Raw genomic sequence first — 51160 nt, forward strand, 5'->3', positions numbered from 1 at the left:
CTCGCCCAGTGCTTTGGTGTCGATGATGGAACGCAGTGAGCGGCCGATCAGACGCGAAATCTCATGGGTGCGTCCGCCGATCTTGCCCTTGACCGATTCACGGTCGGAGCGGGTGTTGGTTGCCCGGGGCAGCATGGCGTACTCGGCGGTTACCCAGCCGCGGCCCTCACCCTTGAGCCAGCGCGGAACCCCGGCGGTCAGGGACGCTGTGCACAGGACCCGGGTGTTGCCGAACTCGATCAGGGCCGATCCCTCAGCCTGGTTGGACCATCCGCGTGTGATGCTGATGGGCCGGAGCTGGTCGGGGGCACGGCCGTCGGCGCGCACGATGGGCACTGCAGTTGCTTCAGAAGTCATGTCTTTAGCTTATCCACTGCAGGTGCAGCAGGTGCCTTTTGCATTTTGCCGCGCCCAGGGTGCAGGGCCCCAGCTTAGATCGTGTAGTGCACTCCGGCGACCGCTACGGCAACGTCGCCGCTGAACGCCGGCCGGGCTTCGGCCATCACTGTGGTCTGCGACGTCCAAACAGGAATGTGGGTCAGCAGCAGCCTGCGGGCCCCGGCAGCCGCGGCCGCCTCACCTGCACGCTTGCCGGTGAGGTGGACGTCCTTGATGCCGTCGTCGCGCCCTTCCTCGAAGGCCGCTTCGCAGAGGAACAGGTCCGCATCCTTGGCGGCCTCCTCAAGGCCCGCACAGGAGTCCGTGTCCCCCGAGTAGGTCAGGGTCCGGGCAACAAGGTTGCCGTCCTTGTCCGGTTCCACCACCTCCACCCGCAGGGCGTAGGCCTCCTCGATGGGGTGGTTGACGGCGAACGGCGTCACCGTGAACGGGCCCACCGTCACGGGTTCGCGTTCGGTCCAGTTGGTGAAGTCGAATTCCTCATGCATGCCCGGATCAAGCGCAAGCCCATAGGCCGTGGCCATGCGGTCGGCAGTGGCCGCCGGGCCCCAGACGGGAATCCGTCCGCGGCCCCATCCGCCGGGCTTCCAACGGATGGCGACGTGAAGGCCGCAGAGGTCCATGCAGTGGTCCGGGTGCAGGTGGGTGAGGAAGATTGCGTCGATGTCCTCAAGATCCGTGTACCGCTGGATCGCCCCCAGCGCCCCGCTGCCCAGGTCCATCACCACTTTCCAGGTCCGTTCGCCGTCGTTCGCCGTCAGGAGGTAGCACGACGCCGGGGAACCCGGGCCGGGAAAGGATCCGGTACAGCCTACGATGGTGAGCTTCACTGGCCAGGGCCTCGGGTCACTATGCTGCCCACGAAGTTGGAGATCCGGGGCCGCGCCGCGGCGCTCTGCGCAGCGGCGATCATCTCCGGGGTGATGCGGGCGAGGCTGCCGGTGGGGTACTGGGCCGACACATGGTCGACGTGCCGGACCGAGAGCACTTCGGGTCCGAGAAAGCGCCGGGCCAGGGCTTCGAACTGCCGGGCATCCCCGGTGGCCACGAAGTGGTGTTCCGGCGGGGCATCGTCCGTGCGCTGGAGATCGTGGGTGGCCAGGGCGCGGTAGACATCCTTTGCTGTTTCCTCGGCGCTGGACACCAGCGTCACGTCTGCTCCCATGACGTAGGAAATGACGCCGGTCAGGAGCGGATAGTGGGTGCAGCCCAGGACCACCGTGTCCACTCCGGCGGCCTTGAGAGGGGCAAGGTATTCATCGGCCACAGCCAGCAGGGCGGGCCCGGTGGTGATTCCCGCTTCGACATAGCTGACAAACTCCGGGCACGCCACCGAGGTGATCTCCAGGTCAGGGGCGGCGGCGAAAGTGTCCTCATAAGCACGGGAACCTACAGTGGCTGAGGTGCCGATTACGCCCACCCGCCCACTCCGGGTTGCTGCAACCGCCCGCCGTACGGCGGGCTGGATGACCTCGATGACGGGGATGCCATACTTCGCCGTGTAGCGCTCCCGGGCATCCCGCAGCACAGCGGCCGACGCCGAATTGCAGGCAATGGTGAGCAGCTTGACGCCGGAGTCCACCAGTTCGTCCATCACGCCCAGGGCGTTGGCGCGGACTTCGGCGATGGGCAGGGGGCCGTACGGCCCGTGCGCAGTGTCCCCGACGTAGAGGATGGACTCGTTCGGAAGCTGGTCGATAATGGAGCGGGCAACCGTCAGCCCGCCCACGCCTGAATCAAAGACACCGATGGGGCGCGATTCCACTGCGGCCGGGAGGCAGGCGGCTTCAGGGGCCGCTGCGGTGAGAGCCGACGGATCCATGCTTGAGGCTGTTGTCATGATTATTCGAGGATAGGTCTTCCCTGCAGCGTCAGTCATGATGTTGTGGCCTGCGGCTCATGTCTGGTGTGTCACAGCTGGCCGTCCGGGACGGTGCGGAACAACTCATCGGCGGGTTTCCAAAGACTGGAGCATGGCCTGGACCAGTGACTCCTGCAGCCAGGTGGCGAAGTTGTACACCAGGGCCAGGTAGCTTTCCACGTCCTCGGCCTGGGACCAGTCCTGCATGCGGTGGACATGCTCGGCGTCCTCCTCATCCTGGATGTCCAGCCGCTCGGCAAGCACCAGGCGGACGTCGTTAAGTGCCATGGACCAATGCCGTGCCCCTTCAGGCGTCAGCACAATCTCATCCTTGTCCAGGTCCAGCGCCGCGGCGCGGAGGGCGCCGATCTTCGTCTCCCGCAGCGAGCGTTCGGTGAGCTGGCGGAACTCAAGGGAGGCGCCGGCGTCGTCCTTCACCACGTTTGGAAGGAGGCGCTTGACCGCACGGTCCGAGGGCTCGGCGACGTCCATGTCCAGGCCGATCAGCTCTGCCAGCGGGTCCTGGCCGCCCCGTTCCTGTGGCTGGAGCATGGAGATGACGTCAGCGATGAGGCTGCGCAGCAGGTCACGTTCGGCGGGTTCCAGGTAGCCGGTGATGCCCTTGAGTCCGTACTTGAATGCCTTAGCCACGTTTCCCCTTGCCCTGGCCCGGCCCGCCGGACTTTCCTGGTGTGCCGTCGTTCCCGCCGCTGGCTTTTTCCACTGTGGCCCACAGCCCGAAGCCATGCATGGCCACCGCATGGCGCTCCACCTGCTCCTTGCTGCCGGAGGCAACAATGGAGCGGCCCTTCCTGTGGACCTCCAGCATGAGCTTGTTGGCCTTGGTCTCCGAGTAGCCGAAATAGCTCTGGAAAACATAGCTGACGTAGCTCATGAGGTTGACGGGATCGTTCCAGATCACCAGGTTCCAGGGGATGTCCGGGGCGGTCAGGGAATCTGTGGCCTCCGCTGTTCCGGTCCGGGTGCCCTCCCGTGTGCCGGGGCCGGGCGCAACGCTTATGGTCATCTGTCCATTCTATGGGGAGGGTGGGCCCACGCCGGCGAGGGCCCCGCGGCGAAGCGAAGCAAGACGTGGGAGCCGGTGGGTGGGCCCACGCCGGCGTAGGGCCCCGCGGCGAAGCGAAGCAAGACGTGGGAGCCGGTGGGTGGGCCCACGCCGGCTAGGGCCCCGCGGCGAAGCGAAGCAAGACGTGGGAGCCGGTGGGGACTAGAGTGACTTTCGTGAGTACCTCCGCCGGCTGGGAGCAACCCCGCACGTCCTTTTACACCGACCACTACGAGCTGACCATGCTGCAGGCGTCACTCCATTCGGGCGCAGCGCACCGCAAGTCGGTCTTCGAGGCGTTCGCGCGCCGGCTCCCCGACGGGCGGCGGTACGGCATCGTGGCAGGAACGGGCCGGCTCCTGGAAGGAATTGCGAACTTCCGCTTCGGCAAGGCCGAACTGGATTTCCTGGCCCGCACCAAAGTGGTCAATGACCAGACCCTGGAATACCTTGCGGACTACCGCTTCTCCGGCGACATCTGGGGCTACGCGGAGGGTGAAGCATACTTCCCCAACTCCCCCATCCTGATTGTCGAGGCCACGTTTGCCGAGGCCTGCATGCTGGAGACCTACCTGCTCTCCGTCCTCAACCACGACAGCGCCATTGCCTCCGCTGCTTCCAGGATGGTCAGCGCAGCACATGGCCGCCCCTGCATCGAGATGGGATCGCGCAGGACGCATGAGGAAGCGGCTGCTTCCGCTGCGCGGGCAGCCGTCATCGCAGGATTCAGCAGCACCTCGAACCTGGAGGCCGGCATCCGCTACGGCATCAGGACCGTTGGCACCGCAGCCCATTCCTTCACTCTCCTGCATGACAGCGAGAAGGACGCCTTCGAGGCCCAGATCGCCGCGCTCGGCGACGGCACGTCCCTCCTGGTGGACACGTACGACGTCGAAACGGCCGTCCGGACGGCAGTGGATTTGGCAGGTCCCCGGCTGGGTGCCGTCCGGCTGGATTCCGGTGACCTCGTGGATCAGGCCCAGTGGGTCCGCCGGCTCCTGGATGACCTCGGCAATGAGAACACCAAGATCGTGGTCACCTCCGACCTGGACGAGTATGCAATCGCAGCGCTGCAGTCGGCGCCGGTTGATTCCTACGGGGTGGGCACGTCCCTCGTCACCGGCTCCGGCGCCCCCACCGCCAGCATGGTCTACAAACTCGTAAGCCGCACAGATGACGACGGGAACTTTGTCTCCGTGGCAAAGGCAGCCAAGAACAAGGCCAGCGTGGGCGGCCGCAAGTACGCCCTGCGGAAGCTGAACGAACAGGGCATCGCCACCGCCGAGATCGTGGGCGTGGGGCACCGGCCCGAGGATGACGGCAATGACCGCCCGCTGCTGCACCAGTTCATGAAGAACGGTGAGCTGATGCCGGGCTGGACGGGGGCCGAGGGCGTCCTCAAGGCGCGCCAGCGCCACGCCGACTCCATGGCCGAGCTGCCGCCGGTGGTCAACCGGCTCCAGCGCGGCGAGGCGGCCATCCCCACCATCTACGAGGAGAACTGATGTCACGTGCGCTGATCATCGTTGATGTCCAGAATGATTTCTGCGAGGGCGGCTCGCTCGCCGTCCAGGGCGGGGCAGCCGTTGCCGGCGCTATTAGCGACTACGTTGACGCCCATCACAACGAGTTCGACCACATCGTGGCCACGCAGGACTGGCACATAGACCCCGGGGAGCATTTTTCCGAGGCGCCCGACTTCAAGGACAGCTGGCCGCCGCACTGCGTGGCCGGCACCCACGGCGCGGAGCTGCACCCGGACCTCGATACCGAGTACATCCAGGCCTACTTCCAGAAAGGGCAGTACTCCGCTGCCTACTCAGGCTTTGAAGGACTCCTGGCGCCCGAAGACGCAGTACCAACCGGAGAACGGCAACCGGGGGCCCTGCCCGGTTCCGGGGATGCCGACAGGTTCGCTCCTGACGAGGACGCCATCGGCCTGGACGACTGGCTGCAGAGCCATGACGTTGAGGACGTCGTGGTGGTGGGAATTGCCACCGACTACTGCGTCATGGCGACTGCTTTGGACGCCGTCCAGGCGGGCTACTCGGTGACGGTCCTCAGGTCCCTGACCGCCGGGATCGCCGAAGACCTGGAAGAGGCCGTGGCCGACATGGAGCTTGGCGGCGTCGACGTCGCCTGACCCGGGCAGTTGCAGAGTGGCCCGGTGCGCTGCACCGGGCCACTGCTGTTTGGGGTCCCTGCTATTTCCTGCCCACAAACCAGTCCTGCAGCTTCCGCAGGCGGGACTTCAGCTGCTCCTCGTTCGCCTGCGCCACGGGAGGCCCGCCGCAGACCGTCCGCAGCTTGGTGTGGACCACGCCGTGCGGCGTGCCGGTCCGCGCGGACCATGCCGCCACGTTCTTTGCCAGCTCGTTGCGGAGGTCCATCAGCATCCGGTGGTCCGGGACGAGCGGAGCCTGGCTTTCAGCCGCAGCAGCGGGAGCTTTCCGGTTCTTCCTGTTCAGCTGCTCGTGCTGGCGCTGCCGGAGGAGGGTGCCCACCTGCTCGGCGTCCAGCAGGCCTGGAATGCCCAGGAAGTCCAGCTCGTCATCGGAGCCCACCTCGCCGCCGGTGCCGAACTCGCCGCCGTCAAACAGGACCCGGTCGAAGGAGGCCTGCGAGTCCAGCGCCTCGAACTTGCCCTTGGTGAGGCTGTCCGAGGCTTTTTCCTCGCGGTTGGCCTCCTCCATCAGCGAGTCCTCCGGGTTGAAGAGGCCGTCGCCGTCCTCCTTCTCGGGCCGGTCCAGCGCGTGGTCGCGCTCCATTTCCATCGAGTTGGCCAGGGCCATCAGCTGGGGCACCGACGGCAGGAAGACCGACGCCGTTTCGCCCCTCTTGCGGGCACGCACGAAGCGTCCCACGGCCTGGGCAAAGAACAGCGGGGTGGATGTTGAGGTGGCGTAAACGCCAACCGAGAGCCGCGGGACGTCCACGCCTTCGGACACCATGCGGACCGCCACCATCCAGCGCTTGTCCCCTGCAGAGAACTCCTCGATCTTGCTGGAGGCCTTGGCATCGTCGGAGAGGATCACAGTGGGGGACTCCCCCGTGATCCTCTTCAGCTGCCCGGCGTACGCGCGCGCATCCTCGTGGTCGGTGGCAATCACCAGGCCGCCGGCGTCAGGTACGGTGCGGCGGACTTCGCTGAGCCGCTTGTCCGCCCCGGCCAGCACGGCCGGAATCCATTCGCCGGCCGGATTCAGCGCCGTCCGCCAGGCATGGGACGTGATGTCCTTCGTGACGGCCGCCTCACCGAGCGACGCAGCCATCTCCTCGCCGGCACTGGTCCGCCAGCGCATCTGCCCGGAGTAGGCCATGAACATCACGGGGCGGACAACATGGTCCCGCAGGGCGTTGCCGTATCCGTAGGTGTAGTCGGCCTTGGAACGGCGGATCCCGTCCCGGTCCTCGGCGTACTCCACGAAGGGGATGGGCGAGGTGTCTGAGCGGAACGGCGTTCCGGTCAGTGACAGCCGGCGCACAGCCGGATCGAAGGCCTCCCGCAGGCCGTCACCCCACGAGAGGGCTTCGCCACCGTGGTGGATCTCGTCCAGGATCACCAGGGTGCGGGCAGCTTCCGTCTTAGCACGGTGGAGCAGCGGCTTGCTGGCCACCTGGGCGTAGGTGACGGCGACGCCAATGAAGCCGCGGCCGTGCTGCCCGTCGGAGTTTTTGAAGTTGGGGTCGATGGCGATACCAACGCGGGCAGCGGCATCCGCCCACTGACGCTTCAGGTGGTCAGTGGGCGCAACAATTGTCACCCGGTTGACGGCTCCGGAATCAATCAGCGTGGATGCAATCCGCAGCGCGAACGTCGTCTTGCCGGCCCCCGGGGTTGCCACCGCCAGGAAGTCGCGCGGACTGTTTTTCAGGTAGAGATCAAGGGCCTCCTGCTGCCAGGCACGGAGTTTTGGGGCGGTTCCCCAGGCTGCACGTTCCGGGTAGGCCGGAGGCAGGGTGGGGCCGCCAAAAAGAGTTTCCGTCACTACTTGCTGTTGCCCGAGTCCCCTCCGGGACCCTTCCCGCCGTCATTGCCCGGGCGAAGGCCGTCGTAGACCTCCTTGCACGTTGGGCACACGGGGAACTTCTTCGGATCCCGGCCCGGCGTCCAGACTTTGCCGCACAGTGCGATGACGGGCTCCCCGGTCATCGCGGACTCCATGATCTTTTCCTTCCGCACATAGTGCGCAAAACGCTCGCGGTCGCCCGGTTCCACCTCCTGGCGCAGTTCCTCGCGCTCAATGGTGGCTGTGGACGTTCCAGCCCCGGAAAGCTCGCGCATCGGGTCGTTTTCGAGAGGGTCCGTCGTGCTAGTCATGCCAACCATCTTAGCCGTTCGGGCAACGGCACGTTCGACGGCGGCGCGTCTCCCCAGCGGATGAATCGGCCGCACGGGGCAGGCCGCCGTCGAACTTTTCCTAAACGCTCCAGTGAGCTGCAACGGGAAGCTAAAGGCCCTGCCAGGCAGGCTTGTGGTCGTACGTGTGCCGGTAAAAGTCGGCCAGCTTCAGTGCCGAGGCGGCGGCCTCATCCAGCAGGATCGTGGCGTGCGGATGGAACTGGAGGATGGACGCGGGGCAGATAGCCGCAACGGGTCCCTCCACGAAGTCCCTGACGGCCTGCGCCTTTTGGGCACCCGTTGCGACCAGCATGACGTGCCGGGCGTCCATGATGGTTCCCAGCCCCTGGGTCAGGACGTGGTGCGGCACCTCGGCCAAGCTGGTGAAAAACCTGGCATTGTCCCGGCGCGTCTGTTCGATCAGGCTTTTGATCCTGGTCCTGGATGCGAAGGAAGACCCGGGTTCGTTGAAGGCGATGTGGCCGTCCGTTCCCACGCCCAGGATCTGCAGGTCAATGCCGCCGGCGGCCCCGATGGCGTCCTCGTAGGCCTGGCAGGCGGCAGGGATGTCGGCGGCGGTCCCGTCCGGTCCATGCACGTTCTCCGGCGGGATGTTCACCCGGTTGGTGAACTCCCGGCGGACGACCTCGCGGTAGGACTCCGGGTGTCCGGCAGGAAGGCCCACGTACTCATCCAGCGCGAAGCCGGATGCCCGGCTGAAGTCCAGGCCGTCCCGCTCGTGGCGCGCGGCCAGCTCATCGTAGATGGGCAGCGGGGAAGACCCGGTGGCCAGCCCGAGGACCGCGTCCGGCTTGCGCCGAAGGAGCTCCCCGATCGCATCGGCCGCCAGCCGGGCAATCTGTCTGCTGCCGTTGAGGATGACAACTTCCATGCTGTTCCTTTCTGCCGTCCCCGAGCGCCGTCAACGGTTGACGGATACCTGGGCCAGAAGCTCGGGCCCGCGGGCATCCAGCCATTTTCCGCCCAGCCTGACTCCCGCCACAAACAGCCCCGTGCCCAGGCAGGCTCCGGCAGCCAAATTTATCCAGCCGAACAGGGCATTGCCCGTCACGAGCTGGGCGATCAGCAAGGCCACCTCCGGAAGGACCAGCACCATCAGCACCACCAGTCCGCCGAACTGAACGGCCAGGGTCTGTCCCACGTTGCCGGGCGGTTTCTTGAACGGACTCTCCCCCGGCAGCGGAACAGCCACCGTATACCGTGCCGATACCACCGACGACAGGCCCAATCCCGTGAACAGGGTGCCCAGGCTCAGGCCCAGCTGGCCGGGCAGCGCCGCCCAGTCGCCCGTGAACACGGAGTATCCCACTGCAAACACCAGCACCACCGGCAGGGCAAACGCCAGGCAGGCGAGCGCGCGGCCCAGCCTGTCCGCAACACCGCGGACGCCGGAGGCCAGGTGCAGGGCAAAAGCGGTGTTGTCGTAGGAAACATCCGCCGAAATCGACCAGGCAAGGATGAAGGCTGACAGCGGAGCCAGGAAGGCAAGGCTGGTGAAGTCCCCGGTCTGGGTCCCTTGGAACACCAGCACCACCGGAAGCAGCGGGATCACCACCAGGGAACCGGAGTACCGGGGGTCGCGGAACCAGTATGTGAGGGACCTTGCCATCACAACTCCCGCAGGAACCGCCGGCAGGATTCCGAGCAGTCCGGGCTTCCCGCCCTTCCGCTTTCCGCTGCCCGCGTAGGGAGGCGTCACCAGTGCCCGCTCCAGCAGCACTTTCCAGGCCCAGGTGAGTACTGCGAGTGTTGCTGCGGAAATGAGCAGCTTCAGGAGGGCGGGCCCCGGCCGGCCCGCTGCAACATCACCGGCAACGGCCCACGGTGCCCCCAGCGGTGTCCAGGAGAGGGTTTGGGCCAACACGGGCAGGAACCCGGTGGACCCCGAGATTCCCTGGCCTACCCCCGCCACGATGGGTCCCATCAGGACGAGCGGCACCATGAAGGCGATGGCGCTCACGTCCTTGAAGCGGCGCGACGACGCCAGGCTTGCGGTTGCCGTGGTCACCACTTTGGCGAGCACAATGCAGGTCAGCACACCCAGTGCTGCCCCCGCTGCAGCAGCGAGAGCCGGAAGGAAGCCGCGCCACCACGTGGCCACCGTGGACAGGGCCACCAGGGACGTTGCCAGCCCGGGAATACCAATCACTCCGCCCAGCGCCAGCCCCGCCAGCATCTGCTTCATGGGAATGGCAAAGGTGGTGAAACGGGCAGGGTCCAGGGTCATGTCCGTAGCGGAGGCGACCACCGGCACAATCCCCCAGCCCAGGATGGCAGCGGATCCGCCCAGGACCACCGCCGCGTACGCAACGTCCTGCGGCGCGTTGCGCAGCAGGACCAGTGCCACCACCAGCGTTGCCACCAGGCCAAGGGCGTACAGCCCGGCGAACGCCATTCCCACCAGCTGCCACGGGCTGCGCCGCAATCCGTTCCGCAGCAGGGTCAGTTTCAGCTTCAGGAGGTGCGCAACCATTCCAGCCCTTCCGTGTGGCTGCGGCCGCCCACCAGCTGCACGAACCGGTCCTCCAGCGAGGCGCCGGCCCGTACGTCATCCACAGTCCCGGCGGCCAGCAGCCGGCCGCCGGCCACCACCGCAACGTGGTCGCACATGCGCTGCACCAGGTCCATAACGTGGCTTGACACGATGACGGTGCCCCCGGACGCAACGTAGCTGTCCAGGATCGAGCGGATGTTGGCGGCGGAGACCGGATCCACCGCCTCGAAAGGCTCATCCAGGACCAGCAGCCTGGGCGCGTGGATCAACGCCGAAGCAAGGGCAATCTTCTTTGTCATGCCGGCGGAATAGTCCACCACCAGGGTACCAGCGTCATTCTGCAGGTCGAGTGCAGCGAGCAGGTCGGCAACCCGCCCGGCCACCACGTCCTTGTCCATTCCGCGCAGCAGCCCCGCGTACATGATCAGCTGCTCGCCCGTTAGCCGGTCGAACAGCCGTACCCCGTCCGGCAGGATGCCCATCAGTTTCTTGGCCTCCAGCGGCTGCCGCCACACGTCCACGCCGTGGACAACTGCTGTGCCAAAGTCCGGGCGCAGGAGTCCGGTGGCCATGGACAGCGTCGTGGTTTTGCCCGCGCCGTTAGGGCCCACGATGCCGTAAAAGGACCCGGCCGGAACCTCGAGGCTGATACCGTCTACGGCGATCTTGCCACCAAAGCGCTTCGCGAGCCCCTGAATGGACAGGGCCGCCGGGGTCCCTGCGTGCGGGGGCCGGTCATACAGCGGCCGGTCAGGTATCGGAGCAGTCATGAAGCCAGACTAGCCGTCCGGGTGCTGCTGAGGGGTCCTCCTGCAGGAGTAGCGAAAAAGGCGTAGGACTAGCTTCCGCGACCCACCCGTTCCTGGTGCCCTGGACCGGTTTTACTTGCCCTGCTTTACCCTGCGGATGCGGATGGGCCCCTTGGCGGTGGCGGGATCAACGACGGCACCGCCCTGCGTGATCTCCACCTCGCCGGCTTGAACCAGGCGCCGCGCGGCCGTGCGGGCAGGCTCCATGAGCCCGCGCCAATTCTCGCCCCCGACAGCACGGGCAGCATCGGACGGGCAGATACTCGATGTTGCGGCCCTGGCAGCCAAGAGTTCCAGGATGGCGGCTTCCAACTGCTGCCCAGTCGCACTGCCAGGGGCGGGCGCCGTGTCACGGTCTTCGTGGTCCATCAGCAACCTCGCAGTCAGAACGTGCGCCTCGGCCTGGCGCGCTCGTACTGCGGCGGCCAGGCGGTCTCATGCCCCAGTTCGAAGGCTGCACGCAGCCACCAGTGGGGGTCCCGCAGTGCTGCCCGTGCAATGAGGACACCGTCAGCCTGTCCCGTCACCACTGCGTGCTCGGCCTGCCCTGCAGAAGTCAGCAGGCCCACCGTCCCGGTGGCTACTCCCGCCTCCTTCCGGATGGCAGCGGAAAATCCGGTCTGGTAGCCGGGGCCGGCGCTAATCTGCTGGTGGGCAACAGCTCCGCCGCTGGAAACGTCAACGAGGTCAACGCCGCGTCCGGCAGCCTCCCGGGCCAGGCGTATGGAAGCCGCCAGGTCCACGCCGCCCTCGGCCCAGTCCGTGGCGGAGATCCTCAGCAGCAGCGGCATTGACTCCGGAATGACTTCACGCACTGCATCCACCACCTGGAGCATGAGGCGGTTTCTCCCTGCTTCATCCCCGCCCCAGGAGTCGGTGCGGGTATTGATCAGCGGACTCTGGAACTGGTGCAGCAGGTAGCCGTGGGCGCCGTGGATCTCCATGGTGTCAAAACCGGCCTCAACGGCCCGTATTGCCGCGGCAGCAAAATCGCTGACCACTCCCCTGATCTGTTCCTGGGTCATCGCGGCAGGTTCGGCGTATCCATCGAACGCCGATGCCGAGGGCGCCACTGTGGCCCACCCGCCGTCGGACTCCGGCACGCTGCCGTGCTTGCCGGCAAAGGGCCAGTAGGTGGATGCTTTCCTCCCGGCATGCGCGAGCTGGACGCCGATCTTTGCCTCTGCAGCTCCATGCCGGTGCACAAAGGAGGTGATCCGCTCCCATGCCTCCGCCTGTTCGCTGTTGTAGAGGCCGGCGTCGCGTGGGCTGATCCTGCCTTCGGCGTTGACCGCGGCGGCTTCGGTAAGGATCAGCGCGGCGCCGCCCGCAGCGAAGGATCCCAGGTGCATCAGGTGCCAGTCGTTGGGAACCCCGGGGGCGTCGTCGGGATCGCAGCTGTACTGGCACATGGGCGAAACCCAGCCCCGGTGCTGGAGTTCCAGCGAGCGCAGCTTGAGGGGCTCGAACAGCGCCGGCACTAGAAGAGGACCCGTGCGAGCGCCTGGCGCGCCTTGGCCACGCGGGCGTCGGACGCGCCCACCACGTCGAACAGCTCCAGCAGCCGGACCCGGGCCGTTTCGCGCTCGGGACCGAAGTTGCGCCCTATGAAGGACACCAGCCGGTTCAGCCCATCCTCCACATGGCCCCCGGCGATGTCGAGGTCAGCAACACCGAGCTGCGCTTCCAGGTTGTCCGGCTCGGTGGCAGCGAGGGTCCGCAGGGCTTCGCTGCCCTGGGCCGAGAGCGGCTGCAGCCTGGCCATCAGCTCCACCTGGGCCAGGCCGGCCTTTGCCTCGTGGTCCGAGGGCATTTCATTCAGCGCCTGGCGGTAGGCCTCGGCTGCAGCCGCGTAGTCTCCCGCTTCGATGGCGTCGAAGGCCGCCTGGTGCAGCGGGGGCAGCGGTGCGGAGGCCTCCTCCCCGCCGGCTCCGGCGTCGAGGCTTCCGGTCACGCCGTTGGCGGCCGCCACCTTGAGCAATTCATCAAAGAGGCTGCGGACCTGCTGTTCGTCGGCGCTGCCCTGGAACAGCGGCACCGGCTGGCCTTTGAGCACTGCCACGGCCGTGGGCACAGCCTGCACCTGGAAGGCCTGGGCCAGCTGCGGGAACGCTTCGATGTCGGCGGCCCCAAGGACCAGCCGGCCGCCGTAGCTTTGCACGATGCTCTCCAGCGTTTCGAGCACGCGTCCGGACTCGGGCGAGTACGAGGCCCACAGCGCGAACACCACGGGCACTTTCATGGAGAGTTCCACCAGCTGCTGGAAGTTTGACTCCGTGACGTCCACCGTCAGCTCTGGGGTACCGGCGCCGCCGGGCTGCGTGCCCTCCTGCGGCGTGCCGGGGCCGGCCGGGGATGCCGGGCGCTGCTTCAGGGTGGAAAGGTCGACGGCGCCGCGCAGGTTAAGCATGTTGGCAGCGGCAGGAGGGACTGGGCGGGAAGCTGGCGAACTCATGCTTTCCACTCTAGCCACTCCGGCCGCTGCCGGTGCTACTGCGGGATGGGGGTTTATTTGAAGCTGGCCCCGGTCAGCCCGCGGGTGGCGGCGACGAGCTTCATGGGGTCGGTCGAACCTGCCGGCGGCACGTACACGGCCATGGACTCGGCGAAGCTCAGGACCATGCCGGTGGTTGTTTCCTTGCCGCCGGCGAGGGCGGCTGCATCGTCACCGATGGTGAGTTTGTCGCCCGCCGCCTTCGGGGTTCCCTCGAAGCCGAAGTTGATCCGGCCCAGGACCAGGGCGCCGCCGTCGTCGGTCCGGAAGACGACCGTGCTTTCCGGAACCATCTTGTGCGTGAAGGAGAAGTTGCCGTTTTCGCCGGCCTTCACCACCTCTGCCTGGTAGGAGAGCGTGTCTGCGATGTAGGGCGAAGACTCCCCTTCCACCAGCTTGTCCTTGAATGCTGACTCAGGCGAGGTGAGGCGGTCCGCGAGGCCGGCCAGGGCTTCCTCACCGCTGTAAAGCAGGCCGGTCTTGTCGCCAGCCGCCAGGGTTTCCGTGCCGTCCCGGCTGATGGCGGGGAAGGTTGTGCCGGGCTGCAGCGGGGTGGTTTCCACCAGCTTGTAGTTCTCCCGGGGCGAGGACTGGACCAGCGTCAGCAACTGCGGCACTACATTGCCTTCGCCCTGGGTCACGGCCAGGACTGAGCGCGGCCACTCCGGATCGCTGGTCACCACTGTGGTGAGGAGCTTCGTGGAGCGTACCGGCATGCGAGCCTCGTAGGAGCCCACCTGCGAGCGGATCCTGTAGTTCTGCGTACGGACTTCCAACTCGGTCCCGCCGACGCGGTCCCCGAGCTTTGCTGCGTCCTTTGCGGCGTCGCCGGCGTCAACGGCGCTGGAGACCTGCTCCAGGATCCGGCGGAACTGCGCATCCAGCAGAACGGGTGCCGGGTCGTCCTGCGAGGCCGGTGCTGTGGAGCCTGCTGGGGAAGGGGCAGGGGCGGTTGCATATGCTGCGGTGCCCGTGCCTGCCACCACTGTTGCCGCCACCATTCCGGCGGCCATCATGCCCAGGCGGGAGGACTGCCGGGCCCCGGTCTTGGCGCGGGCACGCTGCGCATATTTGCTTCCGGCAGTGTCCTTGCCACCGCCGCTGTCCTTGCCGGCCGCACCGTCGCCGTTACCGCTGCGCTTGCGGACGGAAAAAAGTGCCAGGGCAATCCCGCCGAGAATCAGGAGGGAACCCAGGACCATGAGTGGAACGGCCCAGGGGGTGGAGGTGTCGTTCGGGAACGTCATGGAAACGGAGGAGGGCGCAGGCCGGGTGCCGTCGGAAGCAAGCATGAGGCTCCATTCGCCGTCGGCCGGAGGCGTCCATGAATACTCAAGCTCACCGCTCGCATTCTCGGTGGAAACCCAGAGGTCCGAGGTTGCGGGGTTGGGAACTGCAGCCTCGCCTTCAGCATGCTCAACCATCAGCGACTTCTCGTCCTCGGAGATGCCGGTGATGGTGTTGTGCGCCGCCTGGCCCACCCAGGCGTCCACATCGTCCGGCCGGCCGGCTGCCAGCAGGAAGTTGCCGTCACCCTCAATGTTGATCTTCACCGTTCCGTCGTGAAGGGTGCGCAGGTCCTGGTCGATCACGGTCACGGGTGCCGGGGCGCCGTCCGCCGGAGCGGAGGCCGTGAAAGTCTCGGACGGGGCCCAGATGGTTCTCTGGCCGATGCCGGCCAAAAGTGTCAGGAGGCCGAGCAGCACGAGTGCGACTGCAGTCTTTAAACGCAAGGGAACACCTATCATCAGCGGGGGTTTCCCTCCAATGGTAACCGTTTTGTTACCACAGCCCCGGACCGGGGCCTCCTGCAGGCTTGCCGCGCGGCCTCCGGCCCGGGCCTTCAACTGCTGTTGACAAGGCTGCTGATAGTGTTTGCGATGATCATCACACCGGCACGCGCAGGCGCTGCCACGCACGGAACAGGCCCCCAACAACAGTGACTGACAAGACGGACGAGTCCTCCGAGGCACCCGAGAATCCTGGGGGTGGGCAGCCGCCGTCGTCAGCCGCTCCGCAGGATCCTGCGGCTGCCCGCCGGAAGAACCCGGCCGCCGCCGCCCTTGGACTGCTGGTACACAGACTGCGGCAGCCTCTGCCCGGGGCCCAGCCCCGGCTCCGCTTCGAAATGCCGCCCGAGTACTCGCTCCAGAACGGGGACAGGGACAGCACCGACAGCGGAGTGCAGCCGCAGTTCGGCAGCCCCGGCCCCCGGATCTCGCCGCAGCATCCGCTGTACCTGGGCTTCATGGGCACGGTGGGCGTGGGGCTTGCCCTTCTTGTCTACTGGATCGGTTCCAACACCACGCAGCTGCTGCTGTGGATCGTGGCTGCGCTGTTCATCGCGCTGGGACTGGAACCGGTGGTCAGCTGGCTCGAGAGCCGTAAAATTCCCCGCCCGGCCGGAATCCTGGTGTCCGTCACAGTCCTGGTGAGCGCCGTCGTCGGCTTCTTCGCCACCCTCATTCCCACCATCGTGGAGCAGGTGACGGAAATCGTCCAGCAGGCCCCGGTGTGGATCCGGGACTTTATCGACTCCGACTTCTTCCGCAGCCTTGATGACCAGTTCGGCGTGCGCGAACGGGTCACGGAGGAGCTGGACAAGTTCGTGAACGATCCGGCCGCGATGGGCGGCATTTTCGGCGGTGTGGTGGGCTTTGGTTCCACCGTGGCCAACAGCCTGTTCGGCACGCTCGTTGTCCTGGTGTTAAGCCTGTACTTCCTGGCAGCCCTGCCGGCAATGAAGCGGTGGGGCTACCGGCTCGCGCCGCGCTCCCGCCGCCACCGGGTCGAGGCCCTGTCCGAGGAAATCACCCGTTCGGTGGGCAACTACGTGATAGGCCAGGCAGCCGTAGCGCTGCTGAACGCCACCTTCGCGTTCATCGTGATGTCCATCGTGGGGATTCCCTTCGCGTTGCTGCTGGCATTCGTGGTGGCGCTGCTCGCGTTCATTCCGCTGGTGGGCGGCATGATTGCCGGAATCGTGGTGCTGCTCGTCTCGCTGACCGAGGGCTGGCAGACAGCGGCGGTCTACGGCATCTGCTACTTCGCCTACCTGCAGTTCGAGGCCTACTTCATCTCCCCGCGCATCATGCAGAAGGCCGTGGCCGTACCAGGCGCGGTGGCAGTGATTTCGGTGATCGCCGGGGGCAGCCTTCTCGGCGTCCTCGGTGCCCTGATCGCCATCCCCACCGCGGCAGCGGTGCTGCTGCTCATCCGGGAAATCTATATTGTCCGCCAGGACCAGCACTAAAGCGGCCCACCATGACCAGCGCTAGCGCTGCCCACCGGGACCGGCACCACCACGCAGGCAGCCGTGCCAGCCTAAGCGGACGCGGTGGCGGCTGGCCCGTTCCACTCCTGCGGCAGTCCGGCAGGGCCTGAACCTGCCTCGCTGACCTCGTCCACGATTTCGTTGAGGACCCGGGCGGCATGCTTCTCCCCCACCCACAGGTGCTTGGCGCCGTCCACGCCCACCACCCGCGCCTGCGGAATAAGGCTGAAGCGGCCGGCCGCCTCGTCCGGTTTGAGGTAGTCGTCGTGCTCCGGCACCAGGACCGTGAGCGGCTTCCCTGATTCGGCCCACAGGAGCAGGTGCTTGTCGGTGGCACGGTGCAGCGGGGGTGAGAGCAGGATGGCCCCTTCGATCAGGGCGGCCACCGGCTCCACTGCCCCGTACATCAGGGCGAGTTCGGTGCCGAAGGACCATCCCACCAGCCAGCGGTTGGGCAGGCCCCGTTCGACGGCGAAGCGCACGGCTGCCTCGACGTCGTGCCGTTCCCCAATCCCCTCTTCGAAGCTCCCGCTGCTGGTGCCGCGCGGCGAAGCGGTTCCCCGGGTGTTGAACCGCAGGACTGCTATCCCGGCCAATGCGGGCAGCCGGTAGGAGGCCTTGCGGTAGACATGCGAGTCCATGAAGCCGCCATGCGTGGGCAGCGGGTGCAGGGTGATCAGCGTGGCATTGACCGGCCCGGAATCGGGCAGCGCCAGCTCACCGACCAGGGTGTGGCCGTCCTCCGTTCGCAGCTCGACGTTTTCGCGCCTCGCCGGCAGCACGGTGGACGCACGGATGGGAGTGGGGCCTGCTGCCTGGCGGAATTGGTACGAGGCCGGATCAAAAGTCATGCATGCCAGCTTAGCGACAGGCGGCGCGGCTTTGCCCGCCGCCGCCCCTACCGGTAGCGGTAACTGCGCGACATCCAGCAGTTGGTGTGCCAATGCCGCCGCTCGGCCAGTCCCGCCGCAGCGCCGAACAGGTGGTCGTCCTTCCAGACGACCAGATGGGCCACGCCGGGAAGCACTGCTGTGGAACATTCCGGGCAGATATAGGTTTTCCCGGCGTTCCTGGCGGTTATGGTGCGGACCATCCACTCGCCGTCGGGAGCGCTTTCCCGGCGGGCTATGCCGGCGCGTGCACGCTCCAGGTCCAGTTCGGGAGCCTCGCCGCCACGCTTTCTGCCGGCACCGTTTCTTCCGGAGGCTGTGCCTTTTCCGGACACCGGGCGGCGGGGACGGTTGGAACGCGGCATGCCTCCATTCTGCCCCAGCCGCCCGCCCACCGCCGCGTGCTGAGGACCTGCAGCGCCGCCGTCGGGATCAGCCGCTGCAGCGGCAGGCGGTAGTCTGTACGGCGTGCGACTTGTCATAGCCCGATGCTCCGTTGATTACGTTGGCCGGCTCAAAGCCCATCTCCCCCTGGCAACCCGGCTCCTGCTGGTGAAGGCGGACGGCTCAGTCCTGGTCCATTCCGACGGCGGTTCCTACAAGCCGCTCAACTGGATGAGCCCGCCGGCCACCTTGCGGATTTCCTCCCCGGAAGAGGTGGACCTTGAGCTGGGGGTCGTGGAACAGTGGACCGTCCAGTCGGCAAAAACCGACGACCGGCTGATCATCAACATCCACGAGAAGCTTGACGAGTCATCGCATGACCTGGGCGTCGACCCCGGCCTGATCAAGGACGGCGTGGAGGCGGACCTGCAGCGGCTCCTGGCAGAACAGATTGAGACACTGGGAGCCGGCTACTCCCTTATCCGCCGCGAATACTTCACGGCGATCGGACCCGTGGACATCCTTGCGCGGGATGCTGCCGGCGCCACTGTAGCCATCGAGCTGAAGCGCCGCGGCGACATCGACGGCGTGGAGCAGCTGACGCGCTACCTGGAGTTGCTCAACCGCGACCCGCTGCTGGCGCCTGTCCGCGGGATTTTTGCCGCGCAGCAGATCAAGCCGCAGGCCAAGGTGCTGGCCAATGACCGCGGAATTGATTGTGTCACGCTGGATTACGATGCCATGCGCGGCGTGGACGACAGCGAATCCAGGCTTTTCTAACGGCACCCGCACCCGCCCGATTCACCCTAATAAGCCGCTGACATGCGTATTAACCAGCATTTTCCCCAAAATTTATCCGATTCGAAGCCCAAACCGTTGACCTGCGGGAATGGGCGTGAAATTCTTATCTCAGTCTTTGTGTAGGTGTTTTTCATGCTCGCAAGACATGTTGCGAGCGCGAAGCTCCTGCAGCACCGGATCCCTTTTAGGGAGAGGTATACAGGATTCTTCTCGCGGAGTGACCAAGGCCGGTACGAGGTGTGCCGATCTTACAAAGTTCCACAATGAGGAGAAATAAATGGCACAGGGAACCGTCAAGTGGTTCAACGCTGAAAAGGGCTTCGGCTTCATTACCCCGGATGATTCCGACGGTGACGTTTTCGTTCACTACTCCGAAATCCAGACCGGCGGCTTCAAGACCCTCGACGAGAACCAGCGCGTTCAGTTCGAAATTGGCCAGGGCGCCAAGGGTCCCCAGGCTACCGGCGTAACCATCGTCTAGTCCCTGCGAACCCGGCTGCACCCGCGGCCTGCGACGCAGTAATGGTCCCCGGCAATATTGCCGGGGACCATTACTTTTAACCTTTTCCGGGATTACCGGCGCCCTTGGGGAAAGGCGCATCCAGCCGCAGCGAACAGCTTTTCCGGCAGGGGCAGCCCGCTTACTTGACCAGTTTCCGCACCAGGCGCGCCCCCTGTGCAAGTGAAAGCCCCGGAAGATAGGCGCGGGTGAGTGCCCTGCCGATGGCGGGCAGATGCAGCGGATCCTGGTAGTAGAGGTACAGTGCCCGGTATTCGGGCTTGAACCTTGACTTGAATGCCGCCAGGGACCGGAATCCGTAGACGGGCTCAAGCGCGTGCCCTACCAGGTCCAGGATCCGCACCAAATTCTCCGGTCCCGTCTGGCTGCCGCCGCCTTCTGCGTCGCCTGCATCACCGGAACGGGCAGCATGCATTCCCTCCGGGCTCCCGGCTGGGGGTTCACCGGAAAGACTTGCCAGCGGAGAGCCGGAGAGGGAGATGACCTCCACGGATCCGCGGAGCTCCAGGACAGCAGAGGCGATGAGGAATTCCATCACCCCCGGAAAGCCTTCGGCGCCCCGGCGCATGACGTCCAGCGTCCGGCTGACCAGCCGCCCGCCGTCGTAAACAGGGAGCCAACTGGTTACCCCGTGAACTGTACCGTGGCCGTCAACGGCGAGGCAGCACAGCACCTCCCCATCCTCAAGCTCATCCACTCCGCCCAAAGTGAAGCCCATCTCGGGGACGGACTTTCCGGCCGCCCATTCCTCGGATACCTCGTTCAGCCTGGTCCGCAGGACTGCCGGCAGGGAGTGGTAAGGCCCCCACACTGCACGCACCCCCAGCTTGGCGGCGCGGTTAAGCGCTGTCCGCACGTTCTGCCATTCCTTTCCCTTGAACTCGAGTTCACGGATGGGCAGGCGGGTTTCCTGGGCCACTGTCACGCGGGAGAATCCGCGCTGCTGCAGCGCCGGCCACATCACGCCGTCGCATGAGTAGAGTGCGGGGATCAGCGCATGCGCCCGACAGTAGGCGAGGAATCCTTCCGTCACCTTCTGCTGGGTCTCCTTGGGGCCGAAGGCGCCGCCAAGAGTCAGGGCAACACTGCCGTGCTGCTGGAAGGCCACGGCGCCCTCGCCGTCCGGACTGAACCAGTAGTTATTGGGTTCCCACAGGGCCATCCAGGAAAGGGGCCCGCCGCCCTGCCGCAGCAGCCCGCGGGCCCGCTCCTTGTCCTCTGTGCCTGAATCAGTGCCGTGCGCCTTGCCCAGCAGCACCCACCAAACGGCGGCCAGCGCAATGACCCAGAACACCGGTCCCGAAGCGGCAAAAAGCAGCGACTCGAGGCTGTTCCGGTCCGCGAAAACACGGTGATAATGCTGCGGGATGGGAATGGGGACATACTGGCGGGCCAACTCGGCAAGAAGTCCCAGCATGCCGCCGTCCCGGGAAAGTCCTCCAGACCACAGCCAGGCCGCAGTGTAGGAAGCGGCGAGGGCCAGCCAGGTTCCTCCCACCACGCCTGCGAGCACCCGGCGGGCCGAGGGCGCCGTCTGCACCCGGAACTGCCGCCGGTTAAGCCAGAGGACCAGGGCCAGCAGCAGCGGCACCACCACGAGCGGAAGTACATGGGCGAAGGCTGAGCCCATTGGAGCCGCATCAGGCCGGGAGACCCGGGAGGGCACCAGCGCGAAGAGGGCAAGGTACACGGCAGCCAGCGCTGTGACTGCAAGCTGGATGGCCAGGGCGATATTCAGGGCCAACCGCCTGCCGCGGCGCATGCCGTCAGCACAGATCAGCAGCAGGACCACCGGAACCACCGCCAGCGCCAGGCCGAACGGCCCCGCGAACCCCGCCCTGCCGGCTTCCAGGCAGGACGACTCGACCGTGGCACCGCAGTTGACTGCGAGCTGCCCGAGCGTCGGCAGCGGATTCAGGACCACATCGCGCAGCAGGGCCAGCGGGCCTGTGGGCGCCCGCGCTATCCCGGTAAGGATCGGTCCCACGGCAAAGACGGCAACGGTCAGCGCCAGAAGGTTCCTGGTTTCCCGGCCGGTGGAGCGGTGCCGGTGCAGCTGGCCTTGGTCCCCCTGGATCCACCATCCCGCCACCAGCCCCAGCATGGCGCCCAGCAGCCCGATGACCGTCTCGGCATGCCCGACGTACAGGACCAGCAGGAGCGAGACGGACAGCACCGCAGTCCGCAGCCTTCGCTGCCACAGGACGGACAGGCGGGCGCTGCCGGCAAGACCGGCGGTCAGCAGCGGCGCATAGGGGCCGATCAGGACATCGTCGGTCATCCGGTCCAGCCAGCCGTCTCCCAGATATACGGCAAGCTGGGTCACCAGCAGGAACAGCGTGACGGCGGCGAACTGTCCGCCGAGCAGCAGCGCCGCGGCTGCGCGCGTACCCAGTTTGCGTTCGGCAAGGCCCAGCAGCAGTACGATCATCAGCGAGGCCGTTAAGTAGGCCAGCGGGTTCGTGGCGAAGAACATGCTCGTGAACAATGACCACCAGTTGCCGTCCCGCAGCCCCGGACCGCTGACGCCTGCAAGGCCCAGCAGGTGCTGGGGCGGGCCTGCAAGGAAGCTGCCTGTCACTGCGCCGGCTGCAAGGAAGACACCGAGGACGGCCAGTGTGAAGGGTGTCGATTTCAGCTCTCCTGTGGCCTGTCGCAGGGCGGGCCGTCCCACGGTTGACCAGGCGAGGGCAATCGTGCGGACCTGCCTTTCGGCACTCACCCCGCGATCCCCCACCTCTCGGCCAGGAAATCCAGTGCGTCCGCAATGCGCTTGGAGGACGTGTCCCAGGAGTGGCCGGTGTGTTCCACTTCGTAGGCACGGACGGTGAAGCCGGCTTCCTTTCCGGCTTTCGCGAGCGTTCGCAGATAGGCCACAAACTCCGGATCATCCTGCCCGGCCGTCAGGTACATACCGCTGCCTTCGAACCGCCGCTCCTTCATGATGGCCAGCGGCGTCTGCCGGTTGAATGCTTCAGGGTCTCCAGGAAAGGAAGCCTCGATCGTCTTTTCGCGTTCCTTTGCGATTGCTGGCTCTGCCTCGCCGGAGAAGGATAAAACGGCCGGGAACAGCTGGGGATGCCGGGTTGCCAGCTGAAGGGCACAGGTGCCGCCAAACGAGAAACCTCCCGCAGCCCAACGGTTGTGGTCAGTTTCGACGGAAAGGGTGGACTTGATCCACGACGCGACATCCTGCGACAGGTAGGTGTCCGCGCGTGCGATCCGGCTGTCCATGCACATGGTGTTGGCAGACTGCGAACCATTGGGGTCGGGCACAACCACCACGGGCGCCACTCCCCCGTGCGAACGGGCATACGCGTCCATGTGTGCCTGCAAAGTGCCTCCGGTCAGCCAGTCTGCGGGACCACCGGGCTGGCCCGCCACCAGGACCAGGACAGGAAGGGCGGGACGATTGTCTGCAAAGTAGGCCGGTGGAAGGTAGATGTAGGCTTCACGCGTCTTCATCCCGGACACCTTGCCGGGAATGGCGGACTTCCGCAGGACGCCCTCGTCGGGCACAGTCCCGTGCGCTGACCAGCCCTGGAGGGGAACGCCGTCGGACTCCCCCGGCTGCCGTTGCAGCTCAGCCTCCAGCGTGGGAATCCGCGCCAGGTCAGTGCCTAAGAGGTCGCTGACCGTACGGTTGAGGCCAAAGTAGGCGTTGACCTGCACCGCGGAAAGCGCGGCCACCATGAGGACAGCGGCCAGGCCGGTGGTGCGGCTGCCCCATCTGGTCCGGGGAATCCGCAGGACCAACAGGATCAGGGCGGCGACAGCAAGCACTATCCAGAGCAGAACGGTATCGGGAACGTTGTCCGGGAACAGTGAGAGAATATTGATAAGCGCCCAATGTATGCTGGCCACCAGGGCAAATGCCGCTGCCAGGGCAGCGATGACGCGAACCACCCACTGCCGGCCAGCAAGGGGCCCGGGCGGCCACAGCAGGTAGGCGGCACCGGCCAAGCCCAGAATGGACACCAGCCAATACAGGGGTCCGTCAATGAGCCGGATGTCGAAGAACCACTCCACGCGGCTAGCGCCAGGTGCCCACGCCGATGACCGGTCCGGCCTCGAGCCAGGATGAAAGCCCGGTGTAGGCGTCGAATTTCATGGCAAGGCGCAAGTCCTTGCCCTCGTACCGCAGCTCCACAATCACGACGTCGGGCTGCACCTTGACTGCCTCGGCCTCGGTGGGCTTGCGGCGGCCCAGCAGTTCCAGCGAGTGCCGTTTGAACTTGTGCTTGGGCCGGACACTCAGCGAGAGCAGCCTGAACCACTCAAGGTCGTTGTCCTGATAACGACAAACCCCCATCTGCCAGCTGTTTCCAGCCGTGCAAATGGAGGCGTCCACCGTACCGAGGGCACGCCGCAGGTTGAAGCGGCGTACCCCCGAAAGGCACAGTGCAAATATCAGCAATCCCAAAGCGACTGCCAAAGCGATGAACGGAAGACTCGATGCGTCCATCAAGGTGGTGCTAGCGGATCCCAGCGGTAGCCGAGCCGGCCAGATGGGCGTTATCAGCAACAATGACCACGCGGTTGTTGTCCACGGAGAAGAAGCCGCCGTCAACATCTACCGCAATACGGTCTCCCGACACCGGCTGGATGGCCAGTTCACCCTCGGCCAGGATCGCCAGCAGGGGCGAGTGGCCGGGCAGGATTCCGATTTCACCATCGCTGGTGCGGGCCTTGACCATCTTGGCCGCTCCGGACCACACGAAGTGGTCCGCTGCGACAATCTCAACCTCAAGCTCAGCCATATTACTTGGTCTGTTCCTGGATCTTGGCCCACTGGCGCTCAACGTCATCGAGGCCGCCGACGTTGAAGAACGCCTGCTCCGCGATGTGGTCCAGCTCGCCGTCGCAGATGGCTGCGAAGCCTTCGACGGTGTCCTTGATGGAAACCGTGGAGCCTTCGACGCCGGTGAACTGCTTGGCGGTGTAGGTGTTCTGCGAGAGGAACTGCTGGATGCGGCGTGCACGCGACACGACGATCTTGTCCTCTTCGGAGAGTTCGTCGACACCCAGGATGGCGATGATGTCCTGGAGTTCCTTGTTCTTCTGCAGGATCTGCTTCACACGGACAGCCGTGGTGTAGTGGTCCTGGCCGATGTACTGGGGGTCCAGGATGCGGGAGGTGGACGTCAGCGGGTCAACGGCCGGGTACAGACCACGGGAGGCAATTTCACGGGAAAGTTCCGTGGTCGCGTCAAGGTGTGCGAAGGTCGTGGCCGGAGCCGGGTCCGTGTAGTCATCTGCGGGAACGTAGATGGCCTGCATCGAGGTGATGGAGTGGCCCTTGGTGGAGGTAATGCGCTCCTGCAGCAGGCCCATCTCGTCAGCCAGGTTCGGCTGGTAGCCCACGGCGGACGGCATACGGCCGAGCAGGGTGGAAACCTCGGAACCTGCCTGGGTGAACCGGAAGATGTTGTCGATGAAGAGCAGCACGTCCTGGTTCTGCACATCGCGGAAGTACTCCGCCATGGTCAGGGCGGACAGGGCCACGCGCAGACGCGTTCCCGGCGGCTCATCCATCTGGCCAAATACAAGGGCGGTGTCTTTGAGGACGCCTGCCTCTTCCATTTCAACCCAGAGGTCGTTGCCTTCACGGGTACGCTCGCCCACGCCGGCGAAGACGGAAGTACCACCGAAGTTGCGGGCAACACGGGTGATCATTTCCTGGATCAGGACGGTCTTGCCCACGCCGGCGCCGCCGAACAGGCCGATCTTTCCACCCTTGATGTACGGGGTGAGGAGGTCGATGACCTTGATGCCGGTTTCGAGCATCTCGGTGGAACCTTCGAGCGAGGCGAAGTTCGGGGCCTTGCGGTGGATAGGCCAGCGTTCGCTGATCTCCAGTTCCGACTCGGCAACGTCGAGGGGCTGGCCCAGGACGTTAAAGATGTGGCCCTTGACGCCGTCGCCGACCGGCACGGAGATGGGGGCACCGCTGTCCACCACAGACGTGCCGCGGACGAGTCCGTCGGTTGCCTGCAGGGAGATGGCGCGGACGAGGTTGTCACCCAGGTGCTGGGAGGTCTCGAACGTGATGGTCTTGGTCTCACCGTTGAGAGTGATCTCGGTGGTGAGTGCGTTGTAGATGGACGGGATTGCGTCAGCCGGGAATTCGACGTCGACAACCGGGCCGATTACGCGCGCAATACGGCCGGTGGCACCGGACGTTGCGGCTACGTGTTCGGTAGCAGTGGCAGTCATCTCTCTCACTTCACTCAGTAGATGGCGTGGGGTTAAGTGTATCTGTGGTGGTGCAGGTGCAGCGGAACCGGGTCAGTGCAGGCTAGGACGCGAGGGCGTCGGCGCCGGCCACGATCTCGGAAAGCTCCTGCGTAATTTCAGCCTGGCGGGCGGTGTTGCGCAGACGCGTGTACTTCTTGATGAGGTCCGTCGCGTTATCGCCCGCGGACTTCATGGCCCGCTGGCGCGCAGCAAGCTCGGAAGCCGCAGCCTGCAGCATGGCGGCGAAGATACGGGATTCGATGTAGCGCGGCAGCAGCGCGTCGAGGACGCGCTCCGTCTCCGGCTCGAATTCATAAAGCGGCAGCAGGTCCGATTCAGAAGCAGCCTGTTCTTCCACTACCTCCAACGGAAGCAGGCGGATGACCGTGGGCTCCTGCGTCACCATGGACTTGAAGCGGGTATAAACGACATGAATCTCGTCGACGCCGCCCTCTTCATAGTCCGTGGCGAAATCGGCCAGCAGCGCTTCGCCGATTTCACGCGCGGTGGTGAACTCGGGTGCGTCGGTGCCTCCGGTCCAGACCCGCGCGTATTCGCGGTTCCGGAACTCGTAGTAGGCCTGCGCCTTGCGTCCGACGACGTACGTCTTGACTTCTTTGCCTTCAGCGTGGAGCAGCTCATTGAGACCCTCCACCTGCTTGAGCACGCTTGCCGAATACGAACCAGCCAGGCCACGGTCCGAGGTGATTACCAGGACGGCGGCACGGCGGATCTGCTCCGGCTCGGTGGTCAGCGGGTGGTCGATTTCGCTCTGGCTGGCGACAGCAGAAACGGCGCGCGTGATCGCGTTCGCGTAAGGCAGTGAAGCTGCTACGCGCGCACGGGCCTTGCCGATGCGCGAGGTAGCGATCAGTTCCATCGCCTTGAAGATCTTGCGCATCGACGTGGTCGAGCTGATCTTTTGGCGGTAGACCCGGATCTGGGCTCCCATACTTATCCTTTCCTAACATTCCGTAGACCGGGCGTGCCGGACCCGGAGGGCCCGGCACGCCCGGTCATTGGAACTAGCGCTTCTGCCTGACGATCTTTTCCTGGTCAACGTCGCCCTCGGAGATGGCTTCATGCTCCTCGTGGCCGGCGGCCACCAGAAGGTTGTCACCTTCGCCGAAGAAGCCCTTCTTGAAGTCCACGATGGCGGACTTCAAGGCTTCCACGGTGTCGTCGTCCAAGACGTTGGTCTGGGCCAGCGTGGTCAGGATCGAGGACTTGTGCGTCAGGTGCTCCAGGAATTCGCGCTCGAAGCGGCTGATGTCCTCAACCGGAACGTCGTCCAGGTAGCCGTTGGTGCCGGCCCAGATGGAAACAACCTGGTTCTCGACCGGGTACGGCGAGTACTGGCCCTGCTTCAGCAGTTCCATCAGGCGTGCGCCACGGGTCAGCTGCTGGCGGGATGCAGCGTCCAGGTCGGACGCGAACATGGCGAATGCCTGCATGTCGCGGTACTGGGCCAGGTCCAGCTTCAACGTACCGGAGACCTTCTTCATGGACTTCACCTGCGCGGCACCGCCCACGCGGGACACAGACACGCCCACGTCCACAGCGGGACGCTGGTTGGCGTTGAAGAGGTCCGACTGGAGGAAGATCTGGCCGTCGGTGATCGAGATGACGTTGGTCGGGATGTAGGCGGAAACGTCGTTCGCCTTGGTCTCGATCAACGGCAGGCCCGTCATGGAGCCGGCACCGAGTTCGTCGGACAGCTTTGCACAACGTTCCAGCAGGCGGGAGTGCAGGTAGAAGACGTCGCCCGGGTAGGCTTCGCGTCCCGGCGGACGGCGCAGCAGCAGCGATACGGCGCGGTACGCTTCAGCCTGCTTGGACAGGTCATCAAACACGATGAGCACGTGCTTGCCGCCGTACATCCAGTGCTGGCCGATGGCCGAACCGGCGTACGGTGCGAGGTACTTGAACCCGGCGGGGTCGGAAGCGGGAGAAGCAACAATGGTGGTGTACTCCAGAGCGCCGTTGTCCTCGAGGGTCTGGCGGATGGCGGCAATGGTCGACGCCTTCTGCCCGATTGCCACATAGATGCAGCGGACCTGCTTGGTGACATCGCCCGAAGCCCAGTTGGCCTTCTGGTTGATGATGGTGTCGATGGCAATGGCGGATTTGCCGGTCTGGCGGTCACCAATAATGAGCTGGCGCTGGCCGCGGCCGATCGGGATCATGGCGTCGATGGCCTTGAGTCCGGTCTGCATCGGCTCGTGCACCGACTTGCGCTGGGTCACGCCGGGAGCCTGGAGCTCCAGTGCGCGGGTGGTCTCGGCCTTGATCTCGCCGAGGTCGTCAATGGGCACGCCCAGCGGGTCCACGACGCGGCCCAGGAAGGCGTCGCCCACGGGTACGGACAGAACCTGTCCGGTGCGGTGCACTTCCTGGCCTTCCTCAATGCCGGTGAAGTCGCCGAGGACGATGACGCCGATTTCACGGACGTCGAGGTTCTGGGCCAGGCCCAGGGTGCCGTCCTCAAAGCGAAGCAGCTCGTTCGCCATGACCGAGGGAAGGCCCTCAACACGGGCGATGCCGTCACTAGCGGTGGTTACGCGGCCGACCTCTACGCGCTCTGCGTTTCCGGGTTCGTAGGACGCCGCGAACTCGTTCAGCGCATTACGGACGTCGTCGGCGTTGATGGTCAATTCGGCCATCTGCAGTCCCTGCTCTCCTGTTTTGTGGTCACCGTTGTCCACGGTGACCGGGGTTTCTATCAGTTGGGTTGTGCTTGTCCGGCTAGCCGGCCAGCTGGCGTTGCAGCTCGCCCAGCCTGGTGATGACCGAAGCGTCGAGCACTTCGTCACCAACCTGGACGCGGATGCCGCCAATGAGTGCCGGGTCAACGTTCACGTTGACCTTCAGTTCCCGCCCGTACATTGCATTCAAGCCCGCCTGTAGGCGTTCCAGCTGCGTCTGCGTCAGGGGACGGGTCACGCTGACCGTTGCAATCCAGCGCTGCTGCCGCTTGGCCGCCAGTTCGGCGAACCGCTCAACCAGCCGGGTGGGCTTGATGCCGCGGGGCTGGGTGACGGCCTGGGTGATGAGGACTTTGGCTTCCTCGCTCACCCCGGGCACAAGCTTTTCGGCAAGCGCAGCCTTGGCGGCGGCGCTGGCCTGTGGTTCGGACAGAGCACGTTGTACCTCGTGGCTGGAGGCCACAGCCTGGTTGAAGGAGAACAAGTCATTCTCCAGCTCTTCCAGGCCAGTGATTCCGGAGGCAGAAACGGCCGACTTGTTTTCAGCAACGGAAATGACCACCGTTGCGGCAAGAGTCTCGAGTGCATCGCCGATATCACGGGCACTTGCCCAGCGTGAGCTGGCCAGTCCGCCTGCGATGTCTGCAGCATCAGCGGAGACTTTTCCGCCAACCAGCTGCCTGACCAGTGCCGACTTTTCGTCACCGTTGCGGGACGGGTCAGTCAGGGCGCGGCGCAAGCCAGCCGAGCTGTCCACCATTCCCAGAATTCCGAAGAGTTCCTTTGCCAGCTGCAGCGACGCCGTCGGAAGCTTTGCCTCCAACGCTGCCAGCGCTGTTGCCAGCGATTCGCTCGATACGCCTGCCATTACTTAGCTGCACCTGCGTTCTGGGTCTCCAGATCTGCCAGGAAACGGTCCACTACCCGGGCTGCACGTGCGTCGTCGTTGAGTGCTTCACCAACGATTCGCCCGGCAAGGGTGGTGGCCAGAGTGCCCACCTCGGAACGCAGGGACACAACAGCCGCCTGGCGCTCCGACTCGATCTGGGCGTGGGCCTGGGCAGTGATGCGGGCAGACTCTGCAGCTGCCTTCTCCTTCAGATCCGCGAGGATCTGGGCACCTTCGGCACGGGCTTCCTCACGGATGCGGTTGGCTTCGGCGCGGGCGTCGGTCAGCTGCTGCTTGTACTCTTCGAGTGCAGCAGACGCCTCAGCCTGGGCCTTTTCAGCCTTTGCGATGCCGCCTTCAATGGCCTCGGCACGCTCGGCGAAGGTCTTTTCGAACATCGGGACAACAAACTTGACCACGATGAACAAGAGGATGAGAAAGCCCGCGAGGACAACGCCCATCTCCCAGAGGTTGGGCATCAGGGGGTTGACTTCGCCCTCAGTGGCGGCTGAGATGATCAGCTGATTCATGTTTCACCCGTCCTTTTCTACTCGGTTCTGTAAGTTCGCTTCGCTCTAGGACTAGAGAACGAAGGCGAAGACCAGGCCGAGGATGGCGAGGGCTTCGGTCAGCGCAAGGCCGAGGAACGCGATCGGCTGGAGCACGCGCTGTGCTTCCGGCTGGCGTGCAACACCGTTGATATAAGCAGCGAATACGAGGCCAACACCGATACCACCGCCGATTGCGGACAGACCGTAACCTACGAGGTTGAGATTGCCTTCCATTTTTCTTCCTTTCAAGATGCCACCCGTGTGGCAGGTTGTTTGGGTTGCTCTATCCCCGCGAGGGGAAGTCTGTTGGGTGCCGGCCGGCGATGGGCCGTACGGCAGGGTGTGCCTAGTGGCTGTCGGCGTGGAGCGCGCCCTCAATGTAGATCGCGGTCAGCAGGGTAAAGACGTACGCCTGCAGGACCATGATCAGTGCTTCGAGCATGTACAGGGCGATCGCGCCGACCAGGACCAGGAGGGACGTGCCCTTCAGCAGGATGTTCTCCTGCATGACCAGGAACTCGATGCCGGAGCCGGCGATCATCATGATCAGGTGGCCGGCGAGCATGGTGGCGAAAAGTCGGAGACTGTGCGTGACAGGCCGGACCAGGAAGTTCGAGATGATCTCGATCGGGATCACGATCGGAAGGATGAACCACGGGACACCGGAAGGCACGGTGGCGAGCTTGAAGTAACGGATACCGTTCTTCTTCAGGCCAATGGCGATCCAGGTGAAGTAGACGAGGCCGGCCAGGACGTAGGCGCCGCCAACGTGCGAGAACGTCGGGAGCTGGAGCAGCGGGATGGCGCCGTAGATGTTGTTCACCAGGATGAAGAAGAACAGGCTGAACAGCAGGGGGACGTACTTAATGAAGTCCTTGCCGCCGATGATGTCCTTGGCGATTCCGTTGCGGACGAAGCCGTAGGCGGCTTCGCCGGCGAACTGGAGCTTGCCGGGTACCAGCTGCTGCTTACGTGCGGCCAGCACGAAGAAGGCGGCGATTATGACGACAGAGAGGAGGACCAGCAGCATCTGCTTGGAGAATCCTTCTGCGGCACCCCACGGCAGGATTGCCGGCAAATGCATTTCGTTAATACCAGGAGGAGTGAACTCTCCTGAATCTTGGGCCGGGAGCGCAAGCGCGATCAACGCGTTTCCTCTCTGCAGTGTCCATCGTTGGGCGTTGGGCGGGGACCGGCAGCCTGAAGGCCTGCTGTTCCCCCTGTGAAATTATTCGGCATTAGTGTCGCCGTCCTGGGACGGCCCGCTGGCAGCATGGCGCTCCCCAGTATTTATACGAGAACTGGTTAGGCCATGCATGTGGGAAAGGTAGAAACCTCCGACGGCTCCAAGCAGAGCGCCTGCGAGCACGATCCAGCGCGTTCCCCACACGTAATCCAGTCCCCACCCTATCAAACTCCAGACGATGATTCCGCCAATGATGTAGCTGAATACGGCCATGCCGGCGTTGTATCCGCCGTTGGTTCCGTCGGCTGACACACCGGGTGCAGAGGTGCGTGCGCCAGGCTTGCGGCTGCCGCCTTTGCCGGGCTTTTTCGGATCACGCATTGGAGGTTTCCTTGTTTTCTGGATCGTTGTAGATCTGAAGGCGCGCTTTGCTGAAACCGTATAGTTCTGACGCTTGCCACAGCGCCACGGCCGTCACCGCGCCGGCGACGAACCAGCCTCCCTGCAGCCACTGCGGAGCACCCACGGCGAACAGGACCACCGCGAAGCCGACGACCTTAATGAAGTAGGTTGCCACGAACATGCCGATGGCGCCGGAGGGATTGCTGCGGCCCACGAAGTGTCCTACCAGGAGGCTGATCCCGAAGAAGAGCATCACCAGCAGTCCGCCCGAGCTGCTGGACAGCGCACTGTCCAGGCCCTGCAGGAAAGAGGCAACCACGGCGAGGAGCAGCACCCCGGCAGCGGACGCTGTCGTGCTCAGCTTAAGGAGGTGCAGCCACAGGGAACGGGTAGGGCCGGAGGCGCCAACGTATCCATTGCCGGACGCGCGTCCGGACTCGGCGTTGGAGGTCATTCGATCCCAATCGTCACTAAGGGCAGGTCACCAGGAGGCTGGTGTGGAGGGGCAGTTTTGGCTGCCCCTAAATTCTACACGAGATAGAAATATTACCGCACAGACGTCACGCCGCGGTTTCGCCGGCTGTCTCGTCCCCCCGGCGGGCAAGGTACGGCCACGCGGTGATGAGTCCCATGACCAAGGTGGCAAAGAGGTCCACAGAGAGCACGATCTGCCAGGGGAAGATGGCAAAGGCCAGTCCCCCAAAGGACAGGATCCCGGTCCAGAGGTACATAAGGATGACGGCGGTGCGGTGCGAATAGCCGATGTCCAGCAGTTTGTGGTGCAGGTGGCCCCGGTCCGCAGACCAGGGCGAGCGGCCCCGGGCAGTGCGCCGGACTACGGCAAGACCGAGGTCCAGCAGCGGAAGGAAAAGGACTGCGAAGGGAAGCAGGATGGGGATCACTGTGGAGATACCGTTGGCCCTGTCGTACAGGCCTGAGGTGATTTGACCCGTGGAGACAACGCCGGCAGAAGCCATCAGCAGCCCGATGAGCATCGCCCCCGAGTCGCCCATGAAGATTTTGGAGGGAAACCAGTTGTGCGGCAGGAACCCCAGGCAACTGCCCACCAGGACCGCGGTGATCAGGGTTGCGAGGTCGGAGTAATCCAGCAGGACAGCGTTGCGGTGCACCCAGTAAGCGGTAAAGAAAAACGCGGTTCCGCCGATGACGGCCACGCCTGCGGCAAGCCCGTCCAGGCCGTCAATGAAGTTGAACGCATTCATTGTGGTGACGATCAGCCCGGCCGTCAGCAGGACCCGGACCGTCTCATTCTCAAGATAAATGGGTTCCGGCACCCACGGCACGATGGTCATCTGCACACCCCAGATGGCAACAGTAAGGCCGGCAACGCTTTGGCCGATCAGTTTCACCCACCAGCGGATGTCCAGCAGGTCATCGGCAACACCCACCAGGACGATGATGGCAGCGCCGGCCAGGACGCCCCAGGGTGAGAAGTTGTTTCGGTAGATGTCCTTCACGAAGAATGATTGGCTGGCGACGATCAGCGCCACCATCACGCCAAGGAAGATCGCCACTCCGCCGAGCCTGGACACGGGAATGGAGTGCATATCGCGGCTGCGGATGGGCAAATGGAGTTCGAGCCGGTGGCCGACGATGCGCGCGCCCCAGGTGGCTGCATAGGACACGACGGCGGCCGTCAGCCCCATCAGCAGGTACATGATCATGGGGCGGAGGCCGTTTCGGGGGTAAGGCCAAAGCCCTGAAACCGCTTTTGCAGTTGGTCCTTCGCCGATGGGCTCACTGGCCGGGAATCTGTTCTTCGATAAATGAAACTTCTCCGTCGCCGGGCGCGCAGCAGGCAGTACTGGGTGCCTTACAGGGCTGTATTACAGTGGACTCTAGTCAAAGATACTAGCGCCAACAGCTACATGGCTTCGCGCCACACTGGCGCAGTGAGAGCGGGGAAATCCCTGTCAGCCATGCTGAAAGGACCCCCATGAACCCCCGCATAGCAGTGGCCGCCGTGACCTTCGACCGGCCGAAGGAACTGTCTGTCCTGCTCGATTCCATCAACGCCCAGACGGCAGAAGTGGACACCATCTGCCTGGTTGACAGCGGTACAACGCCCGCCGCCGGTGTGGCCGCACAACATCCAAACGTCGATTACATCCGCTCTGAAGCGAACCTCGGCGGCGCCGGCGGCTTTGCGCTGGCTGCGCTGAAGGCAATTGCCAGCGGTGCCAGATGGATTTGGATGATGGACGACGACGCCGAGCCGGCCGATCCGGAATGCCTCGCCACGCTGCTGCGGGAGGCTGAAGCCCGCGACCTGGAGGCGGTGGTTCCGCTGGTCACCGCGCCCGGGCAGCCTGACCGGCTTTCTTTCTTCTTTCGGCTCGACCGCAGGGTCACGCACGATCGTGCAGAAGTTGAAAAGCTGGGCTTCCTTCCCAACGACGGGCATTTCTTCAACGGAGCGTTGATCCGCTCCGATGTCTTCTTCAAGGTGGGCCTGCCGGATATGCGGCTTTTCATCCGCGGCGACGAAGTGGACTTCACCATCCGGCTGCGCAAGGCGGGGATCAGGTTCGGCACGGTGACTACCACCGCCATTACCCACCCCCATGCATTCTCCGAGACGCAGCACGTCTTCGGCGCGGGCTGGCACGTCATAGTCCCGGAATCGGCGTTCAAGCGGTACTACTACTACCGGAACCGCGGCTACCTCATCCGCAGGTACTTCCGCATGAAGTCGCTGGTGGCAGATGTAGGCGGCTACGTGGGCTATTTCGCGCAGCGACGGGACCTCGGTGGCTTCCTGGACTGGGCCCGGTCCTTCACCACAGGGCTCCGCGGCAAGGGATTTGCGCCCCTGGAGGACCAGAAGTTCTAGGTTTGGGCGTGCCGTTCCGCGGTTCAGTCCCGGGCACAGCCTTCAGCGCCTGAAGTTCCGGCGCGCTTCTGCCCTGAAGCTCCTAGCGCCTGCGCCCGGACAGTTGCCGCATAACCCATCGTGATGCCAGAAGCCACAGCAGGACCCAGGGTTCCCCGAGCACGCGGTAGGCAACCCGGCGCGGATGAAGCAGCAGGCGCCAGGCCCATTCAAGACCCAGCCTGCCCAACCAACGCGGCGCGAGCTTCTGGAAACCGGCCAGCTGTTCGATGGCCCCACCCACGGCGCAATAGACGGCGGGAGGAAAATCGTCAAGGCGCCGCTGCAGCACCTTTTCCTGGAGCGGCATCCCAAGTCCGAGCAGCACCAGTTGCGGCTGCTCCACGTGCAGCCATTCCAAGGCCTTGGACTCAAGATCCTCGTTCCAGCCCTCGCCGGGAAATCCGGTAACCCGGGCGCCCGGAACCAGCGACTGGAGCCTCCTGACAGCTTCGGCGTTTGCCGCCGCTCCGGCCCCGAGTACGGCTATGCGTTCAAGTCCCTCCACCTGGTCCAGCGCCGGAAGCCAGTCCGTGGAGCCCAGCCGGTAATCCATGACGGGGCCTTCGGCTTTCCCGGTCTTCCCCCAGAGCCAAAGCACGGGAGCGCCGTCCAGCAGGACCACGTCACTCTGCTGATACAGGGTACGGAAGCCCTCATCGGACAGCGTGAGCGTCACGCTGTGCAGGTTGTGGCCCAGAACCGTGCGCTTGGAGCCCTCCCGGATGTAGCGGCTGAGTTCGTCCACCAGCTCCGGGACCCGCAGCGGGGTTGCCTCAACCTCAAGCAACGGAATCCGCTGGCGGTCCAGCGCCATCAAGATCCGGTGTCCCGAGCCGGGGCTGCAGAGGCTGAAGGTCCCACAGCCGAGGAACCCGAAGCCGACGGCTGGACCTCGTCCGCCGTGGACCCGGATCCTTCGGCCCTGGATTCAGCCGGGTTGGGTTCTGCCGGGCCGGAGTGGGCCGGGTTGGCACCAGTGGGCGATTTTGCAGCAGGCGTACCCCCGGCTGGTTCTCCTTCGGCAGCCGGAGCTGCTTCCACCGGTCCCGGTTCAGCAGCCGGCTCCTTCACCAGCTCTGCTTCCGCGGGTTCCTCTTCCGACGGTTCCTCTTCGGCCATGGGAATCTCACCGAGGCCCAGGACGCCGGGCACATGCTCACGGAGCTGGTCCAAACTGACAGCCCCGTTCCGGACAACACGCAGGCGCGGACCCGTGGCGTCAACGATCGTGGAGGGTACACCGGCATCGCCTTCGACTGGCCGGGGACCGCCCTCCAGGTACACCTCAACGGAGTCGGCGAGCTGTTCCCGCGCAGCTGCGGCGGTTTGTCCGGGGGCTTGGCCGGTACGGTTCGCGGAGGAAACTGCCAGCGGGCCGGTGAGGGTCAGCAGCTCCAGGGCAATCTCGTCGTCCGGCATGCGGAGGGCCACTGTCCCCTTGGTTTCACCAAGGTCCCAGTCGAGTGACGGCTGGGCGTGCAGGATCAGGGTCAGGCCGCCCGGCCAGAACGCTTCGGCCAACTTGCGGGCCTCAGCGGAGACCTCCGTGGCGAGCCCGTCCAAGGCATTGATGCGCGGAATCAGCACGGGCGGCGGCATGGTCCGGCTGCGCCCCTTGGACACCAGCAGCATGGTCACTGCCTGCGGCGAGAACGCATCGGCGGCAATCCCGTAAACAGTGTCCGTGGGAAACACCACGCATTTTTTCTCGCTGATGGCACGCTGGGCGTGCTCAAGTCCCTTGGCGCGCTCATCGTCGCTGCTGCAGTTATAGGTTGTGGTCACTCGCCTATTCTTTCATTCCGAATGGTCCGGGTCTGCGAGCAGGGCGCTGGTGGCGCGCTCCTTGCCGTTCAGGTCCAGATGAGTGCTGACGGCAGTCCAGTTTCCTGTCCTTGCCAGCATGGCCGCGATCCAGCCTGCCTGGACTTCTGCGTGTTCTATCACGAAGTACCCGCCGGGGCGCAGAAGCCGGCCAGCTGAGGCAGCTGCCGCCGTCGGAAGTTCCATGCCGTCCGCTCCCCCGCCGTACAAAGCCTCCGGCGGATCATGCAGCGCCACCTCCGGTTCGTTCGGGATGGCTTCGGCCGGTATGTACGGCGGATTAGACACCACGACGTCGAAGGTTCCGTTCAGCTCCGGTAATGCGTTCCGCAGGTCCCCCAGCACGAGCCTGACGCCCAGTGGTGCCAGGTTCTTCGCCGCCCAGGCGTGGGCGAAGGCGCTGTATTCGACCGCATGCACCTCTGCACCCGGTACTTCATGGGCTATTGACCCCGCGATCGCACCTGAACCCGTTCCCAAATCGACAATCCGGGGGTGCGGCATGCCCTTCACGTGGTCGATCACCAGTTGCACCACGGATTCGGTTTCAGGACGGGGAATGAAGACGCCTGGCCCAACCGCCAGTTGGAGGTAGCGGAAATGCGCCACCCCGGTGATGTGCTGCAGGGGCACGCGGCCGGCGCGTTCAGCCACCAGGTCCGCGTAGCCGTCGGGCGCAGGCGAGTCCCCCAGCATCATGGCCCTGAGGCGGCCCAGCCCGACGTTCAGGAGATGGTCGGCCAGCAACTCGGCGTCCACCCGGGGGCTTGGAACACCGGCGTCCCGGAGGATGGCAGTGGCCTGGGTGACGGCGTCCGCAAGCGACTGGCCTGGCTCGAGTGTCATACCGGGAAAGGGCTAGTCTCCGAGGGCGTCCAGGCGTGCCTGTTCGTCCATTTCAATGGCAGACTGGATCACCGGCTCCAGGTCGCCGTTCATCACCTGGTCCAGGTTGTAGGCCTTATAGCCCGTACGGTGATCCGCAATGCGGTTTTCGGGGTAGTTGTAGGTGCGGATCCGCTCAGAGCGGTCCATGGTGCGGATCTGCGACTTCCGCTGGGCCGAGTTCTCGGCGTCGATCTGCTCCTGCTGGTGTGCCAGGATGCGGGCGCGAAGCACGCGCATGCCCGCTTCACGGTTCTGCAGCTGGGACTTCTCGTTCTGCATGGCCACCACGATTCCCGTGGGAAGGTGGGTGATTCGCACTGCAGAGTCGGTGGTGTTCACTGACTGGCCACCGGGACCCGACGAACGGTAAACGTCGATCTTGAGGTCGTTCTGGTTGATCTCCAGCTCTTCGGGCTCGTCCACTTCGGGCAGGACCAGCACGCCGGCGGCGGAGGTGTGAATGCGGCCCTGCGACTCCGTGACGGGAACGCGCTGCACCCGGTGCACGCCGCCTTCGAACTTGAGCCGCGCGTACACGCCCTCGGCGGGGTCGTTGGAGTTGCCCTTGACGGCCACCTGGACGTCCTTGTAACCACCGAGGTCGGATTCGGTGGCAGAGATGATTTCGGTCTTCCAGCCGCGGGACTCGGCATAACGGGTGTACATCCGCAGGAGGTCGCCGGCAAACAGGGCGGCCTCGTCGCCCCCTTCACCGCCCTTGACCTCGAGGATCACGTTTCGTGCATCGTCCGGGTCGCGTGGAATCAGCAGGCGGCGCAGTTTGGCGGCAGCCTGTTCCAGCGAAGCCTCCAGCTCAGGAACCTCGGCAGCGAACTCAGGATCCTCTGCAGCCATCTCCTTGGCAGCGGCAAGATCGTCCCGCAGCCCCTCCCACCGGTGGTAGGCCTCGACGATGCCATTGAGCTGAGCCGACCGCCGCCCCAGCTTCCGGGCGAGCCGCTGGTCAGCATAAACAGCAGGATCCCCCAGCTGCGCCTGGATAGCGTCATGCTCATCAAGCAGGCCCTGTACGGACTCAAACATTCTTAAAACCTCTTTCGACTTGTACAAGTCTAGTGATGCACGCAGCGGCAGGTGACGCCCGGCCGTCGTCGCATATTTTGCTGGCCGGGGAGCGGCGCACGGCGAAGGTGACGGAAAACGGAGCGAGCCGCTGATCCTGCTGCCCCGGGAGTGGCATCGGCCTGCCGAAGCCGGGTGGCTTGGGATCGTAAATCGCAAGCCACCCGGTGTAGGGGCGGGGGCAGCAGAATCAGCGGCTCACGGAGCAGCTATTTGTCGTTATCCGACTTCGCGCCAAGCGTCGTCTTCTGGACCTGCATGAGGAACTCGACGTTGCTCTGGGTTTCCCGGATCTTGTTGGTGAGCAGTTCAAGGCTCTGCTGGGTTTCGAGTCCGGAGAGGACGCGGCGCAGCTTCCACATGATCTTGACTTCCTCGGGCGAGAGCAGGTTCTCCTCGCGGCGGGTACCGGACGCGTTAACGTCCACGGCCGGGAAGATACGCTTGTCCGCCAGCTGGCGGGACAGGCGAAGCTCCATGTTGCCGGTGCCCTTGAACTCTTCGAAAATAACCTCGTCCATCTTGGAACCGGTCTCCACGAGCGCGGTGGCCAGGATGGTGAGCGAGCCGCCGTTTTCGATGTTGCGGGCCGCACCGAAGAAGCGCTTGGGCGGGTAAAGGGCTGCGGAGTCCACGCCACCGGACAGGATGCGGCCGGAGGCCGGCGCTGCCAGGTTGTAGGCACGGCCCAGGCGGGTCATGGAGTCCAGCAGGACCACCACGTCCATGCCCATTTCCACAAGGCGCTTGGCGCGTTCGATGGAAAGTTCAGCCACGGTGGTGTGGTCGTCGGCGGGACGGTCGAAGGTGGAGGCAATGACCTCGCCCTTCACCGTGCGCTGCATGTCCGTGACTTCTTCGGGGCGTTCGTCAACCAGCACCATCATGAGGTGAACCTCAGGGTTGTTGGTGGTGATTGCGTTGGCGATGGACTGCAGGATGAGCGTCTTGCCGGCCTTCGGCGGGGAGACGATCAGGCCGCGCTGGCCCTTGCCGATCGGGGCAACCAGGTCGATGACGCGGGGGCCGATCTTCTTGGGGTCGGTCTCGAGGCGCAGGCGCTCTGACGGATACAGCGGCACCAGCTTGGCGAATTCGACACGGTCCTTGAGCTCTTCGGCGGTCTTGCCGTTGACGGAAGTGACGCGGACCAGGGCGTTGAACTTCTGGCGGGCCGACTGCTGGCTGCGGTCTTCGCCGTCACGCGGAGCGCGGATGGCGCCCACGACGGCGTCACCCTTGCGAAGGTTGTACTTCTTGACCTGGGCCAGGGAGACGTAGACGTCGTTGGGGCCGGGCAGGTAGCCGGAAGTACGGATGAACGCGTAGTTCTCCAGGACATCCAATATGCCGGCGACCGGCAGCAGGACGTCATCGTCGGTGACCTCGACATCGTCGACGTCGGGTCCCTGCGCGCGTCCGCGACGGCGGTCGTTACGGTCGCGGAAGCGGTCGTTGCGGGAGTTGTTGTCCCGGTCCTGGCTGCCGGAGCGGTCATTCCGGTCGTTCCGGTCACGCCGGTTGCGGCGGTTCCTGCGGCTGCCGCCGTCGGCGTCGTCGCTGTCGCGGTTGTCGTCGCGGCGGGTGCTTTCGCGCTGGCCTGCCTCACGGCTGCCGGCGTTGTCACGCCCGTTGTCGCCGCCGTCGCGGGTGTCGCGGCCACGGCCGCGGCCGCCTTCCCGGCGTTCGGTGCGCTGGCCGGCGTCGCCTGCCTCAGCGGGAACTTCAGTGCGCTGTTCTGTCGCACGCTGCTCAGCGGCGCGCGGATCAGCGGTGCGCTGTTCGACGTCGGCCTGCTCAGCGGGAGCCTCGGCGGCATCGGCGGCCTGCGGGGCTGCGGCAACTGCTTCGGCCCGGCGGCGGTTGCGGGTGCGCGGCTGGCGGCGTTCGGTGGCGCTTTCGGTTGCTTCGGGAGCTTCTGCCGCGGCAGGAGCTTCCACCGGGGCGGCGGTGCCGGATTCGGCAACGGCGGTTTCGGCGGCAGCAGGCTCAGCGCCGGCCGGTGCCACTACTCCGTCGCTCACTGCGCGGCGGCTGCGGCCGCGGCCGCGGGCCCGGGTTCCTTCAGCAGCGGGCGCCTCCGCGGTTTCGGCGGCAGGTGCTTCTGCGAACGCGGAGGCAGCCGGAGCGCCAGCACCGGTGCTCTGAGAGGCCTTGTCAGCGGCCTTTGCAGGGGCCTTGGCGATGGGAGTCCCGGCGCGGTGCGCGGAAATGGCCGATACCAGGTCCCCCTTCCGCATGCGGGATCCGCCGGAGATGCCGAGCTGGCTGGCAAGCGCCTGCAGCTGGGCAAGCTTCAAGCCGGCAAGGCCGCTGCTCTTGGCGGGTGCGGCCGGCGGTTCGGCAGCAGAAGATGATAGTTCCACAGCTGGCGACAGCTCAGTGGTTTCGGTCACGAAGGATCCTTCCCCCTCGACGGCGTCCAGGCGAGGAGCTGGACGCGATGATTTGATCTGGGCTGCAGTTCAGATCTGCAGCCGGATTTTCGGCCTTGCCGGTTGGATATCGGCCAGCAGGGCCGGATACTGATTCACCTTTCGCTCCGCCCGTGGCGGGACGCTGGGCTGACGCTTGAGGGGCAGCGAACACTGCAGATTCCTGCGACAGACCAAGCAGGCGGCACCGGAATAGATTGCGCAGTAGGAGATCAAATCGCAACTAGGTGCAGTAGCAGATCAGATAGGCGGAATTACCGCCGGTGCACCTCCACCTTAGCACCTTCAACGTCCACTGCGAGCTTCAGTACGCGCCAGCCGATATCCGGCGTGTTGGCTTCAACAAACTGCTCTATGAAGCGGACCGCGGCAGCTGCTTCATCTTCTCCGTTTGCCAGGACCAGTACGGTGGGTCCGGCGCCGGAAACGACGGCGGCGTATCCGCCCGTGCGCAGTGCCGCTATCAGCGCGGCGCTGGGCCGCATTGCCTCTGCCCGGTAGCTCTGGTGCAGGTAATCCTCGGTGCCTGCCAGCAGGAACTCGGGCTTGTGGGTCAGTGCATGGATCAGCAGTGCGGCCCGGCCGGCGTTCATTGCGGCAGCGTGGTGGCCCACCGATGCCGGCAGCAGCGCGCGGGCCGCCTCGGTGGACAGCTCGTAATCGGGAACCGCCACAATGGGGATCACGGATCCGGCCACCGTGGCACTGGTGCTGCTGTACCGGTCACTGTCCTGCCAGGACAGCGCCAATCCGCCGAAAATGGCAGGAGCGACGTTGTCCGGATGTCCCTCCAGTTCGCTGGTGAGCTGAAGGATCCAGTCCTGTCCCCTGCGGCTCTCCGCGGGAACCATGGCGTTGGCTGCCGAGACCGCTGCCACCACCGCGGAGGCGGACGAACCGAGGCCCCTGCCGTGGGGATTGATGTTGTCGGCGGTCACCTTCAGGCCGCCGTGGCGGAACCCCAAACGTTCAAACGCCGCTTCCATGGCGCGGATGACCAGGTGGCTGGCATCCCGTGGGAGTGTTTCAGCGCCTTCACCGCGCAGGTCGAACAGCAGTTCGTCCGTTTCGAGGCTCTCCACTGTCAGCGTGTCATGGAGCGCCAGGGCCAGGCCCAGGCTGTCGTAGCCTGGGCCAAGGTTGGCCGAGGTGGCCGGCACGCGGACTGTGACAGTCTGGCCGGCCTCGATCAGTTGCAGTCCAACGGCGGTCTGCGAGGTGGTGTCCAAGGCTACTTTGCTTCCAGTCCCAGTTCGGCAGCAACGGTGACGACGTCGTTGGGTACCTTGACCGGCTGCACGTCGCTGCCGTCCTCGGTGCGCAGGGCCCACTGGGGATCCTTGAGTCCGTGCCCGGTGACGGTGATGACAATCGTCTTGCCGGAGGGGACCTCGCCCGCGGCATGCTTCTTCAGCAGCCCCGCCACGCCGGCGGCCGAACCCGGCTCCACGAACACACCTTCACGGGAAGAGAGCCAGCGGTGGGCGTTGAGGATTTCCTCGTCGGTCACGGCATCGATGAGTCCGCCGGATTCGTCGCGGGCACCGATGGCACCGTCCCAGGAGGCCGGGTTGCCGATCCGGATGGCGGTGGCGATGGTGTCCGGCTCCGTGATCGGGTGGCCGGCAACGAACGGTGCTGCACCGGCGGCCTGGAAGCCCCACATGGCAGGTGTCTTGGTGGCCACCGGGGCAAGGGTGCCGGCGGTCTCGGACTCAAACGGAGCGGAGTACTCCTTGTAGCCCTTCCAGTACGCGGTGATGTTGCCGGCATTACCGACGGGCAGGACGTGGATGTCCGGTGCATCACCCAGTGCGTCGACGATCTCGAAGGCGCCGGTCTTCTGGCCCTGGATGCGCGCCGGATTGACGGAGTTGACCAGGAACACCGGGTAGGACTCCCCCAGCTTCCGGGCGATGTCCAGGCAGTTGTCGAAGTTGCCGTCGACCTGGAGCAGGGTGGCGCCGTGGGCGATGGCCTGGCTGAGCTTGCCCATGGAGATCTTGCCCTCCGGCACCAGGACAGCGCACTTCAGGCCGGCGGCCGTGGCGTAGGCGGCAGCGGAGGCCGAGGTGTTGCCGGTGGAGGCGCACACGACGGCCTGGGCACCGGAGGCGACGGCGGCGGTCATGGCCATGGTCATGCCGCGGTCCTTGAAGGAACCGGTGGGGTTCATGCCCTCCACCTTCAGGTACACCTCGGAACCTGTCAGCTCGGAGAGCTTCTGCGCGTGCACGAGCGGGGTGCCGCCCTCACCGAGGGTGATGACCCGCGTGGACTCCGTCACGGGCAGACGGTCAGCATATTCGCGGATGACGCCGCGCCATTGGTGAGCCACTTAGACTCCTTCTACCCGCAGAACGGATGTAACTGAATTGATGACGTCCAGGCCCTTCACGGCCTCGACGGTGGCCGCAAGGGCAGCCTCTGACGCACGGTGGGTGACAATCCGCAGTTCGGCGGACTCCACGTTGGACTCCACGTCCCGGTGGATGGTCTGCCGCATGATTTCAATGGACACGCCGTGCTCCGCAAAGAGCTGGGCGATTCTGGCGAGCACACCGGGCTGGTCGGCGACGTCAAGCCCGATGTAGTAGCTGGTGACGGCTGCATCGATTGGCAGCGCGGGAACGTGCCCCGTGGTGGTTTCCGTGCGGCCGGGGCCGCCGAGCACCAGGCTTCGCGCGGCCGAGACCAGGTCGCCCATGACAGCGGATGCTGTGGGGGCGCCACCTGCTCCCTGTCCGTAGAACATCAGTTCGCCTGCGTTCTCGGCTTCGATGAACACCGCGTTGAACGCGCCGTGGACGGCGGCGAGCGGGTGTTCGCGGGGAAGCAGCGTGGGGTGCACGCGCACGGAGACGCCCTTGGCGCCGTCGGAATCCCCAAGCTTCTCCGCGATCGCCAGCAGCTTGATGACAAAACCCGCGTCCTTGGCGGCAGCAATGTCCGCCGCAGTGACCGAACTGATCCCTTCGCAGTGGACGTTCTCCAGCGCGAACCGGGTGTGGAACGACAGCGAGGCCAGGATGGCTGCCTTCGCGGCCGCATCGTGGCCTTCGACGTCGGCGGTGGGGTCTGCTTCGGCATAACCCAGCCGCTGTGCCTCGGCGAGGGCGTCGGCGAACTGGGCGCCGGTGGTGTCCATCTGGTCAAGGATGAAGTTGGTGGTGCCGTTGACGATGCCCAGGACGCGCGTGATGCGGTCTCCGGCAAGGCTGTCGCGGATGGGCCGCAGGATGGGGATGGCACCGGCGACGGCGGCCTCGTAGGAAAGCTGGACACCCGCCTTGTCAGCCTCTTCGTGGAGGGTGGGGCCGTCCTGGGCCAGGAGCGCCTTGTTGCCGCTGACAACACAGGCCCCGTTGCGGAGGGCCGAAAGGATCAGTGTGCGGGCGGGCTCGATGCCGCCCATGAGCTCGATGACCAGGTCCGCGTCCTTCACCAAGGTGTCGGCATCGGTGGTGAAGAGTTCCTGCGGCAGGTCCACGTCACGCCTGGCGTGGAGGTTCCGCACGGCGATGCCGCTCAGCTGCAGCTTCGCCCCTGCGCGGGCGGCAAGGGTGTCGGCGTCCTCGAGGAGAATCCGCGCAACCTGGGCCCCAACGTTGCCACAGCCCAGCAGGGCTACTTTCAGGGTTCGCAATTCCGTCACTTCAGGCTCCCATGTCGCGGTTCAGCAGATCTTCTTCGGTTTCCCCGCGGACAATCAGCCGGGCAGATCCATCGCGCACCGCGACGACGCCCGGCCGGGCCAGATAGTTGTAGTTGCTTGACAGGGCCCAGCAGTAGGCGCCGGTTCCCGGTACAGCAAGCAGATCACCGGCTGCCACGTCCTCGGGCAGATATACATCTCTAACAACTATGTCGCCGCTCTCGCAATGTTTGCCCACCACGCGGGACAGCTGCGGAGCCGCCGGGGATGTCCGTGACGCCAGAATGGCCGAGTAATCCGCGTCGTACAGCACCGGGCGGGCGTTGTCGCTCATCCCGCCGTCCACCGAAACATAGCGCCGCGGATACGTAACGTTGTTGCCTCCATCACTGGCGTTCAAGGTGCCCGGTGCATCCACGCGCACAGTCTTGAGCGTGCCCACCTCGTAGAGGGTAAAGGTGGTGCTGCCCACGATGGCGCGGCCCGGTTCGATGGAGATGCGTGGGGACTTGATGCCCAGCTCCGCGCAGGTGGAACGGACTACGGCGGCCATCGCCTCCGCGATTTCTGCTGCGGGGCGGGGGGTGTCCACCGGGGTGTAGGCGATTCCGTACCCCCCGCCGAGGTCCAGTTCGGGCATGCTGATCAAATGCTTCTCCTGCATGGCGGCAAGGAAGCGGAGGAGCTTCTCGGCCGCCAGCGCAAAGCCATCCGGTTCGAAGATCTGTGAGCCGATGTGGCAGTGCAGGCCGAGGAGTTCGATGCCGGGGTGGGCGGCGGCTGCTGCCACCGCTTCCTCCGCAGCGGACAAGCCCTGGTCGGTGGTGTCGGCCGCCATCGAGAGGCCGAACTTCTGGTCCTCGTGCGCGGTGGCGATGAATTCGTGGGTGTGGGCGTGGACCCCGGGCGTGAGCCGCAGCATGACCTTGGCGTGTTCACCCCGTGCCTGGGCGATGTCGCCGACGCGGACAAGTTCGGAGAGGCTGTCCACCACAATGCGGCCCAGCCGCATGTCCAGCGCACGGTTCAACTCGCCGTCGGACTTGTTGTTGCCGTGCAGGGCCACCCGCTCCCCCGCGATGCCGGCACGGGCGGCAACAGCCAGTTCGCCGCCGGATGAGGTGTCCAGCCGCAGGCCTTCCTCCTCCACCCACTTCACGACTGCGGTGCAGAGGAAGGACTTCCCGGCGTAGTAGACGTCCACTCCTCCGCAGATGTCCGCGAAGGCTGCGTCGAAGGAATCTTTGAAGGCACGGGCGCGGGCACGGAAATCCGCTTCGTCCATGACGAAGAGCGGGGTTCCAAACTGTTCCTTCAGCTCCTGCACGGGGATACCTCCCACCGCGAGGGATCCGGCGTCGTTGCGCTGCACGCTGCCGGCCCACATGGGCGGGGTGAGGGCGTTCAGGTCAGCCGGCACAGCCAGCCATTCAGGGGCCAGGGGGGAAGCAGTGTTGGTGTCCTGTACAGACATTGTGCTCACATCCGTTCCGGTGCCGAAACACCAAGCAGGTCAAGGCCGTTGGCCAGCACCTGGCTGGTGGCGTCGTTGAGCCAGAGCCGCGTGCGGTTGGTGTCGGTTACCGGCTCGTCGCCCATGGGGGCAATACGGCAGGCGTCATACCAGCGGTGGTATGCCCCCGCGATGATCTCGAGGTGACGCGCCACGCGGTGCGGTTCACGCAGTTCGGCAGCCTTTGCCACAATCGAGGGGTAGCTGCCCAGGTACGAGAGCAGCTCGTTCTCAGTGGCGTGATCCAGCAGGGAGGCATCGAAGGCGTCCTTGCCATCCACGCTTCGTTCCACCCCGGCAGCCACCGCGTTGCGGGCGGCACCGCGGGAGCGCGCGTGGGCATACTGCACGTAGAAAACGGGGTTCTCGTTGCTGTGCTTCTTCAGCAGCTCCGGGTCAAGGGTCAGCGGTGAGTCGGCGGGGAAGCGGGCCAGGGAGTAGCGGACGGCGTCCTTGCCCAACCAGTCGATCAGGTCCTTGAGCTCAATGATGTTGCCCGCGCGCTTGGACAGCTTGGCGCCGTTGACCGACACCAGCTGTCCGATGAGTACCTCGATGTGTACCTCGGGGTCATCACCGGCGGCGGCGGCAATCGCCTTGAGCCGGTTGATGTAGCCGTGGTGATCGGCGCCGAGCAGGTAGATCTTCTCGGTAAAGCCGCGGTCCTTCTTGGACAGGTAGTACGCCGCGTCGGCGGCGAAGTAGGTCGGCTCGCCGTTGGCGCGGATCATTACCCGGTCCTTGTCGTCGCCGAAGTCGGTGGTCCGCAGCCAGACGGCGCCGCCATCGTCGTACACGTGGCCCTGCTCCCGAAGGCGGGCGACGGCACTTTCGATAGCGCCGGCGTCGTGCAGTTCCTGCTCCGAGAAGAACACGTCAAACTCGACGCCGAAGTCCGCAAGGGTGGCCTTGATGTCCTTCATCTGCGCCTTGTAGGCGGCGGCACGGATGACCGGCAGGGCTGCCACTTCCGTCAGTTCCCGGATGTCCGGATGCTCGGTGAGCACCTCGTGGCCCAAGTCAGCGATGTACTGCCCCGGGTAGCCGCCCTCGGGTACCGGGAGGCCGTGCAGGCGTGAGTAGACGGAGTGCGCAAACACGTTCATCTGGGAGCCGGCGTCGTTGATGTAGTACTCGGCGGTGACCTCCGCACCTGACGCGCGCAGCACACGGGCGATCGAGTCACCCAAGGCCGCCCACCGGGTGTGCCCGATGTGCAGGGGGCCGGTGGGGTTGGCGGACACAAACTCCATGTTCACCGTGTGGCCGGCGAGCGCTGAGTTGGTGCCGTACTGCCGTCCGGCTGCCACAATGACCTTTGCCAGGGCACCGGCCGTGGCTGCGTCCACGGTGATGTTCAGGAACCCAGGGCCTGCAATATCCACGGCGGAGACGCCATTGATGGTCTTCAACCGGGCGCTGAGGATGGTGGCGAATTCACGTGGGTTGGTGCCTGCCTGCTTGGCAAGCTGCAGGGCAATGTTGGTGGCCCAGTCGCCGTGGTCCCGGTTCTTCGGTCGCTCCACGCGCACCTCATCAGGGACAGCTGATGCGGAAAGGGCGATGTCACCGGCGGCGACGGCGTCCTTCAGGCAGGCGGATATGGCGAGGGAGAGTTCTTCGGGAGTCACCCCTCTAGCCTACCGGGGGGCCAGTAACAGCAAGTAATTCAGGGGCCTCCGCTGCACAGGTAACCATAATTGCGGACACAGGATGAACCAATACGCTGTGTTCGGCGTTGACACCAACGTAGCCACTGACCACTTCCTGACTTTCCCAAGTCTCCTGACGAAACGAGTGCCGTGATGAAATCCGCAGTACGCAAGAGTGTTTACGCCGGAATTGCCGGCTTGTCTTTGGCCGGAACAGTGGCGGGGTGCGCGCCTTCAGCCACGGAAAGCGCCCCGGCTGAGTCCTCAGGCAGCAGCGCTGCCGGGACCTCCGCTCCCACGACGTCGGCCGAGGCATCGTCGCCCGCCGGCGGCGGCTCCGGCTACAAGGACGGCACCTACAGCGCCGACGGCAACTATGTCTCTCCCAACGGCACTGAGACCGTGGGCGTTCAGCTGACCCTCGCTTCCGGAAAAGTGACGGACGTGCAGATCACACAGCACCCGTCCAACCCGAATACCCGCAAGTTCCAAGGCGAGTTTGCGGGCGGAATCGCGGACCAGGTAGTGGGAAGGAACATTGACGAGCTTAATGTTTCCAAGGTTGCCGGTTCCTCCCTCACCAGTGGAGGTTTCAACCAGGCACTGGAGCAGATCAAGTCGGAGGCGCAGTAGGCCATGCCGCACGCGGGCTGGGACGATTTCCAATTTGACGGGATCGGCACCCGCTGGGAAATTGCGACGCCGCTGCAGCTGGAACCCTCCCTGCAGGCGGCCCTCCTGCGCCTGGTTGAAAGGTTCGACGCCGACTGGTCCCGTTTCCGGGATGACTCACCTGTCACTGCTCTTGCCAGGGAGCCCGGCCGTCATGAGTTTCCTGCAGAAGCAGGGCCGTTGGGGCTGCTTTACCGGAGCCTTTATGACGTGACCGGCGGCGCCATGACCCCGCTGATCGGCGGCAGCCTGGAACGCCTGGGTTACGGCGCCGGCTACTCCCTGCAGCCTTCCGGCCCGCCGCTGCCGGCGCCTGCCTGGGACGAGGCCCTAAAATGGACGGGCAGCACCGTCACCACCAAGGCCCCGGTGGTGCTGGACATTGGAGCTGCCGGCAAAGGCGTGCTGGTGGACCTGCTGGCCACTGAACTGGAGGCTGCAGGTGTCAGCACCTTCATTATTGATGCCAGCGGGGATCTCCTGGTGAGGGGTCCGGAGGCTGTTCCGGTGGCCCTGGAGCACCCCTACAACACGACGCAGGCCATCGGGATGCTGTCCTTAACTGGAGGGGCACTGTGCGCTTCTGCGGCGAACCGGCGCGCATGGGGAGACGGGCTGCACCACGTCCTGGACGGAAAGACCGGACGGCCTGTCCGGACAGCAGTGGCCACGTGGACACTTGCCGAAACTGCAATGCTGGCTGATGCGCTGGCAACAGCCCTTTTCTTCGTTCCCGGTCCTGAGCTCCAGCAATCCTTCGAATTCTCCTGGCTGACGGTTTTCTCAGACGGAAGTGCAGCGTATTCGAGTGAATTTGAAGGGACACTGTTCACATGAGCCCCGTCGAAACCCCTAAAGCCCGGCCGCCCCTTTCCGTGGGCGCCCGCGTGGATACCGTGCTCGGCCGGTTCACCATGTACCGGTTGGTCCTTTTGGTCCTTGCGGTCCTGGCCGTCTACAGCATGGTGCTCGATGCCCTGGGGTGGCTGGCTTTCGGCATTCCGGAGATGCTGGCGCACCTGGGGCTGTGCCTTGGCCTGACCTACGCCTCGAACAGGGGGCTCGCAGCGCTGTTCCGGGTGCGGCCGCATACTGAGTCGTCGCTGATCACCGGGTTGCTGCTCTACTTCCTGTTCTGGCCTTCCTTTGGGCCCCTCGATGTTGCCGGCGTTGCATTGGCGTGCGTCCTGGCATCGGCGTCCAAATACGCCCTTGCCTGGCGCGGCCGGCATATCTTCAACCCCGCAGCGGCAGGAGCGTTCATCACCGGGCTCACGGGCCTCAACATCGCAACCTGGTGGGCAGCTACCCCCGCCATGCTGTGGCTGCTGGTTCCAGGGGCCCTCCTGGTCCTGTACCGCACCCGCAAACTCCTGATGGCAACAGTGTTCCTGCTGGTGGCGGCCGCCATCATTACGGCCGAACTGCTGGAAGCGGGAATGTCAGTTGGCATGGCCCTGTGGCAGTCATTTGCCCAACGGCCGCTGCTCTTCTTTGTGGGATTCATGCTCACCGAGCCACTGACGCTGCCGCCGCGCCGGTGGCAGCAACTGGCCTTGGCTGGGGTGGTGGGAGTGGTGTTTGCCGTTCCCTACAACTTCGGCTTCCTGGCCAATTCGCCGGAGGCCGCGCTGCTGCTGGGCAATCTCCTGGCTTTCCTGGCGGGTCAACGCGGGCGTGTAACACTCCGGCTTGCCGGCACCAGGCGGCTGACGCCGAGCACCACCGAGTTTTCCTTCGAACCGTCCCGTAAGGTTCGCTTCGTACCCGGACAGTACATGGAACTGGACCTTCCGCAGGTAAAGGCGGACAGGAAGGGCAGGCGCCGAATGTTCAGCCTCACCGGTTCGCCGGATGAACGCCTGGTCAGGTTCGGGGTGCGGACGGCCGGGCCGGTGTCCGCGGCCAAGAAAGTCCTCCTTGGGCTGCAGCCCGGCGATAAAGTGACGGCTACGTCCGTGGGCGGGGATTTTGTCCTCCCCCGCGATCCGCGGAAGCCCGTACTCCTGGTGGCTGCGGGTATTGGCATCACGCCATATCTCTCACATGTGTCCTCAGGGAGTTTACGGGAACGCGATGCCGTCCTCCTGCTCCTGGCCAGGAGCGCGGACGAGGTTGCCTACGCCGAGGAACTCCGGACGGCTGGCATTCCGGTCCTCGTCTACACTGCGGATGGTTCCGCCCCGCCGCCGGATCTGGCAATTGCCTCCTGGGACCGCGGCCGGCTGGACGGCGAAGCCCTGCGGACACTGGTTCCGGATATCGCCAAGCGTGAAGTCTTTATTTCGGGATCCCCCGCAAGCGTTGCTTCCCTGCGCCGGGCCGCCAGGCAAGCCGGGGCGAAGCGGGTGCAGGTGGACTCATTTTCCGGCTACTGATGTCAGGCGGAGTTGCGGGCCTCTAAGGCTTGCTTGAGCGGCACCACGAGAAGGGCCAGCCGCAGATTTTCCCTTGCGGGCCACCTTACTGCTAAGCTCTAGGACGTCCCGCCAGCAACGGCAGGAACCCCGGATTGCCCTCGTAGCTCAGGGGATAGAGCGTCTGCCTCCGGAGCAGAAGGTCGTAGGTTCGAATCCTATCGAGGGCACCATTGAGAAGCACCACGGTTTATCGACCGGGGTGCTTTTCTTTTCGTACGGGTTACCGCCACCAGGACGGGTGACCTGCGTTAGCGGCCCGATGACCGCCGCGCAGGCACATGACCGGCCCCACGAGCAAATGACCGCTACCGCAGCACTCCAGGGGTGCGGCCAACTCGGAGGCCGCTAACCGTTCATCAAACCGGGGACCAGCCCTAACCAGGGACGCTGATTGATGAATGCGCTGAGCACCCCTGAACACCGGGCCACTTAGACCCTGCACTCCATAAAAGCCAGCAGAGGGTGCCAATCAGGGAACGGGTCCTGGGGCAGTTCGTTCTCGGGGACGCCGGGGGCCTCCGGCATGTCGAACTCCGGCGAGTCCACGAAACGCATGTCATCCTCGACTGCCTCCAGCCAGCCTGAGTCTTGTTGAAGCATCTCCGGTTCCGACAGGCACAGGCACCGTAGAGGCGTTGCCGGGTCCTGAACGGCTGCGCCAGCCATGGCACCATGTTGTACACCCTCAAGCGTCGACACCGACGGCAGCCAACCCGGTAACTGTGGTGGTTCCCAGTCGTGGTGTTCGTTTTTGTAGTGGCGGCCGGTGGGTGAGGTCCAGCCGGGTGGTCGGTTCA

50 protein-coding genes and 1 tRNA gene (1 of these 51 cut by a window edge) are annotated in these 51160 nt (G+C 65.1%); 10 read left to right on the forward strand and 41 right to left on the reverse strand.

The window, feature by feature from the left end:
* The 5 genes from rph to clpS form a co-directional block, all read right to left on the reverse strand.
* Positions 1–357: the 5' portion of a ribonuclease PH gene (gene rph, locus FDW84_RS11580; RefSeq protein WP_138609567.1), read on the reverse strand. The gene continues 402 nt to the left of window position 1, outside the view; 357 of the gene's 759 nt are visible here — the first part of the coding sequence; it begins with the start codon at positions 355–357; the stop codon falls past the left edge of the window.
* A gap of 74 nt (positions 358–431) precedes the next feature.
* Positions 432–1229, reverse strand: coding sequence for an MBL fold metallo-hydrolase (locus tag FDW84_RS11585; protein ID WP_138609569.1), 798 nt, complete (start codon positions 1227–1229; stop codon positions 432–434).
* Positions 1226–2221 carry a glutamate racemase gene (murI, locus tag FDW84_RS11590; protein WP_138609681.1) on the reverse strand — a complete coding sequence of 332 codons (996 nt, stop codon included), beginning with the start codon at positions 2219–2221 and terminating at the stop codon, positions 1226–1228. Before murI ends, FDW84_RS11585 begins: the two co-directional genes overlap by 4 nt.
* 123 nt (positions 2222–2344) lie before the next feature.
* Positions 2345–2911, reverse strand: coding sequence for a DUF2017 domain-containing protein (locus tag FDW84_RS11595; protein WP_138609571.1), 567 nt, complete (start codon positions 2909–2911; stop codon positions 2345–2347).
* Entirely contained in the window at positions 2904–3287 is a 384-nt protein-coding gene (clpS, locus tag FDW84_RS11600; RefSeq protein WP_138609574.1) for an ATP-dependent Clp protease adapter ClpS, read from the reverse strand. The genes FDW84_RS11595 and clpS overlap by 8 nt, the downstream gene beginning before the upstream one ends.
* Before the next feature lie 215 nt (positions 3288–3502).
* Between clpS and FDW84_RS11605 the strand changes: the two genes are divergently transcribed.
* A complete protein-coding gene (locus FDW84_RS11605; protein WP_138609576.1) occupies positions 3503–4831 on the forward strand; it encodes a nicotinate phosphoribosyltransferase in 1329 nt (442 codons plus the stop codon).
* Positions 4831–5469 carry an isochorismatase family protein gene (locus tag FDW84_RS11610; protein ID WP_138609578.1) on the forward strand — a complete coding sequence of 213 codons (639 nt, stop codon included), beginning with the start codon at positions 4831–4833 and terminating at the stop codon, positions 5467–5469. Before FDW84_RS11605 ends, FDW84_RS11610 begins: the two co-directional genes overlap by 1 nt.
* A gap of 61 nt (positions 5470–5530) precedes the next feature.
* Here FDW84_RS11610 and FDW84_RS11615 read toward each other — a convergent pair whose 3' ends face one another.
* The 9 genes from FDW84_RS11615 to FDW84_RS11655 form a co-directional block, all read right to left on the reverse strand.
* Entirely contained in the window at positions 5531–7315 is a 1785-nt protein-coding gene (locus tag FDW84_RS11615) for a DEAD/DEAH box helicase (protein WP_138609580.1), read from the reverse strand.
* Positions 7315–7656, reverse strand: coding sequence for a DUF3039 domain-containing protein (locus FDW84_RS11620; RefSeq protein ID WP_138609582.1), 342 nt, complete (start codon positions 7654–7656; stop codon positions 7315–7317). The genes FDW84_RS11615 and FDW84_RS11620 overlap by 1 nt, the downstream gene beginning before the upstream one ends.
* Before the next feature lie 121 nt (positions 7657–7777).
* The gene (nagB, locus tag FDW84_RS11625; RefSeq protein WP_138609584.1) at positions 7778–8560 is read right to left on the reverse strand and encodes a glucosamine-6-phosphate deaminase; all 783 of its coding nucleotides are present in this window, start codon (positions 8558–8560) and stop codon (positions 7778–7780) included.
* 30 nt (positions 8561–8590) lie between these two features.
* A complete protein-coding gene (locus FDW84_RS11630; protein WP_138609586.1) occupies positions 8591–10162 on the reverse strand; it encodes a transporter in 1572 nt (523 codons plus the stop codon).
* The gene (locus FDW84_RS11635; RefSeq protein ID WP_240721485.1) at positions 10144–10953 is read right to left on the reverse strand and encodes an ABC transporter ATP-binding protein; all 810 of its coding nucleotides are present in this window, start codon (positions 10951–10953) and stop codon (positions 10144–10146) included. Before FDW84_RS11635 ends, FDW84_RS11630 begins: the two co-directional genes overlap by 19 nt.
* A gap of 111 nt (positions 10954–11064) precedes the next feature.
* A complete protein-coding gene (locus FDW84_RS11640) occupies positions 11065–11361 on the reverse strand; it encodes a DUF3253 domain-containing protein (RefSeq protein ID WP_138609588.1) in 297 nt (98 codons plus the stop codon).
* Between the two features lie 14 nt (positions 11362–11375).
* A complete protein-coding gene (locus FDW84_RS11645) occupies positions 11376–12473 on the reverse strand; it encodes an NADH:flavin oxidoreductase/NADH oxidase (protein ID WP_138609591.1) in 1098 nt (365 codons plus the stop codon).
* Positions 12473–13447 (reverse strand): tetratricopeptide repeat protein, encoded by a 975-nt coding sequence (locus FDW84_RS11650; protein ID WP_138609593.1) that lies wholly within the window; start codon positions 13445–13447, stop codon positions 12473–12475. Before FDW84_RS11650 ends, FDW84_RS11645 begins: the two co-directional genes overlap by 1 nt.
* 53 nt (positions 13448–13500) lie before the next feature.
* A complete protein-coding gene (locus FDW84_RS11655) occupies positions 13501–15234 on the reverse strand; it encodes a DUF8094 domain-containing protein (RefSeq protein ID WP_171046759.1) in 1734 nt (577 codons plus the stop codon).
* A 191-nt stretch (positions 15235–15425) separates the two neighbouring features.
* Between FDW84_RS11655 and FDW84_RS11660 the strand changes: the two genes are divergently transcribed.
* Complete coding sequence (locus FDW84_RS11660; protein WP_138609595.1) at positions 15426–16739, forward strand: AI-2E family transporter; 1314 nt, start codon at positions 15426–15428, stop codon at positions 16737–16739.
* Between the two features lie 71 nt (positions 16740–16810).
* Here FDW84_RS11660 and FDW84_RS11665 read toward each other — a convergent pair whose 3' ends face one another.
* Positions 16811–17611, reverse strand: a complete 801-nt coding sequence (locus tag FDW84_RS11665) for an alpha/beta hydrolase (protein ID WP_138609598.1) — start codon at positions 17609–17611, stop codon at positions 16811–16813.
* Between the two features lie 47 nt (positions 17612–17658).
* Entirely contained in the window at positions 17659–18015 is a 357-nt protein-coding gene (locus FDW84_RS11670; protein WP_138609600.1) for an ATP/GTP-binding protein, read from the reverse strand.
* Between the two features lie 103 nt (positions 18016–18118).
* On the opposite strand from FDW84_RS11670, the gene nucS reads away from it, so the two are divergent.
* Positions 18119–18814 (forward strand): endonuclease NucS, encoded by a 696-nt coding sequence (gene nucS / locus FDW84_RS11675; protein ID WP_138609602.1) that lies wholly within the window; start codon positions 18119–18121, stop codon positions 18812–18814.
* Positions 18815–19112: 298 nt separating this feature from the next.
* Positions 19113–19316 carry a cold-shock protein gene (locus FDW84_RS11680; protein ID WP_138609604.1) on the forward strand — a complete coding sequence of 68 codons (204 nt, stop codon included), beginning with the start codon at positions 19113–19115 and terminating at the stop codon, positions 19314–19316.
* A gap of 160 nt (positions 19317–19476) precedes the next feature.
* Here FDW84_RS11680 and FDW84_RS11685 read toward each other — a convergent pair whose 3' ends face one another.
* The 14 genes from FDW84_RS11685 to FDW84_RS11750 form a co-directional block, all read right to left on the reverse strand.
* Entirely contained in the window at positions 19477–22077 is a 2601-nt protein-coding gene (locus tag FDW84_RS11685; protein WP_138609606.1) for a bifunctional lysylphosphatidylglycerol flippase/synthetase MprF, read from the reverse strand.
* Positions 22074–23384, reverse strand: coding sequence for an alpha/beta hydrolase (locus FDW84_RS11690; protein WP_138609608.1), 1311 nt, complete (start codon positions 23382–23384; stop codon positions 22074–22076). The genes FDW84_RS11685 and FDW84_RS11690 overlap by 4 nt, the downstream gene beginning before the upstream one ends.
* Before the next feature lie 4 nt (positions 23385–23388).
* The gene (locus tag FDW84_RS11695; protein WP_138609610.1) at positions 23389–23820 is read right to left on the reverse strand and encodes a DUF2550 domain-containing protein; all 432 of its coding nucleotides are present in this window, start codon (positions 23818–23820) and stop codon (positions 23389–23391) included.
* A gap of 10 nt (positions 23821–23830) precedes the next feature.
* Entirely contained in the window at positions 23831–24115 is a 285-nt protein-coding gene (locus FDW84_RS11700; protein ID WP_138609612.1) for a F0F1 ATP synthase subunit epsilon, read from the reverse strand.
* Between the two features lies 1 nt (position 24116).
* The gene (gene atpD / locus FDW84_RS11705; RefSeq protein ID WP_138609614.1) at positions 24117–25571 is read right to left on the reverse strand and encodes a F0F1 ATP synthase subunit beta; all 1455 of its coding nucleotides are present in this window, start codon (positions 25569–25571) and stop codon (positions 24117–24119) included.
* 82 nt (positions 25572–25653) lie between these two features.
* The gene (locus FDW84_RS11710; RefSeq protein ID WP_138609616.1) at positions 25654–26544 is read right to left on the reverse strand and encodes a F0F1 ATP synthase subunit gamma; all 891 of its coding nucleotides are present in this window, start codon (positions 26542–26544) and stop codon (positions 25654–25656) included.
* 73 nt (positions 26545–26617) lie between these two features.
* Complete coding sequence (gene atpA, locus FDW84_RS11715) at positions 26618–28255, reverse strand: F0F1 ATP synthase subunit alpha (RefSeq protein WP_138609619.1); 1638 nt, start codon at positions 28253–28255, stop codon at positions 26618–26620.
* Between the two features lie 82 nt (positions 28256–28337).
* A complete protein-coding gene (locus tag FDW84_RS11720) occupies positions 28338–29165 on the reverse strand; it encodes a F0F1 ATP synthase subunit delta (RefSeq protein WP_138609621.1) in 828 nt (275 codons plus the stop codon).
* Positions 29165–29716: a F0F1 ATP synthase subunit B gene (locus tag FDW84_RS11725; RefSeq protein WP_138132328.1), complete on the reverse strand. Its 552-nt coding sequence runs from the start codon at positions 29714–29716 to the stop codon at positions 29165–29167. The genes FDW84_RS11720 and FDW84_RS11725 overlap by 1 nt, the downstream gene beginning before the upstream one ends.
* A gap of 51 nt (positions 29717–29767) precedes the next feature.
* Complete coding sequence (gene atpE, locus FDW84_RS11730; protein ID WP_009356484.1) at positions 29768–29971, reverse strand: ATP synthase F0 subunit C; 204 nt, start codon at positions 29969–29971, stop codon at positions 29768–29770.
* 112 nt (positions 29972–30083) lie between these two features.
* The gene (gene atpB, locus FDW84_RS11735; RefSeq protein WP_138609623.1) at positions 30084–30884 is read right to left on the reverse strand and encodes a F0F1 ATP synthase subunit A; all 801 of its coding nucleotides are present in this window, start codon (positions 30882–30884) and stop codon (positions 30084–30086) included.
* 81 nt (positions 30885–30965) lie between these two features.
* On the reverse strand, positions 30966–31304 hold the full coding sequence (locus FDW84_RS11740; protein WP_138609625.1) for an AtpZ/AtpI family protein: 339 nt from the start codon (positions 31302–31304) through the stop codon (positions 30966–30968).
* Complete coding sequence (locus FDW84_RS11745) at positions 31297–31779, reverse strand: hypothetical protein (protein ID WP_138609627.1); 483 nt, start codon at positions 31777–31779, stop codon at positions 31297–31299. The genes FDW84_RS11740 and FDW84_RS11745 overlap by 8 nt, the downstream gene beginning before the upstream one ends.
* Before the next feature lie 106 nt (positions 31780–31885).
* Positions 31886–33010 (reverse strand): MraY family glycosyltransferase, encoded by a 1125-nt coding sequence (locus FDW84_RS11750; protein WP_138609629.1) that lies wholly within the window; start codon positions 33008–33010, stop codon positions 31886–31888.
* 272 nt (positions 33011–33282) lie between these two features.
* Here FDW84_RS11750 and FDW84_RS11755 point away from each other — a divergent pair, with 272 nt between their 5' ends.
* Entirely contained in the window at positions 33283–34179 is an 897-nt protein-coding gene (locus FDW84_RS11755) for a glycosyltransferase (RefSeq protein WP_138609631.1), read from the forward strand.
* Between the two features lie 82 nt (positions 34180–34261).
* Here FDW84_RS11755 and FDW84_RS11760 read toward each other — a convergent pair whose 3' ends face one another.
* The 10 genes from FDW84_RS11760 to argS all read right to left on the reverse strand — a co-directional run bounded on the left by FDW84_RS11760 (position 34262) and on the right by argS (position 47250).
* The gene (locus FDW84_RS11760; RefSeq protein WP_138609633.1) at positions 34262–35035 is read right to left on the reverse strand and encodes a WecB/TagA/CpsF family glycosyltransferase; all 774 of its coding nucleotides are present in this window, start codon (positions 35033–35035) and stop codon (positions 34262–34264) included.
* The gene (locus FDW84_RS11765; protein ID WP_138609635.1) at positions 35035–36006 is read right to left on the reverse strand and encodes an L-threonylcarbamoyladenylate synthase; all 972 of its coding nucleotides are present in this window, start codon (positions 36004–36006) and stop codon (positions 35035–35037) included. Before FDW84_RS11765 ends, FDW84_RS11760 begins: the two co-directional genes overlap by 1 nt.
* Positions 36007–36018: 12 nt before the next feature.
* Positions 36019–36891, reverse strand: a complete 873-nt coding sequence (gene prmC, locus FDW84_RS11770; protein WP_138609637.1) for a peptide chain release factor N(5)-glutamine methyltransferase — start codon at positions 36889–36891, stop codon at positions 36019–36021.
* Positions 36892–36903: 12 nt separating this feature from the next.
* On the reverse strand, positions 36904–37977 hold the full coding sequence (gene prfA / locus FDW84_RS11775; RefSeq protein WP_138609640.1) for a peptide chain release factor 1: 1074 nt from the start codon (positions 37975–37977) through the stop codon (positions 36904–36906).
* 248 nt (positions 37978–38225) lie between these two features.
* Complete coding sequence (gene rho / locus FDW84_RS11780; protein WP_138609642.1) at positions 38226–40412, reverse strand: transcription termination factor Rho; 2187 nt, start codon at positions 40410–40412, stop codon at positions 38226–38228.
* Positions 40413–40705: 293 nt separating this feature from the next.
* The gene (gene thrB / locus FDW84_RS11785) at positions 40706–41680 is read right to left on the reverse strand and encodes a homoserine kinase (protein WP_138609644.1); all 975 of its coding nucleotides are present in this window, start codon (positions 41678–41680) and stop codon (positions 40706–40708) included.
* Between the two features lie 2 nt (positions 41681–41682).
* Positions 41683–42789, reverse strand: coding sequence for a threonine synthase (gene thrC, locus FDW84_RS11790; protein WP_138609646.1), 1107 nt, complete (start codon positions 42787–42789; stop codon positions 41683–41685).
* Positions 42790–44106 (reverse strand): homoserine dehydrogenase, encoded by a 1317-nt coding sequence (locus FDW84_RS11795; RefSeq protein ID WP_138609649.1) that lies wholly within the window; start codon positions 44104–44106, stop codon positions 42790–42792.
* 1 nt (position 44107) lies between these two features.
* Positions 44108–45580, reverse strand: coding sequence for a diaminopimelate decarboxylase (lysA, locus tag FDW84_RS11800; RefSeq protein WP_138609651.1), 1473 nt, complete (start codon positions 45578–45580; stop codon positions 44108–44110).
* 5 nt (positions 45581–45585) lie between these two features.
* On the reverse strand, positions 45586–47250 hold the full coding sequence (gene argS / locus FDW84_RS11805; RefSeq protein ID WP_138609653.1) for an arginine--tRNA ligase: 1665 nt from the start codon (positions 47248–47250) through the stop codon (positions 45586–45588).
* 174 nt (positions 47251–47424) lie between these two features.
* Here argS and FDW84_RS11810 point away from each other — a divergent pair, with 174 nt between their 5' ends.
* The 4 genes from FDW84_RS11810 to FDW84_RS11825 all read left to right on the forward strand — a co-directional run bounded on the left by FDW84_RS11810 (position 47425) and on the right by FDW84_RS11825 (position 50533).
* Positions 47425–47904, forward strand: a complete 480-nt coding sequence (locus FDW84_RS11810) for an FMN-binding protein (protein WP_138609655.1) — start codon at positions 47425–47427, stop codon at positions 47902–47904.
* A gap of 3 nt (positions 47905–47907) precedes the next feature.
* A complete protein-coding gene (locus tag FDW84_RS11815; protein ID WP_138609657.1) occupies positions 47908–48780 on the forward strand; it encodes an FAD:protein FMN transferase in 873 nt (290 codons plus the stop codon).
* Positions 48777–50321, forward strand: a complete 1545-nt coding sequence (locus tag FDW84_RS11820) for a ferredoxin--NADP reductase (protein WP_138609659.1) — start codon at positions 48777–48779, stop codon at positions 50319–50321. Before FDW84_RS11815 ends, FDW84_RS11820 begins: the two co-directional genes overlap by 4 nt.
* Positions 50322–50457: 136 nt before the next feature.
* A tRNA-Arg gene (locus FDW84_RS11825) sits at positions 50458–50533 on the forward strand.
* A gap of 259 nt (positions 50534–50792) precedes the next feature.
* Here the strand turns inward: FDW84_RS11825 and FDW84_RS19330 are convergent.
* A complete protein-coding gene (locus FDW84_RS19330) occupies positions 50793–50963 on the reverse strand; it encodes a hypothetical protein (RefSeq protein ID WP_171046760.1) in 171 nt (56 codons plus the stop codon).
* Between the last annotated feature and the right edge of the window lie 197 nt (positions 50964–51160).

Source organism: Pseudarthrobacter sp. NamE5 (assembly GCF_005796225.1).
Classification (GTDB): Bacteria; Actinomycetota; Actinomycetes; order Actinomycetales; family Micrococcaceae; genus Arthrobacter.

Bases quoted from the DNA above. Each gene is read 5' to 3' on its own strand.
- FDW84_RS11650 (WP_138609593.1), bottom strand. From the start codon at position 13,447: ATGAGTTCGCCAGCTTCCCGCCCAGTCCCTCCTGCCGCTGCCAACATG.
- murI (WP_138609681.1), bottom strand. From the start codon at position 2,221: ATGGATCCGTCGGCTCTCACCGCAGCGGCCCCTGAAGCCGCCTGCCTC.
- lysA (WP_138609651.1), bottom strand. From the start codon at position 45,580: ATGTCTGTACAGGACACCAACACTGCTTCCCCCCTGGCCCCTGAATGG.
- FDW84_RS11750 (WP_138609629.1), bottom strand. From the start codon at position 33,010: ATGATCATGTACCTGCTGATGGGGCTGACGGCCGCCGTCGTGTCCTAT.
- FDW84_RS11620 (WP_138609582.1), bottom strand. From the start codon at position 7,656: ATGGTTGGCATGACTAGCACGACGGACCCTCTCGAAAACGACCCGATG.
- FDW84_RS19330 (WP_171046760.1), bottom strand. From the start codon at position 50,963: ATGCTTCAACAAGACTCAGGCTGGCTGGAGGCAGTCGAGGATGACATG.
- FDW84_RS11665 (WP_138609598.1), bottom strand. From the start codon at position 17,611: ATGACTTTTGATCCGGCCTCGTACCAATTCCGCCAGGCAGCAGGCCCC.
- FDW84_RS11695 (WP_138609610.1), bottom strand. From the start codon at position 23,820: ATGGACGCATCGAGTCTTCCGTTCATCGCTTTGGCAGTCGCTTTGGGA.
- FDW84_RS11640 (WP_138609588.1), bottom strand. From the start codon at position 11,361: ATGGACCACGAAGACCGTGACACGGCGCCCGCCCCTGGCAGTGCGACT.
- prmC (WP_138609637.1), bottom strand. From the start codon at position 36,891: ATGACACTCGAGCCAGGCCAGTCGCTTGCGGACGCCGTCACCCAGGCC.
- FDW84_RS11630 (WP_138609586.1), bottom strand. From the start codon at position 10,162: ATGGTTGCGCACCTCCTGAAGCTGAAACTGACCCTGCTGCGGAACGGA.
- FDW84_RS11760 (WP_138609633.1), bottom strand. From the start codon at position 35,035: ATGGCGCTGGACCGCCAGCGGATTCCGTTGCTTGAGGTTGAGGCAACC.
- FDW84_RS11725 (WP_138132328.1), bottom strand. From the start codon at position 29,716: ATGAATCAGCTGATCATCTCAGCCGCCACTGAGGGCGAAGTCAACCCC.
- atpD (WP_138609614.1), bottom strand. From the start codon at position 25,571: ATGACTGCCACTGCTACCGAACACGTAGCCGCAACGTCCGGTGCCACC.
- prfA (WP_138609640.1), bottom strand. From the start codon at position 37,977: ATGTTTGAGTCCGTACAGGGCCTGCTTGATGAGCATGACGCTATCCAG.
- FDW84_RS11610 (WP_138609578.1), top strand. From the start codon at position 4,831: ATGTCACGTGCGCTGATCATCGTTGATGTCCAGAATGATTTCTGCGAG.
- FDW84_RS11720 (WP_138609621.1), bottom strand. From the start codon at position 29,165: ATGGCAGGCGTATCGAGCGAATCGCTGGCAACAGCGCTGGCAGCGTTG.
- FDW84_RS11700 (WP_138609612.1), bottom strand. From the start codon at position 24,115: ATGGCTGAGCTTGAGGTTGAGATTGTCGCAGCGGACCACTTCGTGTGG.
- FDW84_RS11745 (WP_138609627.1), bottom strand. From the start codon at position 31,779: ATGACCTCCAACGCCGAGTCCGGACGCGCGTCCGGCAATGGATACGTT.
- clpS (WP_138609574.1), bottom strand. From the start codon at position 3,287: ATGACCATAAGCGTTGCGCCCGGCCCCGGCACACGGGAGGGCACCCGG.
- nagB (WP_138609584.1), bottom strand. From the start codon at position 8,560: ATGGAAGTTGTCATCCTCAACGGCAGCAGACAGATTGCCCGGCTGGCG.
- FDW84_RS11815 (WP_138609657.1), top strand. From the start codon at position 47,908: ATGCCGCACGCGGGCTGGGACGATTTCCAATTTGACGGGATCGGCACC.
- FDW84_RS11740 (WP_138609625.1), bottom strand. From the start codon at position 31,304: ATGCGTGATCCGAAAAAGCCCGGCAAAGGCGGCAGCCGCAAGCCTGGC.
- FDW84_RS11635 (WP_240721485.1), bottom strand. From the start codon at position 10,953: ATGACTGCTCCGATACCTGACCGGCCGCTGTATGACCGGCCCCCGCAC.
- FDW84_RS11670 (WP_138609600.1), bottom strand. From the start codon at position 18,015: ATGCCGCGTTCCAACCGTCCCCGCCGCCCGGTGTCCGGAAAAGGCACA.
- FDW84_RS11655 (WP_171046759.1), bottom strand. From the start codon at position 15,234: ATGATAGGTGTTCCCTTGCGTTTAAAGACTGCAGTCGCACTCGTGCTG.
- FDW84_RS11755 (WP_138609631.1), top strand. From the start codon at position 33,283: ATGAACCCCCGCATAGCAGTGGCCGCCGTGACCTTCGACCGGCCGAAG.
- FDW84_RS11810 (WP_138609655.1), top strand. From the start codon at position 47,425: ATGAAATCCGCAGTACGCAAGAGTGTTTACGCCGGAATTGCCGGCTTG.
- atpE (WP_009356484.1), bottom strand. From the start codon at position 29,971: ATGGAAGGCAATCTCAACCTCGTAGGTTACGGTCTGTCCGCAATCGGC.
- FDW84_RS11710 (WP_138609616.1), bottom strand. From the start codon at position 26,544: ATGGGAGCCCAGATCCGGGTCTACCGCCAAAAGATCAGCTCGACCACG.
- atpA (WP_138609619.1), bottom strand. From the start codon at position 28,255: ATGGCCGAATTGACCATCAACGCCGACGACGTCCGTAATGCGCTGAAC.
- FDW84_RS11820 (WP_138609659.1), top strand. From the start codon at position 48,777: ATGAGCCCCGTCGAAACCCCTAAAGCCCGGCCGCCCCTTTCCGTGGGC.
- FDW84_RS11680 (WP_138609604.1), top strand. From the start codon at position 19,113: ATGGCACAGGGAACCGTCAAGTGGTTCAACGCTGAAAAGGGCTTCGGC.